57 protein-coding genes and 5 pseudogenes (2 of these 62 running past the window's edge) are annotated in these 57,548 nt (G+C 44.1%); 25 read left to right on the top strand and 37 right to left on the bottom strand.

Annotated elements, in window-relative coordinates:
- A protein-coding gene (locus LEPTO7376_RS12575) for a lipopolysaccharide assembly protein LapB (RefSeq protein ID WP_015134552.1) crosses the window boundary here: on the bottom strand, positions 1-273 show its 5' portion. Its footprint begins 702 nt before the window's first position; 273 of the gene's 975 nt are visible here — the first part of the coding sequence; the start codon lies at positions 271-273; its stop codon lies beyond the left edge, outside the window.
- 68 nt (positions 274-341) lie between these two features.
- Here LEPTO7376_RS12575 and LEPTO7376_RS12570 point away from each other — a divergent pair, with 68 nt between their 5' ends.
- Together LEPTO7376_RS12570 and psb34 are read left to right on the top strand one after the other, a co-directional pair.
- Positions 342-1,133 carry an ABC-2 family transporter protein gene (locus LEPTO7376_RS12570; protein WP_015134551.1) on the top strand — a complete coding sequence of 264 codons (792 nt, stop codon included), beginning with the start codon at positions 342-344 and terminating at the stop codon, positions 1,131-1,133.
- Positions 1,134-1,234: 101 nt separating this feature from the next.
- A complete protein-coding gene (gene psb34, locus LEPTO7376_RS26435) occupies positions 1,235-1,411 on the top strand; it encodes a photosystem II assembly protein Psb34 (protein WP_015134550.1) in 177 nt (58 codons plus the stop codon).
- 416 nt (positions 1,412-1,827) lie between these two features.
- Here psb34 and LEPTO7376_RS26430 read toward each other — a convergent pair whose 3' ends face one another.
- Positions 1,828-1,986 (bottom strand): hypothetical protein, encoded by a 159-nt coding sequence (locus LEPTO7376_RS26430; protein ID WP_015134548.1) that lies wholly within the window; start codon positions 1,984-1,986, stop codon positions 1,828-1,830.
- 419 nt (positions 1,987-2,405) lie between these two features.
- On the opposite strand from LEPTO7376_RS26430, the gene hemF reads away from it, so the two are divergent.
- From hemF to LEPTO7376_RS12525, 9 genes are all read left to right on the top strand, one after another.
- Complete coding sequence (hemF, locus tag LEPTO7376_RS12565) at positions 2,406-3,443, top strand: oxygen-dependent coproporphyrinogen oxidase (RefSeq protein ID WP_015134547.1); 1,038 nt, start codon at positions 2,406-2,408, stop codon at positions 3,441-3,443.
- A gap of 186 nt (positions 3,444-3,629) precedes the next feature.
- Entirely contained in the window at positions 3,630-4,055 is a 426-nt protein-coding gene (locus tag LEPTO7376_RS12560; RefSeq protein ID WP_264308889.1) for an STAS domain-containing protein, read from the top strand.
- A 246-nt stretch (positions 4,056-4,301) separates the two neighbouring features.
- Complete coding sequence (locus LEPTO7376_RS12555) at positions 4,302-5,339, top strand: two-component regulator propeller domain-containing protein (RefSeq protein ID WP_015134545.1); 1,038 nt, start codon at positions 4,302-4,304, stop codon at positions 5,337-5,339.
- Between the two features lie 9 nt (positions 5,340-5,348).
- Positions 5,349-6,134: a 3-methyl-2-oxobutanoate hydroxymethyltransferase gene (panB, locus tag LEPTO7376_RS12550; RefSeq protein ID WP_015134544.1), complete on the top strand. Its 786-nt coding sequence runs from the start codon at positions 5,349-5,351 to the stop codon at positions 6,132-6,134.
- Positions 6,106-7,734: an apolipoprotein N-acyltransferase gene (gene lnt, locus LEPTO7376_RS12545; RefSeq protein ID WP_015134543.1), complete on the top strand. Its 1,629-nt coding sequence runs from the start codon at positions 6,106-6,108 to the stop codon at positions 7,732-7,734. The genes panB and lnt overlap by 29 nt, the downstream gene beginning before the upstream one ends.
- 216 nt (positions 7,735-7,950) lie before the next feature.
- Positions 7,951-9,363, top strand: a complete 1,413-nt coding sequence (locus LEPTO7376_RS12540; protein ID WP_015134542.1) for an ATP-binding protein — start codon at positions 7,951-7,953, stop codon at positions 9,361-9,363.
- A 291-nt stretch (positions 9,364-9,654) separates the two neighbouring features.
- The gene (locus tag LEPTO7376_RS12535; protein ID WP_015134541.1) at positions 9,655-12,432 is read left to right on the top strand and encodes a tetratricopeptide repeat protein; all 2,778 of its coding nucleotides are present in this window, start codon (positions 9,655-9,657) and stop codon (positions 12,430-12,432) included.
- A 71-nt stretch (positions 12,433-12,503) separates the two neighbouring features.
- Positions 12,504-12,977: a hypothetical protein gene (locus tag LEPTO7376_RS12530; RefSeq protein ID WP_015134540.1), complete on the top strand. Its 474-nt coding sequence runs from the start codon at positions 12,504-12,506 to the stop codon at positions 12,975-12,977.
- On the top strand, positions 12,965-14,176 hold the full coding sequence (locus tag LEPTO7376_RS12525; protein WP_015134539.1) for a hypothetical protein: 1,212 nt from the start codon (positions 12,965-12,967) through the stop codon (positions 14,174-14,176). Before LEPTO7376_RS12530 ends, LEPTO7376_RS12525 begins: the two co-directional genes overlap by 13 nt.
- Positions 14,177-14,196: 20 nt before the next feature.
- Here LEPTO7376_RS12525 and LEPTO7376_RS12520 read toward each other — a convergent pair.
- A pseudogene (locus LEPTO7376_RS12520) lies at positions 14,197-14,615 on the bottom strand (secondary thiamine-phosphate synthase enzyme YjbQ).
- Positions 14,616-14,688: 73 nt separating this feature from the next.
- Here LEPTO7376_RS12520 and LEPTO7376_RS12515 point away from each other — a divergent pair.
- Positions 14,689-15,204: a gamma carbonic anhydrase family protein gene (locus LEPTO7376_RS12515; protein ID WP_015134538.1), complete on the top strand. Its 516-nt coding sequence runs from the start codon at positions 14,689-14,691 to the stop codon at positions 15,202-15,204.
- Here LEPTO7376_RS12515 and LEPTO7376_RS12510 read toward each other — a convergent pair.
- The 4 genes from LEPTO7376_RS12510 to LEPTO7376_RS12495 are packed head-to-tail and all read right to left on the bottom strand — an operon-like array spanning position 15,171 to position 18,389.
- On the bottom strand, positions 15,171-15,593 hold the full coding sequence (locus tag LEPTO7376_RS12510; RefSeq protein ID WP_015134537.1) for a Fur family transcriptional regulator: 423 nt from the start codon (positions 15,591-15,593) through the stop codon (positions 15,171-15,173). The two genes, LEPTO7376_RS12515 and LEPTO7376_RS12510, sit on opposite strands and share 34 nt — an antisense overlap.
- Before the next feature lie 35 nt (positions 15,594-15,628).
- Positions 15,629-16,444: a metal ABC transporter permease gene (locus LEPTO7376_RS12505; RefSeq protein WP_015134536.1), complete on the bottom strand. Its 816-nt coding sequence runs from the start codon at positions 16,442-16,444 to the stop codon at positions 15,629-15,631.
- Entirely contained in the window at positions 16,437-17,234 is a 798-nt protein-coding gene (locus tag LEPTO7376_RS12500; RefSeq protein ID WP_015134535.1) for a metal ABC transporter ATP-binding protein, read from the bottom strand. The genes LEPTO7376_RS12505 and LEPTO7376_RS12500 overlap by 8 nt, the downstream gene beginning before the upstream one ends.
- A 21-nt stretch (positions 17,235-17,255) precedes the next feature.
- Positions 17,256-18,389: a metal ABC transporter solute-binding protein, Zn/Mn family gene (locus tag LEPTO7376_RS12495; protein ID WP_041763566.1), complete on the bottom strand. Its 1,134-nt coding sequence runs from the start codon at positions 18,387-18,389 to the stop codon at positions 17,256-17,258.
- A 167-nt stretch (positions 18,390-18,556) separates the two neighbouring features.
- Here LEPTO7376_RS12495 and LEPTO7376_RS12490 point away from each other — a divergent pair, with 167 nt between their 5' ends.
- From LEPTO7376_RS12490 to LEPTO7376_RS12480, 3 genes are all read left to right on the top strand, one after another.
- Positions 18,557-20,038: a cyclic nucleotide-binding domain-containing protein gene (locus LEPTO7376_RS12490; RefSeq protein WP_015134533.1), complete on the top strand. Its 1,482-nt coding sequence runs from the start codon at positions 18,557-18,559 to the stop codon at positions 20,036-20,038.
- Between the two features lie 64 nt (positions 20,039-20,102).
- Positions 20,103-20,798: a hypothetical protein gene (locus tag LEPTO7376_RS12485; RefSeq protein WP_015134532.1), complete on the top strand. Its 696-nt coding sequence runs from the start codon at positions 20,103-20,105 to the stop codon at positions 20,796-20,798.
- A gap of 109 nt (positions 20,799-20,907) precedes the next feature.
- Positions 20,908-21,258: a hypothetical protein gene (locus tag LEPTO7376_RS12480; protein ID WP_015134531.1), complete on the top strand. Its 351-nt coding sequence runs from the start codon at positions 20,908-20,910 to the stop codon at positions 21,256-21,258.
- 227 nt (positions 21,259-21,485) lie between these two features.
- Here the strand turns inward: LEPTO7376_RS12480 and LEPTO7376_RS27615 are convergent.
- Positions 21,486-21,775 (bottom strand): annotated as a pseudogene (locus tag LEPTO7376_RS27615) (transposase); the annotation flags it as partial.
- A 194-nt stretch (positions 21,776-21,969) separates the two neighbouring features.
- Here LEPTO7376_RS27615 and LEPTO7376_RS12470 point away from each other — a divergent pair.
- A pseudogene (locus LEPTO7376_RS12470) lies at positions 21,970-22,856 on the top strand (IS982 family transposase).
- 193 nt (positions 22,857-23,049) lie between these two features.
- Positions 23,050-23,908, top strand: a pseudogene (locus LEPTO7376_RS12465) (IS982 family transposase).
- 416 nt (positions 23,909-24,324) lie between these two features.
- Here the strand turns inward: LEPTO7376_RS12465 and LEPTO7376_RS12460 are convergent.
- A pseudogene (locus LEPTO7376_RS12460) lies at positions 24,325-25,017 on the bottom strand (IS1 family transposase).
- 209 nt (positions 25,018-25,226) lie between these two features.
- Positions 25,227-26,042 carry an acyl-CoA desaturase gene (locus LEPTO7376_RS12455; protein ID WP_015134529.1) on the bottom strand — a complete coding sequence of 272 codons (816 nt, stop codon included), beginning with the start codon at positions 26,040-26,042 and terminating at the stop codon, positions 25,227-25,229.
- Positions 26,043-26,451: 409 nt separating this feature from the next.
- On the opposite strand from LEPTO7376_RS12455, the gene LEPTO7376_RS12450 reads away from it, so the two are divergent.
- Complete coding sequence (locus LEPTO7376_RS12450; RefSeq protein WP_015134528.1) at positions 26,452-27,681, top strand: methionine gamma-lyase family protein; 1,230 nt, start codon at positions 26,452-26,454, stop codon at positions 27,679-27,681.
- Here the strand turns inward: LEPTO7376_RS12450 and rodA are convergent.
- From rodA to LEPTO7376_RS12430, 4 genes are all read right to left on the bottom strand, one after another.
- Positions 27,676-28,893, bottom strand: coding sequence for a rod shape-determining protein RodA (rodA, locus tag LEPTO7376_RS12445; protein ID WP_315861586.1), 1,218 nt, complete (start codon positions 28,891-28,893; stop codon positions 27,676-27,678). The genes LEPTO7376_RS12450 and rodA overlap by 6 nt on opposite strands.
- Positions 28,894-29,083: 190 nt before the next feature.
- Positions 29,084-30,226, bottom strand: coding sequence for a quinone-dependent dihydroorotate dehydrogenase (locus LEPTO7376_RS12440; protein WP_015134526.1), 1,143 nt, complete (start codon positions 30,224-30,226; stop codon positions 29,084-29,086).
- A gap of 79 nt (positions 30,227-30,305) precedes the next feature.
- Complete coding sequence (locus tag LEPTO7376_RS12435) at positions 30,306-30,791, bottom strand: DUF2062 domain-containing protein (protein WP_225901101.1); 486 nt, start codon at positions 30,789-30,791, stop codon at positions 30,306-30,308.
- 72 nt (positions 30,792-30,863) lie between these two features.
- Positions 30,864-31,184, bottom strand: a complete 321-nt coding sequence (locus LEPTO7376_RS12430) for a 2Fe-2S iron-sulfur cluster-binding protein (RefSeq protein WP_015134524.1) — start codon at positions 31,182-31,184, stop codon at positions 30,864-30,866.
- Positions 31,185-31,407: 223 nt separating this feature from the next.
- Here LEPTO7376_RS12430 and LEPTO7376_RS26805 point away from each other — a divergent pair, with 223 nt between their 5' ends.
- Positions 31,408-31,584 (top strand): hypothetical protein, encoded by a 177-nt coding sequence (locus LEPTO7376_RS26805; protein WP_015134523.1) that lies wholly within the window; start codon positions 31,408-31,410, stop codon positions 31,582-31,584.
- Positions 31,585-31,653: 69 nt separating this feature from the next.
- The gene (locus tag LEPTO7376_RS12425; RefSeq protein WP_015134522.1) at positions 31,654-32,661 is read left to right on the top strand and encodes a zinc-dependent alcohol dehydrogenase family protein; all 1,008 of its coding nucleotides are present in this window, start codon (positions 31,654-31,656) and stop codon (positions 32,659-32,661) included.
- A 7-nt stretch (positions 32,662-32,668) separates the two neighbouring features.
- On the opposite strand, the gene LEPTO7376_RS12420 is transcribed toward LEPTO7376_RS12425, so the two are convergent.
- The 9 genes from LEPTO7376_RS12420 to LEPTO7376_RS12380 all read right to left on the bottom strand — a co-directional run bounded on the left by LEPTO7376_RS12420 (position 32,669) and on the right by LEPTO7376_RS12380 (position 42,648).
- Positions 32,669-33,265: a hypothetical protein gene (locus LEPTO7376_RS12420; protein ID WP_015134521.1), complete on the bottom strand. Its 597-nt coding sequence runs from the start codon at positions 33,263-33,265 to the stop codon at positions 32,669-32,671.
- Positions 33,266-33,463: 198 nt separating this feature from the next.
- The gene (locus tag LEPTO7376_RS12415; RefSeq protein ID WP_015134520.1) at positions 33,464-34,180 is read right to left on the bottom strand and encodes a hypothetical protein; all 717 of its coding nucleotides are present in this window, start codon (positions 34,178-34,180) and stop codon (positions 33,464-33,466) included.
- Between the two features lie 166 nt (positions 34,181-34,346).
- Positions 34,347-36,074, bottom strand: coding sequence for an iron uptake porin (locus LEPTO7376_RS12410; RefSeq protein ID WP_015134519.1), 1,728 nt, complete (start codon positions 36,072-36,074; stop codon positions 34,347-34,349).
- A gap of 250 nt (positions 36,075-36,324) precedes the next feature.
- Positions 36,325-37,893, bottom strand: a complete 1,569-nt coding sequence (locus LEPTO7376_RS12405; RefSeq protein ID WP_015134518.1) for an iron uptake porin — start codon at positions 37,891-37,893, stop codon at positions 36,325-36,327.
- A 287-nt stretch (positions 37,894-38,180) separates the two neighbouring features.
- Complete coding sequence (locus LEPTO7376_RS12400; protein WP_015134517.1) at positions 38,181-38,840, bottom strand: Fe2+-dependent dioxygenase; 660 nt, start codon at positions 38,838-38,840, stop codon at positions 38,181-38,183.
- Between the two features lie 87 nt (positions 38,841-38,927).
- On the bottom strand, positions 38,928-39,758 hold the full coding sequence (locus tag LEPTO7376_RS12395; RefSeq protein ID WP_015134516.1) for a hypothetical protein: 831 nt from the start codon (positions 39,756-39,758) through the stop codon (positions 38,928-38,930).
- Between the two features lie 456 nt (positions 39,759-40,214).
- Entirely contained in the window at positions 40,215-41,012 is a 798-nt protein-coding gene (locus LEPTO7376_RS12390; protein WP_015134515.1) for a histidine phosphatase family protein, read from the bottom strand.
- A gap of 263 nt (positions 41,013-41,275) precedes the next feature.
- Entirely contained in the window at positions 41,276-42,292 is a 1,017-nt protein-coding gene (locus LEPTO7376_RS12385) for a multicopper oxidase domain-containing protein (RefSeq protein ID WP_015134514.1), read from the bottom strand.
- A 161-nt stretch (positions 42,293-42,453) separates the two neighbouring features.
- Entirely contained in the window at positions 42,454-42,648 is a 195-nt protein-coding gene (locus LEPTO7376_RS12380) for a (2Fe-2S)-binding protein (protein ID WP_015134513.1), read from the bottom strand.
- Positions 42,649-42,867: 219 nt separating this feature from the next.
- Between LEPTO7376_RS12380 and bfr (LEPTO7376_RS12375) the strand changes: the two genes are divergently transcribed.
- Positions 42,868-43,332 carry a bacterioferritin gene (gene bfr, locus LEPTO7376_RS12375; protein WP_041763559.1) on the top strand — a complete coding sequence of 155 codons (465 nt, stop codon included), beginning with the start codon at positions 42,868-42,870 and terminating at the stop codon, positions 43,330-43,332.
- A 40-nt stretch (positions 43,333-43,372) separates the two neighbouring features.
- On the top strand, positions 43,373-43,849 hold the full coding sequence (bfr, locus tag LEPTO7376_RS12370) for a bacterioferritin (RefSeq protein ID WP_015134511.1): 477 nt from the start codon (positions 43,373-43,375) through the stop codon (positions 43,847-43,849).
- A 99-nt stretch (positions 43,850-43,948) separates the two neighbouring features.
- On the opposite strand, the gene LEPTO7376_RS12365 is transcribed toward bfr (LEPTO7376_RS12370), so the two are convergent.
- The 10 genes from LEPTO7376_RS12365 to LEPTO7376_RS12320 form a co-directional block, all read right to left on the bottom strand.
- On the bottom strand, positions 43,949-44,629 hold the full coding sequence (locus LEPTO7376_RS12365) for a hypothetical protein (protein WP_015134510.1): 681 nt from the start codon (positions 44,627-44,629) through the stop codon (positions 43,949-43,951).
- A gap of 3 nt (positions 44,630-44,632) precedes the next feature.
- Complete coding sequence (locus LEPTO7376_RS12360) at positions 44,633-45,103, bottom strand: phycocyanin (protein ID WP_015134509.1); 471 nt, start codon at positions 45,101-45,103, stop codon at positions 44,633-44,635.
- A gap of 127 nt (positions 45,104-45,230) precedes the next feature.
- The gene (locus LEPTO7376_RS12355) at positions 45,231-45,995 is read right to left on the bottom strand and encodes a hypothetical protein (protein WP_015134508.1); all 765 of its coding nucleotides are present in this window, start codon (positions 45,993-45,995) and stop codon (positions 45,231-45,233) included.
- Between the two features lie 4 nt (positions 45,996-45,999).
- Complete coding sequence (locus tag LEPTO7376_RS12350; protein ID WP_315861520.1) at positions 46,000-46,539, bottom strand: V4R domain-containing protein; 540 nt, start codon at positions 46,537-46,539, stop codon at positions 46,000-46,002.
- Between the two features lie 224 nt (positions 46,540-46,763).
- Positions 46,764-47,276, bottom strand: coding sequence for a 2Fe-2S iron-sulfur cluster-binding protein (locus tag LEPTO7376_RS12345; RefSeq protein WP_015134506.1), 513 nt, complete (start codon positions 47,274-47,276; stop codon positions 46,764-46,766).
- Positions 47,277-47,298: 22 nt separating this feature from the next.
- Positions 47,299-47,997 carry a hypothetical protein gene (locus LEPTO7376_RS12340; protein WP_160148450.1) on the bottom strand — a complete coding sequence of 233 codons (699 nt, stop codon included), beginning with the start codon at positions 47,995-47,997 and terminating at the stop codon, positions 47,299-47,301.
- A 528-nt stretch (positions 47,998-48,525) separates the two neighbouring features.
- Complete coding sequence (locus LEPTO7376_RS12335) at positions 48,526-49,083, bottom strand: 2Fe-2S iron-sulfur cluster-binding protein (RefSeq protein WP_160148449.1); 558 nt, start codon at positions 49,081-49,083, stop codon at positions 48,526-48,528.
- A gap of 118 nt (positions 49,084-49,201) precedes the next feature.
- On the bottom strand, positions 49,202-50,071 hold the full coding sequence (locus tag LEPTO7376_RS12330; protein ID WP_015134503.1) for a metal ABC transporter permease: 870 nt from the start codon (positions 50,069-50,071) through the stop codon (positions 49,202-49,204).
- On the bottom strand, positions 50,068-50,859 hold the full coding sequence (locus tag LEPTO7376_RS12325) for a metal ABC transporter ATP-binding protein (RefSeq protein ID WP_015134502.1): 792 nt from the start codon (positions 50,857-50,859) through the stop codon (positions 50,068-50,070). Before LEPTO7376_RS12325 ends, LEPTO7376_RS12330 begins: the two co-directional genes overlap by 4 nt.
- 66 nt (positions 50,860-50,925) lie before the next feature.
- Positions 50,926-51,903, bottom strand: coding sequence for a metal ABC transporter solute-binding protein, Zn/Mn family (locus LEPTO7376_RS12320; protein WP_041765520.1), 978 nt, complete (start codon positions 51,901-51,903; stop codon positions 50,926-50,928).
- A 403-nt stretch (positions 51,904-52,306) separates the two neighbouring features.
- On the opposite strand from LEPTO7376_RS12320, the gene LEPTO7376_RS12315 reads away from it, so the two are divergent.
- Together LEPTO7376_RS12315 and LEPTO7376_RS12310 are read left to right on the top strand one after the other, a co-directional pair.
- Positions 52,307-52,612 (top strand): hypothetical protein, encoded by a 306-nt coding sequence (locus LEPTO7376_RS12315; protein ID WP_041763555.1) that lies wholly within the window; start codon positions 52,307-52,309, stop codon positions 52,610-52,612.
- Positions 52,613-52,748: 136 nt separating this feature from the next.
- Complete coding sequence (locus LEPTO7376_RS12310) at positions 52,749-53,126, top strand: VOC family protein (RefSeq protein WP_041765519.1); 378 nt, start codon at positions 52,749-52,751, stop codon at positions 53,124-53,126.
- Here the strand turns inward: LEPTO7376_RS12310 and LEPTO7376_RS12305 are convergent.
- Both LEPTO7376_RS12305 and LEPTO7376_RS12300 read right to left on the bottom strand, forming a co-directional pair.
- Positions 53,102-54,043: a TIGR04168 family protein gene (locus tag LEPTO7376_RS12305; protein WP_015134498.1), complete on the bottom strand. Its 942-nt coding sequence runs from the start codon at positions 54,041-54,043 to the stop codon at positions 53,102-53,104. The two genes, LEPTO7376_RS12310 and LEPTO7376_RS12305, sit on opposite strands and share 25 nt — an antisense overlap.
- A 15-nt stretch (positions 54,044-54,058) precedes the next feature.
- Positions 54,059-54,814: a DUF1995 family protein gene (locus LEPTO7376_RS12300; protein ID WP_015134497.1), complete on the bottom strand. Its 756-nt coding sequence runs from the start codon at positions 54,812-54,814 to the stop codon at positions 54,059-54,061.
- Between the two features lie 156 nt (positions 54,815-54,970).
- Between LEPTO7376_RS12300 and LEPTO7376_RS12295 the strand changes: the two genes are divergently transcribed.
- Positions 54,971-55,480, top strand: a complete 510-nt coding sequence (locus LEPTO7376_RS12295) for a GNAT family N-acetyltransferase (protein WP_015134496.1) — start codon at positions 54,971-54,973, stop codon at positions 55,478-55,480.
- A 6-nt stretch (positions 55,481-55,486) separates the two neighbouring features.
- Here LEPTO7376_RS12295 and cruG read toward each other — a convergent pair whose 3' ends face one another.
- Together cruG and cruF are read right to left on the bottom strand one after the other, a co-directional pair.
- Positions 55,487-56,689, bottom strand: a complete 1,203-nt coding sequence (gene cruG / locus LEPTO7376_RS12290; protein ID WP_015134495.1) for a 2'-O-glycosyltransferase CruG — start codon at positions 56,687-56,689, stop codon at positions 55,487-55,489.
- 76 nt (positions 56,690-56,765) lie between these two features.
- A protein-coding gene (cruF, locus tag LEPTO7376_RS12285; RefSeq protein WP_015134494.1) for a gamma-carotene 1'-hydroxylase CruF crosses the window boundary here: on the bottom strand, positions 56,766-57,548 show its 3' portion. 135 nt of this gene lie beyond the right edge of the window; 783 of the gene's 918 nt are visible here — the last part of the coding sequence; the start codon falls outside the window, past its right edge; it ends in the stop codon at positions 56,766-56,768.

The raw sequence follows: 57,548 nt of genomic DNA, 5'->3' as shown, positions 1-57,548 counted from the left end.
ATAGTCGGCGATCGCCTCGGTTGTATTCCCCATTTTTTCGTGGACAAATCCCCGTTGATAGTAGGCATCCGCAAAACTGGGGCTGAAACGAATCGCAGTAGTCAGCTCAAATAACGCATCACCATAATTTCCTAGTCGGCTTTGATTAACGCCGGTGTAATACGCTTCAGGGATAGTAACGGTAGCTGGTGAAGTTTGCGCCATCAATGGAGAAATGGACGCAGCAGTGAACAATAAACCTAGACAGGCGATCGCCGGACGCAGAGATTTCATAATAAACAAGCAGCAAGATCCGAAAATTTAACCCTATTATAGATTTTGTCCTTTGTCCTCCGAGACCTATGCTGCGATCGCTTCTGCGCAAAGTCACCACATTACTCACTGTTTACTACGCCTATATGGTGGAGTATCGTGCTGAGTTATTTTTCTGGGTCTTATCAGGTTCTTTGCCCATGATTTTGTTGGGAGCCTGGACAGAAGCCGCGAACCAGGTCGAAATGTCTCTCTCGTCCGTTGAGTTTGCCCGCTATTTCCTCGCCGTTTTTGTCGTGAGGCAACTAACACTCGTTTGGGTAATTTGGGATTTTGAAAAAGAAGTCACCCAGGGAAAACTGTCCTTCACACTATTACAACCAATTGATCCCGCTTGGCGACACCTCGCAGGCCATGCCGCAGAACGGATTGCGCGTCTCCCCTTCACCTTCCTCTTAATTGGTTTGTTCTTTTTGCTATACCCCGAATCTCTCTGGAGACCAAGCCTAAATCAGATTTTACTTTGTACCTTAACCACGGCGATCGCCTTCGGAATGCGATTCTTAATGCAATACACTTTTGCAATGGCGGCATTTTGGATCGAAAAAGCCAGTGCTATTGAGCAAACATGGTTTCTGTTTTACGTTTTTCTCTCTGGCTACATCGCTCCCCTCGAAACCTTTCCGCCACTCATGCGCGAAATAGCATTGCTGACACCTTTTCCCTATGTCATTTATTTCCCCGCTGCGATCATCATGGGTCTGCCCGTTCGTATCTGGGAAGGCATAATCGTTATGACCTTATGGAGCGCTATCTTTTTCGTTTTAAACCGTTATTTTTGGCGGAAAGGACTCAAACATTATTCCGGTATGGGCGCTTAGGGATCTTGAACTTTTATTGAGTTTTGTAGCTAAACATAAAGTGATTTCCTAGAATTATCTCAATAAAAAACTTCAGAATTTTACCTACAGGAATTTTAAAAATGCCTTATCAAATCGAAGATGAAGACGGCAAACTCAATAATTTTGCAGTAGAGCCCCCCATGTACAAGGCTGACCCTGAAACTGACAACAACAAGAAAAGTATGGCGATTGCTGGTATTTTTGGCGGCGTATTAGTTACGGCTCTCATCGCTGTAACGTTTGTTATCTCAGGCTAAAGTTTTTTATCCGTTGACCTAATCTTGCCCGTGATCTCAAAAACTAAAAGCTAGACTTGAATTGTCAGCACTCGATTACATTTGCGAGGATATTGCCATGACTGATGGCTTGTTAGTGCTTGAGATTATTGGCGTTGTCACGGTAGCCTGTATCGTTTTGGCTCCCATTTTTTGCTGGGTTCTTCCCCACCATTTCTATGCGTCTTAAACTAATGTCTTAATCGTTGAAACGACTTAAAAAATATAACTTCATAACATTAGTAAAGAGCGGCCTGATCGCTCTTTTTTCTGTCTTTAGAATTATTTTCTACTAGAAAATCAGCGTTTCTACACATAGAAAACCCGAAGCTTTTCAGTAATTGAATAAATGAAAAAGCTCCGGATTTGACTTGTTCTTAAGATGTTTGAGGGACTTTTTAGTGGGCGATCGCCTGTTTAGCCCAATAACGACATAATTTCCCTTCTCTGTCTTTTTGCCAATAGGCTACTAGCTTTGTTTCTGCTTTTGGAGCCACCCACTTAATCGGACAAGATGCTGCTTGGAGTTTGACCGAACCTTGAGTATTAGATGTCATTTTTTTACTCTCCTTGGTTTACTTGGGGTCGATCAAATTAATTGATTTAATCTAGCCTTAACCTTCTCTTAGTTTAAGACGATCCAATTCAAAACCTTCAGCTAGCGAGAGAAAACGTTATAAAACTTTGATGTTTCTGATTGAAAAATCGTGAGTCATGTTGTGGGTGATCGCCCAAGCGTAGAGAAAATGACTTTTTTACAATCTGTTACGAACTTCATCAAACAACACATTTGCGGAGCAGAAAACGCACCAATTCGAGTTAGTCTGAATATTGTTTAATGCCAAGAAACTGAGAAGCCCTTGCTGTACAAAGGATTCAGGATAGACGGCTTAAATAAACAGAAGCGTTTTTTATAAGCACATACTTATCGACTCGTTTTTATTAACAACGTCATTTGATATTTCTTTAAACGACCATGACAGCTTTGCACACAGAACCGAAAGCCTCCGCATCCAATAAGCCTCTACCTCCTTCTGATTCGCAGGAACGTGTCAGTAAGTTTATGCAGCAAATCCAGGACACTATTTGTGCTGGACTTGAAACTGCTGATGGTGCCGGAAAATTTCAGGAAGATGCATGGCGACGCGAAGAAGGTGGCGGTGGTCGCTCCCGAGTCATGACTGAAGGCAATGTCCTTGAGCAAGGTGGCGTGAATTTTTCTGAGGTTTGGGGTAAGCAATTACCGCCTTCGATCCTCAAACAACGTCCAGAAGCAGCCGGTCATGGCTTCTACGCAACTGGCACTTCGATGGTGCTCCACCCCCGTAGCCCTTATATCCCAACGGTTCATCTCAACTACCGTTACTTTGAGGCTGGCCCAGTTTGGTGGTTTGGCGGTGGTGCTGATTTAACTCCTTATTATCCTTTTGCTGAAGATGCCGCACATTTTCACAAGACCTATCAAGCGGCTTGCGATCGCCACCATGCGGAGTATTACAATGTCTTTAAGCGCTGGTGTGACGAATATTTTTACTTGAAGCACCGCGATGAGACCCGTGGTATTGGCGGTTTATTCTTTGATTATCAAGATGGCACTGGTGAACTCTATAAAGGCCCTCACCCTGATAAAGCAGCGGCAGAGCACAGCCGTAATCTAGGAGAGCAGCCCCAGCGTAGTTGGGAAGATATTTTTGGATTTGTGCAGGATTGTGCAGGTTCTTTCCTCGATGCCTATGTGCCGATTATTGAGCGTCGCAAAGGCATTGAATATGGCGATCATGAGCGACAGTTCCAGCTTTACCGCCGTGGCCGCTATGTCGAATTCAACCTCGTTTATGACCGTGGCACGATTTTTGGATTGCAGACCAATGGGCGTACTGAGTCTATCTTGATGTCTCTTCCTCCCCTCGTTCGCTGGCAATATAATTTCCAGCCTGAAGCGGGTAGCCGTGAAGCTGAGCTTTATGATCGTTTCCTCAAACCCCAAGATTGGGCAAATTGGAAACCTTCTTAAGGTTGTTGAGTTTTAAATAACTGTTAAAGACTGGGGAATATCACGCATATTGATGTGAAGGGTCGGCGATCGCCAAATCAATAGTGTGGTATTTCTCAGTATAAATGCGCAAATCTAGACGGAATCGGCAACGAAGTAAATTATATTGAGTATGATGAGAGATGAATTTATAAGCCAGTTTTATCTGTGCTTAGTAATTGGGAGGTCTGTGTGATTCCGATCGAACAAGTAACTCACACTACATCAGACGGAACGGCAATTATCGTTTTAACTCCAAGTGGGCGGCTGGACATCAGGACAGCATGGCAATTCCGGCTTGAGTTGCAGCAATGTATTTCTAAATTGAGCCCCCATGTCGTTATTAACCTTAGCCAAGTCAGCTTTGTGGACAGTTCGGGTCTAACGGCTCTGGTTGCAGGCATGCGCGATGCTGATAAAAATCAAGGTAGTTTTCGTATTTGTGAAGTCCACCCCGAATCTCGTTTAGTCTTCGAAGTGACAATGATGGATTCTGTCTTTGAGATATATGAGACAGAGCAAAAAGCATTAGAAACCATCCCCCGTGGTCGTAATGCTGGTGCTTCTGGCAATAGTGAAAAAGCCGCTATCTGAAAGCAACTGGTGCCAGGTGGTCAAAAATTTCAGCCGTTTCAGAAGAAATCCTTAGCGACCTCTGTCGTGATGGGAATCTTGATTGAATTGTGATGGCTTGGTGTTGAGGCGATCGCCACCACGAAAAACTGAGAATTCGGTGAGAAAAGCAGGGATGATATTGCGGATTATCTTGGTTTCGGGAATGCTCGAAAAAAATCCGATACAATAGGCAGCGAATCTCCGTGGCGACGATATCGTAATCCTATGGGACGTATTTCTTCTTCTTGCTCCTTTTTGCTAGCTGGGGTGAGCCTCTGCTCTAGCTTTTTTCTGACTCCTGCGGCGATCGCCGAGGTTTCTGAATTTGTCTCGCCAATCTATGAAAATGTTTCCCCTCCGCCACCAAATCTTGAACCAGAATTTAATCTAAGCAGCGAAAATCTCCGCATAACATCGCTCCTCGAAAATTGGGATGGTGATCTTTGGGTCGGATCTTGGCAGGGATTAAGCCGCATTGATCCCAACACAGGCAATATTCTTAAGCGCATTGACCTCACAAATTACAATGTCGAAGCCCTCGCGATGGATCGAGTCGGTAGAATCTGGGTCGGCACCACTCAGGGATTATTGCGCGTAGATTCCCGCAGTAACGAAGTCACGGAGCATAATATTTTATTACCCTCAAATCGCATTGTTTCTCTGTTGGTAGATCAACGCGGTTATCTCTGGGTGGGCACAGATCAAGGACTCGTCTTGATTAGTCCTGATGAAGGCCTTGTGATGACCACCCTGAAAAAGCTACCTGGTTTACGTCCGAACGCCATGACTCTCGACCAAGATGGTAATCTGTGGGTCGGGACGCTTTTAGGGTTAGTACAAGTGAATACGGCCAGTGCAATTCCCATGCAAACTGTGCGCGATATTACGGGTAATGTTGTGAATAGTCTTGCGACGGCTCCTGATGGATTATTGTGGGCGGGCACGCTTGATGGACTACTCGTCGTTGATCCAGAAACGGGCGAAATCTTGAGGAATGTCACCTCAATGCGTGAGAAAAATGTCACTAGTGTTCAGTTTGGTGCTGATGGGACAGTTTGGGCGGGCACAGATGAGGGGGTTCTAAGGCTAAAGGCAGATAGTGGACTACTTCTCGGTCAAGTCGGTCAACTGCCTTCGCGACAGGTTTTGGCGATCGCCCCGGATATTGGCAATAAATTATGGGTTGGTACTTATCAAGGGTTAGCTTGGGTGAGTTTGACAACGGGCGTAACTCGTCCCCACTATGGGTTTGTTCAACCTTAGGGGATATGCATGCGGGTAACACCGAGAATTTTGCGGCGGTACAAACAAGAAGCGCGGCCCATTGTGGCGTTAACGGCATGGGATTATGCGATCGCCCGACTGGTGGATGAGGCTGGGGTAGACATGATCCTCGTGGGGGATTCGTTGGCAATGGTGGCGTTAGGCTATCAAAATACGTTGCCGGTGAGTCTCGATGCGATGATCCACCATACTCAGGCTGTTTGTCGCGCAACAAAGAATGCTTTGATTGTCAGTGATTTGCCGTTTCTCACCTACCAAGAAAGTTTGGCACAGGCGATTCACACGGCGGGTCGTATTCTTAAGGAAACTTCGGCACAGGCGATCAAATTAGAGGGCGGTCATCCGGCGATCGCCGAAACAGTGGATCGGTTAACCATGTTGGGCATTCCAGTGATGGGTCATGTTGGTTTGACGCCTCAATCGGTGCATACCCTCGGTTATCGGCAGCAAGGAAAAAATGCTACCGATGCTGAACGGGTGATGAATGAGGCGATCGCCTTGGAGCAGGCTGGTGCATTTGCGGTGGTGCTAGAACATATTCCGACGACATTGGCAGAGACGATTACGCAGAAATTATCGATTCCGACCATTGGTATTGGGGCTGGCTCTGTTTGTGATGGACAGGTTTTGGTGACGGCTGATTTATTGGGTTTGTCGCAAAAATCACCTCCCTTCGCGAAGCAATATCTTAATCTTTCTGGTCTGATTACCGATGCCATTAAGACCTATAGCGATGACGTACGCAATGGCACTTTCCCCGCAGATGATGCGTAAGGTCTTATTTGCCTTTGCCGGTGGTGTGGCCATGGGCATCACCTCTGCGCCTTTGGAGGCTTGGTATCTCGCCTGGGTTGCGATTATCCCGTTGTGGTTAATTGTGATTACTCCGGCGAATTCTGGAAAAATAAATGCTGCGCAAACGGGATTATCGTTTTGGCAACGCGTTAAATCGTTTGGCGATCGCCACAAACTCGCACTTTTTTGCGCAGGGGCTTGGGGATTGGGCTACCAAGGCTTAACGCTGTTTTGGATTACAGGCATTCACCCGATGACTTGGATGGGAGTGCCGTGGTTTTGGAGCTTGTGTATTGCCGCGATCTGCTGGCTAATTATTACCTTTTGGGGCATTTGTATCCCGTTCTTTTGGGCTGTTGGGATGCTCATTTTTCAGGATATTTCTGCCACTAGAAATAGTGGTTTAGCCTATCGTTGTAATCGAGTTCTGTTTGGCTCAGCATTATGGTGCATTGCAGAATATTTTTTAAGTCAGAGTGATCTGTTTTGGCATTTTTTAGCGTTTAGCCAAAGCCCCCATAATCTATTTTTATTACAACTCACTCGTCTTTCTGGATTCACAACAGTCACTCTAATTCTTGTTGTAATTAATGGCCTATTTTCTGAGGCTATTCATAGCTTTTTTCAGCAGAGAAAAAAAGTATTTTCGATATCGGTATTGTTGAGTTTAAGTCTTGTGATTTTTGGAGCAGCTCATTTATGGGGTTGGTATTTATTTGGAAATACAGAATTAGTCACAGATCGCGCTGCAAAAATTGGCATTATCCAAGGGAATATTCCCAACGAAATTAAGCTCTACGAAAATGGCACCTCACGGGCGATCGCCAACTACACGAAAGGCTACCGTGACCTTGCGGCGCAGGATGTTGATCTAATTATCACCCCAGAAACAGCGTTGCCCTTTAGAATCGAGCAAATTTTAGCGGGGACAGAATTATCCCGTGCGATGAGGCAAGAAAAAATCCCCGTTATTTTGGGGGCTTTTGGCTCAGAGGGCAAAAATTTCACGAATAGTTTATTTACGATTAGCGCTCAAACTGAAGTGATTAGCCGGTTCAATAAACAGCAACTTGTGCCCCTCGGTGAATACATTCCCTTTGAAGCAATTTTTGGGAAATTTATTGATCGGTTGTCGCCCCTTGATGCCCATCTCGTGCGTGGCCAAAATCCACCGACGATTATGACGCCTATCGGGAAGGCGATCGCCGCGATTTGTTATGAATCTGCCTACCCAGAGCATTTCCGTCGCCAAACTGCTGCTGGAGGTGAATACATTATTGTCGCGTCGAATGATGCCCATTACAGCCCTACGATGCCTGCCCAACACCAAGCTCTTGATGTGATGCAGGCGATCGCCAACGATCGTTGGACAATTCGTGCCAGTAATACCGGACTATCTAGTGTGATTACGCCCAATGGCACTGCGATTTGGACATCCCAACTCAACCAGTACATCACCTATGCGACGAATATTTATCTAAAACAAACCAAAACAACTTACGTCTTATTGGGAAATTGGTTGGTGTCTATTTGCATCTTGATCGTGCTGACATTAGGTATTTATTGGTATAAGAAATAAGACCTTTTTATCCTGATCAATTTGAGAATAAGCTGAATAAACTAACGTTTAGAATTTAGCTCTACAAGTTAAGAAGAATTTAACGAAATATCCTCAGCCACATAAACTGTTCCAAATATTAAAGCGTTAACCTAGCTTGGAGGTATTACAGTTATTGATTTAGGCTCGTCTGTCAGTGCAAATATTTCTTCTTTAATCTAGACTTTTTCTGAGTGAATGTTATTAACACTTCCGATGGTTTCTGACCCTAAACGTAATCTCTCTTCAACCTATGCTGATAGTTTAGCGAAGCTCACCATCGAATCAAGCCTTCGTGATCTCACCCTTTACAAGAAGTCAGTTGATGTCAAGAATTTAACGAAGATTCTGCTAAAGATCTTTGAAAACGATACAGTCATTCCTGGCGTTATTCTGAAAAAAGGCAAAGAGTTTTATGGCATGGTCTCGCGGCGACGTTTTTTGAAACGGATGAGTCGCCCCTATGCCCTTGACCTGTTTTTGAAACGTCCTCTTACCACGCTCTATAACGTGGATAATTTTCCGGTCAATATTTTGCCAGAGTCTACTCCTGTACTGGAAGCGGCGCAGTTTGCTCTAGAGCGTGAAGGGGAGCAAATGTATGAACCGATTGTCGTTCAACGGGAAAATGGAAAGTATGCCTTAATTGATGTGCCGCTCGTGCTTTATGCTCAGTCTCACATTCACAAATTAACGAACGAATTATTACAAGAAAAGACCCACGCCCATGTGGTGCAAACAGAAAAAATGGCGAGTCTGGGGCGGATGGTGGCGGGGGTTGCCCATGAAATCCGAAATCCGGTGAATTGTGTGCATGGCAATGTGAGTTTTTTGCAGAATTATTTTGATGATCTGTTAGGGCTGGTGAAAATGTATCAAGCGGAGTTGCCACAACCGTCTGTGATGATCGCCAACTATTTAAAAGATATCGAGATAGAGTTTCTCGAAGAAGATTTACCGAAAATTTTGCAAAGTGTGGAAATTAGTGCGGTGCGTATGATAGAAATTGTCACGAGCCTCCGTAACTTTTCGCGTATCGATGAAACAAAACAGCAGCTTATTAAGCTCCCAGAATGTCTCGATAGTACGTTGCTGATTCTCAACAATCGCACGAAAAAGCATCGGGTTAAAATCACTAGAAATTATGAAGCTAATTTGCCCGATATTTTGGGCTATTCGGGTCAGCTCAGCCAAGTATTTATCAATCTCTTAGCAAATGCTTTAGATGCTCTCGAAGAGAAACTAAGTCGTCAAGATTTCCTCGCAGAAACAGCTTGGATTCCTGAAATTCAAGTGGATATTTTTACGCAGTTTAGTGAGCTGGATTCTGATGGTCTAAATGAGTCCCGCGATTGGATTTGCGTCAAAATTAGTGACAATGCCGATGGGATGCCGAAAAAAGTGCGGCAACGAATTTTCGAAGAATTTTTTACGACGAAACCGCGAGGAAAAGGGACGGGTTTAGGGTTAGCAATTAGCCATGAAATCGTCACGAGAAAACATGCTGGTCGTCTCGAACTCACCACAAAAATTGGGGAGGGGAGCGCATTCTCTATTTGGCTACCGCTTCAAAGTTTTCCGGTTATAGAGCAGCTTTCGAATAAGGATTGAGTTCTCGATGAGTTGCGCAACCGATCGAACCTTCGGGCATCTTCCCCAAGGAAGGACGTGAATGGTCTCTAAAATTTATTTGAAATGACTATAGTTAATGTCTCTTTATAATTTTGTTGATTTTCTGTTAGGGGATGCTGGCCAACTCAAATAATTGATTAGGATTGAGGGAAATTCTTTCCTTGGGAAAGGTGTTCGCAGGATAAGGCAACTTCGAGCTTTACAGCGCGCACCGAGAACCTGCCTTTCCTCCAAGACGAGAATGTTCGATTTTTACTTGAGCTGGCGATTATGTTTGGTTGGTTGTTTGGGCGCAAGAAAAAGCAACAGGAAACGCCGAGTTTTGATCTGGGGCAACTGGCGCAGCAGCAACAGGAAATAGAGCGACAGCTAGCCACTCGTCAACAACAGACTGTAACAGCAGACACTCAACCCCAAGACAAAGACATAAATAGTTCTCCTAACACGAAACAAAATTCGGCAGAGCAAATACCAGAACCGAAAGACTCGAATGATGCTGAAGCCTGGTTCAATCAAGGTTATCAATTTCACATAGCAGGCCGTTTCATTGAAGCGATCGCCAGTTATGATAAAGCCCTTGAGATTAATCCCAACGACCAAGATATATGGAACAATCGAGGCAGCGCTTTATCTACTTTAGGTAAGAAAGACGAGGCGATTACTAGTTATGATAAAGCCCTTGAGATTAATCCCGATGACCAAGATACATGGAACAACCGAGGCAGTACTTTATCTGATTTAGGGAGAAAAGAAGAGGCGATCACTAGTTACGATAAATCCCTCGAAATTAATCCTAATCACTATCAAGCATGGCGTAATCGAGGCAGTGCTTTATCTGATTTAGGGAGAAAAGAAGAGGCGATCATCAGCTTCGATAAAGCTCTTGAGATTAATCCCAATTACCACGAAGCATGGGGGGCTCGAGGCAATGCTTTATTGGCTTGCGAGAGATATGAAGAGGCGATCACAAGTTTCGATAAGGCCTTTGATATTAGTCCTAATTACGACGAAACACCCTATGGACGAGGCTATGCTTTAGAAAAATTAGGAAAGCACGAAGAGGCGATCATCAGCTTCGACAAAGCTCTTGAGATTAATCCCAATCACTATCAAGCATGGAATGGAAAAGGAAGAGCTTTAGTGGAATTGGCGCAATTTTCTGAAGGGATAGATTCATATAATAAGTCTCTTGAAATTATGCCGAGTTCTTGGCCTACATGGGGAAATAAAGGTTCTGCTCTATATCTGATTCATGGCGAGAAAGCCGCTATTCTCAATTGGCAAACAGGTCTAATTTCTTTGGACATCCATGCTCCTGATTATGCTATTGGCGCAGGAACTCTCCATCAATCCATTGGCAAGGTTCATTACTACACCGCCCGACAACTAGTCAGAACTATTGATGCAAAAGATCGTTATCACCAGAGCATTGAAGCATATCATCTCGCTCTCGATTCTCTATGTGGTGGTGAGCATCCCTTTCGTCCTGAACGCCTCAATCCCAGCATTGAAACGCCAGCACTTCCCTCAGCGAATAAAGAACTTTGCCTAAACGTTTTACAAGATCTGAGTCAGTCCTATGTTGGCGCTGGCCAAACAGAGAATGCAGCAACCGTCCGTACCATCGCCATCGAACTCCTTGAGACCTACCTTCGCGAGATCTCCAGCGAAACTCAGAAAATCACTATTGCCCGTAAATTTGCGTCGCTCTACCAGCTTGAGATCGATCAACTTGCTCGCTCTACCGAGCCCGCCGATCACATTACTGCCCTCACCCGCGCCGAATATCGCAAAACCCTTACTCTCCATTGGCTCCATAACAACCGCTACGAAGATATTTCCAGCCCTAGCTTTGACGACATCAGTGATTTTCTTCATCAGAACCAACCCGATACAGCTCTAATCTTTTGGCATCTCAGCCCTGTCCAGCTCAGCACTTTTATCCTCCATCCCGACGATTCTGCTGGAGGCTTAAAACTTCTCCGCCCTCAAATTTGCGACCTTACAGCCGTCACCCAACTTGAAGCTCTCCTCAAAAAATGGCACGACGAATACCAAGAGAGCCGCAAAAGCAAAATCCAGCGCCACGAAGTCCCACCCGACTGGCAAAAACATTTACCCGACCGTCTCACCGAACTGCGCCAAATCCTCCAGCTCGATCAATGGTTGCCAGCCCTGCGCGATTGTAAAAACCTAATCCTCGTTCCCCACCGTGATCTGCATTTACTGCCGCTCCACACCTGCATTATCCAAGCATGGCCAGGCGAGACACTGCCCAGTATCACCCACCTCCCTAGCATCAAACAGGGCATCCTCAACCAACAGCACCACCACACTAGCCCCACCTTTACCAATCGCCTATTGCTCGAAGCCAGCGGTGACTATGGCCTCTATTCCGAACTCGAAGCCGCCATCCTTAAACAACTGCTGACCCCCCAAACATCCCTGTCCGAACCGACTAAATCCCAAACCCTTAACGCCCTCAGCCAACCGCAAAACCTCGTCCATTTCACGGGACATGGCGAATACAATCTGTCCCAAAATTCCAGATCGGGTTTAGTGCTCTACGATGGCGAACGATTAACCCTGAGCGAATTGCTCCAAACCGAACTCCCCGTCTACAGTCTCGTTTCCCTCTCCGCCTGTGAAACCGCTGTGACCGGAAGCGCTAGCTTGATCGACGAATTTGTCGGCTTTAGTGCTGCCTTTCTATACCATCGCACTCGTTATATTCTGAGTACCCTCTGGACAGTGCCCGAAAACTCCGCCGCGATTATGATGATCGAGTTTTACCGCCGACTCCTCAGCAATGCCGATGTCACCCCAGCCACTGCTCTCCAGCAAACCCAGACATGGCTCGCTGCTGCCACAAATACTGACCTTGCCGACTGGTATGAAAACTGGGCAACAGAGTTTGACGGCCACTGGGAAGACGATAAATTCACCATAATTTTGCGGCGACGCATCACCAAGCTCCGCGAACAACCCGACAAAATTCAATACTCTAATCCTTACCATTGGGCTGGCTTCACCATTACAGGTTGTTGATTTTTGACTATTTCACCTTGATCCCCGAAGAGATCTTCTAAAATCAAGCCAAGACCCTTTCCCGTAGTCCCATGAAAGCCAGCGATCGCCTCAAACAACAAGCTATTATCGCAACCCTCCTCGATATTCCCCGCGACTACGGTGGCAAGCTGGATATCCTCAATGCTTCCCTTAAACAACTGGCGACAGATCCGGTGGCAGAACAAGCCAATATTTTTCAGCAGATCGCCACTTTCCTAAAACAAGACGAAAACCTCTACAGCCTTTACCAAAATCATTTCGGTCAATTGCTCGATCGCTACGATACGACCGTGAAAAATAAAGTTGGTTTTCCCACAGGTAAACCAGAAGATGAGGCCAGTGATGAAGACCTCGAAAACTTTACCCTCCCTGCGGAGCAAACCATCGCACTCAGCACTAAACTGAATACACTCTTTGATGGTGATAACCCACTACTTCAGCTCCAGGAAGATCGGGAGACCTATAGACAAAACCACCCCAACAGTGACCCTTACGAATATAGCGACAGCATATGCAATCTCTAATTACCTATCCCCAATTGCTGCTGTTTGCCTATCACCAAGGAGACACTAGTGATTGGGATGAAAAACGTCGTCAGTGGGGCCTACCCGAAGCCGCAGAACAAGCAGACCAAAACTACTTTCCATTTGCCCCAAACAATCTCGAAGCCTTTTGGCAACGGCAAAATATCGGTGACACAAAAGCTCTAATGCTGGGTTGCTCCTATCGAACCTACGACGGTGAGAAACCGATCTCTAGTTTTCAAGAATTTCGCGAAGGGATTAAAACAGAAGGCAATATTGGGAAAACATGGGTGCTATTGAGTATTTGCTCAGATCGCAACCATGCTATTCAAGAAGAACTTGCCCAAGACATTTATCAGAGCTTCACGTCATCCAGTGTTTTGCCTACTTTCCAATCGGGCAAATTTTTCCACGCAAATATCTTCTGTCAGCAGGATCGAGCAGCCCAAGAAAATATCTTTATCCTCTTCTTTCCAGATCGAGTGGCAATAGATCAGTTCCCTAATTATTTTTATAAATGGCTGTATTTACTCTGCTATCAACACAAAATTATTTGGTCGTATAACCAAGCCCATGCGATCAAAAAACAGCTCGTCAACGACAACTTTTTCCCCAAAGCAGAAGACTTTGGCAATCTAGAAAATTTCGAGTCTCTAAAAGATGACTTTATTAAAAACTTCTCCCTGGTTAGTCAGCATAATATTGCGATTGAGAGCTTGAGAATCCAGCGTCAAAATATCGGTATTAACTTAAAAAACTATCAAAATCGCCTCGATAAATTCCTGATTGAGCCAGCCATTGAACTCAATTTTCTTCAGGATTTTAGTGATCTGACTGTCGAAAAATTTCAAACTCAGCTCGAAGAAGACGACAATAATCTTAGTGCTGGATTACGGCTGCGCAAAGAAATTATTGAATCTTTGCGGGGTGTTGTGGAAGTCTACAACGCGGAAAGTAATCAACGCCAAGAAGCTCAAAACCAAGCCTTTCAGAACTGGGTGGGTATTATTGGGGTCGGTACAGCCTTTGCCGCGACCGCTGTTTCCGTCGTGACTGAATATATCGAGATTCCCGCTGCCCCAGAACAAGATATTAATGTCGATACGACCGGAATCTTGATCGTTGGTGGGATTAGCTTCGGGATTGGGGCGATCGCCAGTCTATTTACTTGGTTGATTTTGCGACTAAATCGCAGATGATTTATTTTTACGCACCGGATTTATTCGCCGTAAATATGCACGACTATTTCGCGGTTATGGTTGCGTTGACGGTGTTCCCAGAGATAAATGCCCTGCCATGTTCCAAGCACTAAACGACCACCTGCGATGGGAATCTGTTCAGCAGTTTTAGTGAGAATAGAACGAATATGGCGGGCATATCATCCGGGCCTTCGGCGCTGTGAATGTAGGAACGACCATCTTCGGGGACAAGTTTGGCCATAAAGTTTTCGAGGTCGATGAGGACATCAGGGTCAGCATTTTCTTGAATGATTAAGGATGCGGAGGTGTGGCGGACAAAGACGACGCAAAGCCCTGTGGTGATGCCTGATTCGGCGACGTAGGAATTGATTTTTGAGGTAATCATGTGGAGAGATTTACCTTGGGTTCTAACGCGGAGGGCTTGTTGGTACTGCTTCATCTTTCAAGGAATTAGGAAACGGGGAATTTCATAATAAGATACTGAAACTTCTGTTGGTATTGGGATTGATGTGATGTCGAAGCAGTCTTGGTCGAATGTATCTCTAGGTAAACCTGATCTAAGTCAGGCGGCTTTTGTGGCGGACAATGCAACGGTGATGGGAAATGTGGCGATCGCCGAGGGTGTGAGTATTTGGTATGGGGCAATTGTGCGGGGCGATTTAGAAGGAATTGAGCTTGGCAAATATACGAATATTCAGGATGGGGCAGTGTTACATGGTGATCCCGGCAAACTCACAGTACTAGAGGATTATGTGACAGTTGGTCATAAAGCGGTTATTCACAGTGCCCATATTGAAAGAGGATCGCTGATTGGGATTGGGGCGATCGTGCTGGATGGGGTGCGCGTTGGGGCAGGCAGTATTATCGGTGCGGGCTGTGTCGTGACAAAGGATGTACCACGGCGATCGCTGATGGTTGGTGTTCCAGCAAAGCGCATTAAGGATATTGATGATATTAAAGCTCAGGGCTTAATTCACCATGCGGAGCAATATTATCAATTAGCGCTCAAACACTCGGCATCATCGTAATTGTCTTGGCAGTTTTCACACAGTCCAAAAAATTCTAAGGTGTGATAGTAAACCTGAAATTTTTGGGCATTACACCATTCACTAATTTTGTGGCTCAGAGGGCAACTTTCCATTGGGTAGGATTCGCCACAATTGACGCAATTCAGATGGTGATGGTGATGTTCGACGGCATTAATCGTACTGTAGAAAGATTCGCCATCAGGGGTGATCCGTTCTTGGATTTTGCCTTCGATTTTTAGGCGTTTTAGGGTGCGATAGACAGTTGCTAGGCCAATGCGTAGTTCCTGTTGTTTGATTTGGAAATGAATATCTTGGGCACTTACTTCCCCTGCTGCATCAGTAAGCAGCGCCAAAATTCTCTGTTGGTTTTTAGTGGTTTTCTTTGGCATGGGTCACAGCGTTTGGGGCGAGTGAGTCGGTTTGTTTAGGTAAATTGTCGGTTTCGGTAGGTTTTTAGGCCGAGACTGAGGATATAGCTAGCACCGCATATAAGAATAATCGTAGCGCCTGAGGTGAGGTTAAAGCGATAGGACATCCATAAACCTAGGGTTGTAAAGGCCATGCCCAACAGACTAGAGACGCCCATTATGGATTTGATTTCAGTGCGCCATTGTCCGGCGATCGCCGCAGGGATTGTCAGGAGAGCGATCACCATAATCAGCCCGACAATTTGCATCACCATTACCACTGTAAGAGCGATCAAAGCGACGAGCAAAAGATACAGCGCATCCACTGGAAGATTGCGGGTTGTGGCATAGGTGCGGTCGAAGGAGATAGCAAGGAGTTCTTTGTAGAGCAACGCAATGAGCGTAATAATCACCACATCGAGACCAAACATCAGCCAGAGATCTTGGCGGGGTACAGCCAATAGACTCCCGAAAAGATAACTCTCAAGGCCTGCTTTGTAGCCATCTGTTAGGTCAATTAGGATAACGCCAAATGCCATGCCAATCGCCCACATCACGCCGATGAGGGTGTCACTCCGTTGTTCGGTTTTTTGTTCTACCCAGCCCATACCCATCGCTGAGAGTAATGCAAAGGCGATCGCCCCCCAGACGGGATTGAACCTAAAAAAGTAGCCGAGACCAATACCACCATAGGCCGCGTGGGCAATACCACCACTGATAAAGACAATGCGGTTGACCACGACAAATGTACCGACGATACCGCAGGCAATACTAACCAAGACCCCTGCCACCAGGGCATTTCGCATAAATTCAAACTGGAGGGCTTCAAGCATGGTTGCAATCGTGGGAATGAATATGGTCTGGGGCTATATCGCTGTGTTCAGGGAAAACCCTGTGCGGGACACCATGGGCAATGAGATCGACGGGGCACTGATAAGTTGCCTCGATCATCTGGGGGGTAATCTGTTTGTTGTGGTGATAATGTAGGGTTTTGTTGAGACAGCCCACCGTTTTGACGTAGGACGATACTGCCGCCAAATCGTGGGAAATCATGACGATGGTCATGTAGTGATTCAGTTCCCCAAGCAATTCGTAAATGCTTGCTTGCACCCGCGAATCCACATTTGCTGTGGGTTCATCGAGCAATAAAATTTTGGGTTCCGACGCTAACGCCCGTGCAATATAAACTCGTTGCCGTTCACCACCAGATAACTCTCCAATGGGGCGATCGCCTTTATCAACCATCTCCACTTGTTCGAGGGAGTGATAAATAATCTCTCGATCCTTTTTGTTAAACCGACGAAATAATTTTCTTTTACCGAGACGCCCCATACTCACCACATCTTTCACCGTGATCGGAAAGGTGCGGTCAAGCTCTAGAAGTTGCGGCACATAGCCAATGTAACGGCGACCTTGCGCTACCGATCTCTCCAGGATTTTCACCTTACCCTCCTGGGGTTTGAGGAGACCGAGCAACACTTTTAATAGGGTTGTTTTGCCGCCACCATTCGGGCCTATTAACCCAACAAAATCTAGAGTATTGACTGTTAAATTAATATTTTCGAGCACTGGTGTCTGCGGATAACCCGCCCAGACATTCTTCAGAGAAATAACTTTGTCCATGGAATAGTTATCGCGGCTTTGTTAATTATTTGCAAGGGCAATCTGTTTCGCAATTTCCTGGAGATTATTCGCCCAGTCAACGGAAAGCGGATCAATAAAGACGACTTCTCCACCAATTTGGTTGGCAATTGTTTCAGCAGACTTCGAATTAAATTGGTATTGCGCAAATACAACCCGAATATTTTCTGCTTCGGCAACTTGGATTAGCTCGGCCAACTCAGCGGCACTGGGATCCTGTCCTTCTACTTCGATGGGGATTTGCTCTAGATTATATTCTTCTGCGAAATAACCCCATGCTGGGTGAAAGACTAAAAATGAACGGCTAGATAAATTTTCTAGCTCAGCGGCGATCGCCTGATCTAGCTCATCAATCTCGGCCAATAAAGCATCAAGATTCTCTTTAAATAAGGCTTCAGAAGCGGGGTCAAGTTCGACTAAAACATCATAAATATTCTGAGCATGAACCTTAGCCAAGCTGGGTGATAACCAAGTGTGGGGATCTTCTAAATCTTCGCCATGATCATCGTGGTCTTCATGGTCTTCTTCGCTATGCTCTTCATGGTCACTGTGGTCGTCGTGATCCGCATGCTCTTCGTCATGGTCATGTTCTGAATGTTCTGCATGCTTCTCGTCATCATGTTTATCATGGTCGTCGTGATCATCATGGTCTGCATGTTCATCTTCATGGTCGGAATGCTCTTCTGCACCATGACCATGATGGGCATGATTGTGGGCAACCATTTCTATCTTTTCGATACCTTCGGAGCCATCTGTCAATAACATCTCCGAGTTGGCTGTTTTAAAGCGTTCTGCCCAAACATCCTCAAATAAAATCCCTACTGCAATGTAAGCATCTGTCTCACTCAAATCTTTTAATTGTTGCGGTTTCGGCTCATAGACCTCAGGCTCTGCGCCCTCTGGAACCATGACCTGCACATTAACGCGATCGCCACCAATTTTCTCCACAAAATACTGCTGCGGTAAAATACTGACTGTAATGTTGAGGCGATCGCCCTGTTCTTCGCTATCTGTCCCTTTGGTTACTTCCTCGACGGTAGATGTGGGTGTTTGTGTCGTGTCTCCACATCCAGCTAACCCGCTCAAGCCGAGACACATGAGCGTACTGGATAGAATAAGCTTCTGACGAATTGCCATAATGGATGAATTGAGAATGATAATCATTCTCATGATAAAGCAAGAAGGCGATCAGGGTGATGGTAGTACACATTTTTTTATGGGCGATCGCTGATCAAAGTCCCCAGAACAGCACCTAAAATCAATGGAAAGATAAGCACTCAGCCCAGATAGTCAGCCCGTAACCTATGTTGAATTTTGTCAGCAATTTGCTCAACCTCATTCAGACTATCGAATTCCAGGTCGGGCGTAGCAATATTTCTCTCGTCGAAATAGTCCAGCTCCTTTTCTTTATTATTGTCACCTTTATTTTTGCAAGTTATTTCAGTCGATTTCTGAAATATCAAGGTCTGAAAAAAGTGATTGTTGATAAAGGCAGTCGCTATATTATTTCTAATTTTATTAGTTATGGTATTTGCTGCTTTTTACTACTCGTTATTCTGCAGACAACTGGTTTTGATATTTCGATATTTACGGTGATTGGTGGTGGTCTCGGTCTTGGTATTGGTCTTGGATTTCAGGATTTTACAAAAAACTTTGTTAGTGGTCTAACCTTACTCACTGAACGAAAAATAAAGACAGGTGACTATGTTCAGCTTGGCGATTTGTATGGCTTTGTTCAAGAGATTTCAACACGGGCGATCGTCCTAAAGCAAAAAGATGGTTCTTCTGTTGTTATTCCAAATAGTCATTTTGTTGAAAATCAAATCGTTAATTTTCATTATGAAACCAATCATGTTCGTCTCAAACTACCTGTAACTGTTGCCTATGACAGTAATACAACTTTAGTGACAGAGGTACTTTTGGTCTCTGCCTATCTCGACCAAAATATTCTCCAAATACCTTCTCCACAAGTCCTTTTTGTCGGCTTTGGAGATAATGCTCTGAATTTTGAGCTGTGGGTGTGGGTGGAGAGTAATCAGATGGGCTTTAAGCATGAAATTATTAGTTCATTACATTTTACGATTGAGCATAAGTTCCGGGAAAACCATATTAAAATTCCATTTCCACAGCGTGAATTATGGCTACATAATATTAACTTTGCTGCGTTTAAATCAAATGTTGCAGATCATCTCCCAGAAAGTAATTTGCCGGAAGGTGATATCCCAGAATCTGGTGAGCTTGAAAGGATGAATAATACCTCAATTAGTGAGCCACAAATATCAATTCGAGCTGCATTAAAAAAAGTAGGATGCTTTAGTCATCTGAGTGAATTTCGATTGCGACAAATTATTGAAATTGGTCGCCTGAAATCCTTGCACAAAAGGGAGACTCTATTCCGAGAAAACGATCCAGGAGATGCATTTTATATTATTCTGTCGGGTCGAATTGAAGTTTATGCAGAAACACTGAAAAAACAGCTTGCAATTTTAGAGGCTGGTAATTTCTTTGGGGAGATGTCTCTGATGTTAGGCGTACCTCGGACTGCAACGGCAAAGGCATTAGAAAGTACTTTATTGTTTGCGATCACCAACAAAAATTTTAAAGTATTGCTCCAGAAGCACCCTGATTTTCATGAGGCTTTGGTAGAAGAGCTGAGTAATCATCAGGAGGAGTTGATTTTGCGAAAGCAAGAAATGCAGGAAAATGGCTGGTTGCCGCCAGAGGAGCAGGAAACAAACATTGTGAATTGGGTACGCCATCGTCTGAAAACGCTTTTTAATGTTTAGGGTTTGGGTTGCGATCGCCGCCCAAAATTCGGAACACTAACGAGAGGTGTTTTGGAGTTGCGTCGTGAAAAATCAAACTTGGTTATGGATTTTGTGGGTGGTGTATACAGGGTCACTACTGTTTGCACCAACTGGGATGCCGTTTGGCGGCGAACCGGTGTGGCAAATTCAGTCGGAAACGCTCGCGGAAGTTAAAGGCGAATCCCTCAATTTCTTTTTTGTGCTGCCCCTGCTGAATCGGTTGGGTGTCGATGCAATGATTTCACCCGCTCTGAATCCTGTCGATGAAGCCCTATTTAATTTTGCGGTGGCTTGGATTTTTATGTTTTTGCCAGTGCTGTGGTGTGATCGCCGAGGGGAGTATTTACCGCGAACGGTTTTGTGGTCATGCGCGATGTTTCTAACCAATGTGTTTCTGATTCCTTATATGGCGCTCCGCAAAGACATTCCGTCGGAGCCATTTATCCCACAACAAAAATTAATTGCCCGAGGGTTTGCCTCAGTGGCTTTAATTGTTGGCATCGTTTCGCTCGGATGGTTCGGGTTAGCGCGGCCTGAGTTTGGAGATATCGGCGATCGCCTATCGTATTTCCTTCAGCAGATGGGCGAGAGTCGATTGAGCATTGCTTTTATCGCGGATCTAATTTGTTTTTGGCTATTCCAAATTTTTCTGCTCGGTGACCTCACTCCGAAAGACAGCACCTGGCAAACGGCGCGATTTGTACCGTTTTTTGGGATGGCATTTTGGCTAATTCTTTAAGTTTGCTGAGATTTGCCACGTAGGTAGAAGAATACTCTAGGGCTTCTGGGTAAGATGGAAATGTGCCCCGCCCCCACGCCCTTCTGTTAACCCTCTCCCCAATAAGCCCATGACTATCTCCGCATCTCCAAAGGTTTGGTTTGCATCTGCTTTCCTCGGTGCAAGCGCGCTTCTCTCCCTCTCGACTCCTGCGGCGATCGCCCAAGAATCTGAGGTAATGGCTTGGCCGACACAAATCACCAATAATTTCTCTGGTTTCACATTTACATCTGACCCCTACGGCAATGCCCAGACGATCACATTGTCAGATGAAAATAAGCAAACGGCTGAGTTCCGCACAGTGCAAGACGAAGCCTATGCCGATGCGCCGAGAAGTGAATCCTACAATTCTGGTTTCAAGATCAAGCTTAATGGCATAGATAATTCTGACTCTGCTGAAGCTGAAGCAACCGAAAATTAAATCTTCCATCGTCCTACAAATTCAGAGCCCTGACTTCTGAGCTAAAATTCAAGATGCTATGCTAAGCAAAAAAATAAGTTGGAGCTCTTTAGTCTTGTGAGTATGGCTGCTTCGAATCAATATTAGAGACAATTCCTATCCTTCCTTGGGGAAGATGCTCGAAGAGCGGAAGCGATTATATTAGATGTCAAGTTGAAACCATTGAATCAAGACAGCGAAGCTTGAAATCAAACAGTCACTTGTTTATCACACCAAGGCTGATTTACTCTAACCATCGCATTCAAACAGACAAGCAATTTACGCATAGCTGCAATCAGAGCGACTTTCTTACATTTCCCTCGCTCCAAAAGGTGTTAGTAATAAGCTCGTATAGGTGGGTTATATCTGAAGGCAGATAGAGTAGCCATATACAGTGAACATCTCACAGCCGCTTGTCCTCCAGAGGCAAAACGCTTTCCTTGATGTTGGCCACTGCTATATCACGATTAAATGGAGCTAGTCCCACTAACGCGGCGATTTATCTTCGAATGAATAACCCCGCCGTAAACGGACGGGGTATCAGAACTGAAATAGACTCAGTTGTAAATCCTGGTGAAGTTGCAAATATTGTTTACCTTGATTCTTCACATATTTAACGTGAGTTCGGGATAAGGAAGAAAAAGGAGAAAGTGCATATTGTGGAAGTTGATAAACAGCCCACCATCTTCTCCCATGACCAGTCTAGAATCTTTGTTCTGCTCTGTTGATGATTTCTGCCAAGTCTTTGAACCTCAATGGCAACAGCAACAGATGGCTTCAAAACAAAAACGGCGGCGGCGCCCCAGAAGTCTGAGCTTGAGTGAGATAATGACTATACTTATTGCCTTTCATCAATCCCACTATCGTAATTTCAAGCATTTCTATCTCATTAATGTGCGTCACCATTGGCGTAGAGCTTTTCCCACAGCAGTGAGTTACCAACGTTTTGTGGAGTGATGCCTTCAGTGTTAGTTCCTCTGTGCATTTATCTACAGCACTGTTATGGTCAATGCACTGGTATTAGTTTCATTGATGCCACCAGTATCAAGGTTTGCCATAATCACCGTATCTCTCAACATCGGGTATTTAGATGTCACGCTACTCGAGGTAAAACATCTGTTGGTTGGTTCTTTGGCTTCAAGCTGCACCTAGTAATCAATGACCGTGGCGAGTTACTCCAAGTGAAAGTCACCCCCGGCAACACTGATGACCGCAAGCCAGTGCTGGAACTATTGCAGAATTTATTTGGCAAGGTTTTTGCAGATAAAGGCTATACCTCTCAACCTCTGGCACAGCATTTACAAGAAGAGCATGATGTGACGTTGATGGCTAAGCCTCGGCGCAATATGAAGAATCACTTGATGCTTTGGCATGACAAAATCCTTGCCCGTAAGCGAGCTTTAATTGAGACGGTCATTGACCGGCTGAAGAATATTTCTCAGATTGAGCACTCTAGACATCGTAGTCCAGCGAACTTCTGTGTTAACTTGCTTTGCGGGCTCATTGCCTACTGCCATCAGCCGAAAAAAGAACGTGAGTTCGGGATAAGAACAACAGGAAAAAAGTCTTTCCCAATCTGAGTTTGAGGCTTCTTGATTCTTTATTGAGCAGCGATTATTTTAGGCAATATCGTATTGATTGAGCTCAATCAATACAATATTTTCAATTAGAATGCTTTGTTGCGAAATCAGTACATAACGTGAGTTCTGGATAAGGAAAGAAAAGGAGAAAGCCCATATCGTGGAAGTTGTAACGAATCCACGGCTTTCTCCCATGTCCAGTCTAGAGGCTCTGTTTTGCCATGTTGATGATTTCTGTCGAATCTTTGAACCCTTATGGCATCAAGCGTTACTCAGCTCTGGCAAAAAAATACCGTCGCCGTCAGAGAAGCCTCAGTCTGAGTGAGGTGATGACTATTCTCATTGCTTTCCATCAATCTCACTATCGAAATTTCAAGCATTTCTATCTCATCAAGGTGAAATGCGATTGGCAACAAGAGTTTCCTCTAGCTGTGAGCTATCAACGCTTTGTGACATGGATACCTTCGAGCTTGATTCCTCTCTGTACATATCTGCGACAATGCTTCGGACAATGCACTGGTATTAGCTTCATTGATGCCACCAGCATCAAGGTTTGCCATAATCGCCGTATCTCTCAACACCGTGTTTTTGAAGGTTGCGCGGCAAGGGGCAAGACTTCGGTGGGATGGTTCTTCGGCTTCAAACTACACCTGGTCATCAATGAGCGAGGAGAATTACTCAACGTCCAAGTGACGCCCGGAAATACCGATGACCGCCAACCTGTAGTGGAGTTATTGCAAGACTTATGGGGTAAAGTCTTTGCCGATAAAGGCTATGTCTCACAATCTTTAGCCCAGCATCTTCAAGAGGAACATGAGGTGACCCTAATGGCTAAACCTCGTCGAAATATGAAGCATCATTTGATGGTTTATCAAGATAAACTTTTTGCTCGTAAGCGGGCTTTGATTGAGACAGTTATTGACCAACTGAAGAACATCTCACAGATTGAACATTCCCGACATCGCAGTCCCACAAACTTTTGTGTGAACTTGCTGTGTGGGCTGATTGCTTACTGCCATCAACCCAAAAAACCTTCTTTACAGCTTGATTAGACCTATCATTCCTTATCCAGAACTCACGTTTCATAGATAAAATTCCAAACAAACTCTTGATTTATAGGAGTTTCAGTCTAACTTGTCGGAATTTCATCCTAATTCCTTAACCCGAACTCACGTTAAAAGAGTTTGTTTTTCTTGAAGTTGAGGTGCATATTGACTCAGCGGTTTAAGCTTCTCATTATGGTTCAGATTTGTTCTTCCAACCATTCGATATGTTCGTCAATGGCGTCTTGAGTGCGGCGATGAGCTTGATAATTGATGGCGGCGATTTTTTTCTGCACTCATCATTCCAATCAACTGCTGACAACGTTACAGCCACGCCTTCATTTCTTGTTCGGTTTCACTGGCAAAAACGGTTGCTTCTGGCTGAACAATTTCACCATAGGGCGTTACAGAATAGAGGCATGAATCTATGAGCATTGGGAGACAGGAACATCCTCGAATTTGAGGTCATGAATCAGCAATCGAATCGAATGCTCTAACATTTCCAGAGGCTTTGAATAACATCAAGTTTTTCGATGAAGTCGAGCGAGATAGTGCCGCAATCGAATATTCTCCCCTTCAACATGAGTCATGTAGGTCTTACTGACAACCTAGTCACTATCCGGTATAAACATGGGATACACTTTCCAGCCATCTGTGACGTAGAAGAAACATCTCCAGAGACTAACGATGCCCCATAGTGGCTGGAATATCTCTGCACCTCTATCACCAACAGTCCAGGCGAGAATACCCGATTGAAAATGCTTTACTGCTGTCCAGAGCCAGACCTTGTTTTTTTGCACCGACAAAGGTTTGAAGTTCATCGAGTTCACCCACCTGAGAAACTTGCCCAGGTTCATAAGCATCAGGTAGTAACTCACCGACTTGTTTGACCCAAGTTATAACAGTAGTGTGGTGCAGTCCTTTCACCCGTTCAATGGCTCGAAAGCCTATACCCTTGACTACATTTTGAGGCATTCATGTTTGAAGGCATTGGAGTAGCCGAGCTTACTATGGTGGTCGATAAACTGACGGCCACAATCTACACAGATGTGATTCTGTTTGCCTTTTTTCTTTCCGTTCTTACGGATATGAGTAGATTGACATTCCGGACATTTCATTGGGTCAGCATCCTCTATTCTGCAATGCCTTTTGGATGATAAAGTCAATTTTCTGTGAGGAGACTTAATATTGGCGAAATGTTAGCTGAACAGAACAAAATAAGCAAGCACTCACAATAACAGAAAGACACCACGAAGGTGCCTTTATCAGAATTGATTTTATTTAGTAACCCTATGAGGTTTCGCTCAAAAGTGTCGGCTCATCTCAACTAGTCAGTAGGAGCGAGTTTGATATTCTTCGCTAGACCTAGGATTTGAAGCAAACGAATAGTCATCCAAGTCATATCAACTTCCCACCAGTTCAAACCATGGCGTGCGGAATATTGATAGGCGTGGTGATTGTTGTGCCAGCCTTCGCCATAAGTAACGAGGGCAACCCACCAGCAGTTACGGGATTTATCGTTAGATTCGTGGCTCTGATAACCAAATTTGTGAGTTGCGCTATTCACAAACCAAGTGCAATGGAAAACGACAGCTAAGCGCATGAAGATCCCCCATGTCACAAAAGACCAGCCACCCCAAGCAAACAGTAGTAAACCGACAACTACTTGAATAGGAATCATGTAGTTCTGGCAGAAATTATAGAAAGGATCGTCTTTAATATCTTTGATATAACGATCGATATCTGCGCGAGCTGGAATTTCAAAAAGCATCCAACCGATATGGCTCCACCAAAATCCTTTGTTGGAATCATGGGGGTCAGGGGTCGTGTCTGAGTGCTTATGGTGAATACGGTGTAAACCAATCCAGTCTAGGGGCCCTCCTTGACAGGCAAGTGTTCCACAAAAAATCAGAATGTACTCAACCCATTTCGGCACATCGAAGCTGCGGTGGGAGACAAGCCGGTGGAATCCGAGTGTAATCCCAACACCGCCTGTAATCCAATGGAAAAGTAAGAATACTCCAACCGCCTGCCAGCTAAAATTGCCTGGCAGAAATGCGAGCAGTGCGACGATATGGATGAGACTGAAATAAATTACAGTCGTCCAGTCTAGAGATAGCTTTTGTGAGGTAGCAACAGTCATGAAAGATCCTTTCTGGAGGTTTTAGTTTTGTTAAGACACCGTCTGCTTGAATATAGTTCATTTAAGGGGCGTCTTACATTTTTGCTTAAGCGAAAACTGAAGAAAGTCAAGCAAAACTTGCAAGGATAAGAAATTCTAATCTAGTTTTGCAAACTTTGGAAAGTCGAAAATTTTTGATATTTCTCAAATTGTGAGATGAAATGCAGCTTCAACTTTTTTTAGCTTTGCTTTATGGGTAAAAGCAGTGGCTTGCTTCATCAAAATAGACTTCATTTTACATTTGTTCACCGGGTTAGGCAAGGAAAATGGACACTATGAAAAGGATTGAGAGGGTTATTGTTGAGGAAGTCAAAGTGTTTCACGGTAGTTGATATGATGGGCAAGCTAAATTGCGAGATTGTAATTTGATATGACCGCTGCGGAGAAAATCAATCAGGCGATCGCCGAGCTAACGCCACAGTTTTTAGAGATTGATCGCCAGACCCAACAAAATCTCAGAAAAGTTTTAACTGCATTTCAAAATCACAAAGTCGGAGTCCATCATTTCAGCAGCGTTAGTGGTTATGGTCATGGGGATCTCGGTCGAGAAACGCTTGATCAGATCTATGCGGAAGTGATGGGTTCGGAAGCTGCAATAGTGCGGGTACAGTTTGTATCGGGGACCCATGCGATCGCCGCTGCTCTGTATGGAGTATTACGGCCAGGTGATGAGCTGTTGGCCGTGGCTGGAGCGCCCTATGACACATTGGAAGAAGTCATTGGTTTACGAGAAGCGGGGCAAGGATCTTTAGCCGAGTTTGGCATCAGCTATCGACAACTAGAGCTAACGGAAACAGGCACAGTCGATTGGGAAGGGCTAGAGACAGCAATTCAATCAAAAACTCGCATGATATTGATTCAGCGATCCTGCGGTTATTCATGGCGAAAAAGTTTATCGACAGCAGAGATTCAAAGGATTATCGAGATCGTCAAAAAGCAAAATTCTGAAACAGTTTGTTTTGTAGATAATTGCTACGGTGAATTTATTGAAACAGTTGAACCGACAGCAGTTGGGGCTGATTTAATGGCTGGTTCTCTGATCAAAAATCCAGGCGGCACAATTGTCACGGGAGGAGCCTATCTCGCCGGGAAAGCAGAGTTTGTTGAACAAGCGGCTTGTCGGCTAACTGCGCCAGGGATTGGCAGTCATGGTGGCGCGACTTATGACCAAAATCGATTGCTTTTTCAAGGCCTATTTCTTGCACCGCAAATGGTGGCTGAAGCAGTAAAGTGCACCTTGCTTGTCGCCAAGGTATTTCATGAGTTGGGTTATGAAGTGAAGCCACTCCATAATGAGCCACGTCAGGATGTGATTCAAGCAATTAAGCTCGGTTCACCTGAAAAATTATTAGCATTTTGTCGGGCGTGGCAAAAGTTTTCACCCATTGGCTCTTATCTCGATCCAGTACCCGCGCCGATGCCAGGTTACGCCAGTGATTTGGTGATGGCTGGCGGCACATTTATTGATGGCAGCACATCTGAGCTGTCAGCGGATGGGCCATTACGTGAACCCTATATCGTATTTTGTCAGGGCGGTACACATTGGACTCACGGGGCGATCGCCCTTGAAGCCGTACTTGAGGCTTTTGAAACGCTATAAACCAGTCGAACTGCTGTTATTCGTACGCGATGTTCGGTTGGCGACAGCTTGCACAAGGCCAATGGCAATGAAATTCGTCAGCAGCGATGAACGACCATAGCTCAGCCAAGGTAGCGGAATCCCCGTAATCGGCGCAACACCGAGGGTCATCCCAACATTGACCAACACCTGAAACAAAATCATTGAGAGAACACCAACGGCGATCAATGAGCCAAAGTTATCCTCGGTTTTGCAGGCAATTCGAATCAATCGCAAGCACAAAATCCAAAATAAAATCATCACGGCGATCGCCCCAACAAACCCCAGCTCTTCACCAATTACGGAAAAAATAAAGTCGGTATGTTGCTCTGGGACATAGTTCAGTTGTGTTTGTGAGCCCTCGTATAAACCCTGTCCCCAAAGCTGGCCAGAGCCTATAGCAATGCGGGATTGAATCAGGTGATAACCACCGCCGAGGGCATCCTGTTCGGGGTCGAGAAACAGCGTTAAACGAGCCTTTTGATAGTCCTTGAGCAGTCCCCACAGCACACCAGCACCGGATCCGGCGATCGCATTCGCTGCCATTGCGCCCACTGTCCCGAACCACCGCCATGGCAGCGTAAACCAAGCGATTAAGCCCATTACCCCAAACCAAATGATCCAAGCAGGGAAAAAGACATTGAACATGACCGCTGAAACAAGGGGTGAGACCATCAACACGAGCCAACCCACATTGGCATTAGCCCAATAGATCATTCCCATCCCGATCGCCCCGAAAACCATCGCAGTACCAAGGTCAGGCTGGAGGGCAATACAGAACCAAGGCACCGCAGCCACCGCCGTTACTTTGAGAATATTCGGAAGGCTATCTGCTGTATTTTTATGGAGCAATGCCGCCAAAGTCAGAATCAAACTGATTTTGGCAAATTCTGAGGGCTGCACATTAAAACCACCCACTCCAATCCAACTTTGGGCACCATTTGCGGTCACACCAATCACCATGACAGCAATCAGCGAAACCAAGCTCAAGACATAAATAATCCAATGTCCAAAAATGAGTGCCTTATAACGGGTACGGGCAATAAGAAAACAAAATACCAACCCTACAATGGCAGTAATCCAATGTTGCCGCCAATCAATCACTCCAACATTTAACTGGGCACTCCGAATCGCTAACCCAGCAATCACAGTAAGGGCAATGGTTACGGTCATTAGCCACCAATCTATCCCCATCCAAGGACTAAGCCCATTGAGGACAGGTTGAACGAGATAGGTTTGCAGTGGATTGCGGCGAGGCGATCGACGAAACATAATTGGCGCGGTAGACATCAGAGAAAATCACCCCTATCTTGCCATAGACAGATGCAAGATATGTGGTGTGGGGACAAAGGTATCTACGCTGACACACGCTCAAAATTCAGGATTATTTTTTAAAATCTAGGGCGATCGCCTCAGAAATATGGTTGAGATTGTGTTCATCAAGTTTAGCGAGCAAACCTTTTAAGACATTGGGGATAATCCAAGGACCCTCATAAATCCAGCCGGTGTAGAGTTGCAGAATCGTTGCACCAGCAGTGATTTTTTCCCAAGCGTGCTCAGCCAAAAAAATTCCACCAACCCCAATAATCGGTAAAGTGCCTTCGGTTTTTTCGTAGATAAAACGGATCACTTCCGTCGAGCGTTGTCGGACAGGAGCGCCACTAATACCGCCAGCTTCTTCGGTGACGGGATTGCCGGTTTTCTCAAGAATTTTCGTTTTGAGACCAGTGCGTTTTGTTGTGGTGTTCGTCGCGATAATGCCGGAGAGTTCATAATTTTGGGCGATGGTGACAATGTTGGCGATCGCCTCCCATTCAAGATCAGGGGAAATTTTAATCAGAATGGGTTTATTGTTTGTGTTCGCTGTTTTAAGAGCATCAAGAATCGGTTGAATCTGTTCACCGCCTTGGAGCGATCGCAAACCAGGCGTATTCGGCGAACTGACATTTACGACAAAATAATCGGCTACCGATTCGAGAAATTCAAAACTACCTTTGTAATCCGCCGCGGCTTCCTCTAAAGGCGTGATTTTTGATTTGCAGAGATTAATGCCAATCGGAATTTGTCGCGGTTCAATTTTCCAGCTTTCTGCCAAGGTTTTGGCCATCACCGACGCACCGAGATTATTTGCTCCCAAACGATTTAGAGCAGCTTGATCCTCCGGCAGACGAAATAAACGAGGTAACGGATTACCGGGTTGGGAATGAAGCGTTACTGCACCCATCTCTGCAAAGCCAAACCCAAATCGCGACCACATACCTGCCGCCATCGCATCTTTATCACAACCTGCTGATAGCCCCACTGGATTCGGGAAGTCTAACCCCCAAAGCTTTTGCTGAAGCCGTTGATCTGTAACGCAAAAATCCTGCTTCATTTGCGTCTTCATAAATTGGCTCCACACCATATCTGGCGATCGCTCTAACCAATGAAGCGTTTTGATTAGTTGGCGATGTCCTTGCTCTGGATTACTCTTAAATGCTGCTAAAACAAGGGGATAACTGGGCTTTGCAAAGTTGAGTAGAGCCATGGATACCAAGAAAATTCAAACTGGTTTTAGTGTAGCGAGAATCGGGAGCAGGCATAGATCTTCAACCAGTGACAAAAATCTATCGTTGCTTTTTCAGCGATCGCCACCGGTTTGTCAATCTCAGGGTGCCAAAATAAGCCGCAATACCGAGCGCAGATCCCACCACAATACAGCCGGTAAACAAGATAAACATAAAATGAAAACCTGCCAGCCCCATTTGCGTCCAGGATTCTAATTGATCGACGCTAAACTCGGCCTGCTGTCGAAGGATGATTTCCCCTATCCGAAAATTGAAATAATAAATGGGGACGTAGGTAAATGGATTACTGATCCAGGTGCCTGCTGCTGCCGTGAATTTATTGCCACGCAATAGAGTCGCTAGCAATAAACCAATTAATGTTTGCAAGCCAAATAACGGAAAACTGCCTGCAAACACTCCGCAGGCCCAACCTCTGGCGATCGCCTCTGACGACCCTTCTTGGCGGCGAATTTTCAGATACCAATACCGAAATAAACGTAACGATGAATTTTTCTTGGTGCGTTTACGAGACAAAGATTGGCTCACCACAATAGAACTGCCGGAAAAATAAGCAAAAAAATAGGGGCATCATATCCCCAATCTCATCATGACAAAAAGTTAAGAGCTTTGACCAAACTGCCGGTCATAAACCGCTTCTTCCTTATCCGATTCCAATTTCACATCCGAACTAGGATAAGCCACACATAACAACGCATAGCCTTCTTCCTGGAGATCTGGCGATAAACCAATCCCTTCTTCACGGGTTACGGTGCCTTCGGTGATTAGCGCCGCACAAGTTGTACAAACTCCAGCACCACAGGATGTGGGTAAATCAATTTGATTTTCGTGGGCTGCTTCAAGGATCGTTTGGTCTTCGGGCACATCAATGGTGTAGGTGTTACCACGGTGCTGAATTTCGACTTTATAAGTAGTTGTCATAGAAGACTAAATTCTAGAATTTTATGTTTTCTTTAGATTGTTATTTTACTGGACAGAGAGCACATTAAGAAATGTAGCCAAATCTAAACCTTGATTGCAAGTCGCTCACCCCAACAAAATCCCAGTGATAGGTTTAATGGCGAAATTGTTTACCTAAACAGTTCTTTTATAAAGCTTTTTTTACCCTCCCATTAATAAACTTTGAAACGAAGGATTAAAGTATATGTATAACGGCAACACAGAGAAAGATTATGTACAAGCAGGCTTGGTTGCCGGGTTGGGCGCAGGTGTTGCAACATCTTTCGCTGTTAGCCAAGGTCAAAATCCTTTTCTTGCCCTTGCAATTACGTTAATGGCTTCTGCATTCGCCATGATTTGCCATCGTTACGATCTCATTTAATTTTGCGCCGTTTTTGGGTAAGATTCGAACAATTAATTGTTCGAGTGCACTATTCTACCTGAGAAAAAAATGAAGGCGATCGCCATGACGAGAGTGGGTTCCCCAGAGGTACTCACTCTTTTAGATTTTCCGGAGCCAGAGCTTCTTCAACCGCAGCAGATTTTAGTTAAGTTGGCTGCAGCGGGTGTGAATCCCATCGACACAAAGATTTGCAGTCGCGGCACATTTTATGATGATCCTTTACCCGCCATTCTCGGTTGTGATGGTGCGGGCATTGTTGAGGAAGTAGGCAGTGCAGTCAAAAATTTTCGGGTTGGAGAGCTCGTCTATTTTTGTGATGGTGGTCTCGGCAAAACTGGAAAAGGCAATTACGCGGAATATGCGGTTGTGGACAGCCGTTTTGTTGCCCACAAGCCCAAAAATTTATCTTTTGCGGAAGCTGCTGCCGCCCCTCTCGTTTTAATTACAGCTTGGGAAGCATTAGGCGATCGCGCTCGAATTCAAAAAGATCAAACGATTTTAATCCATGCAGGTGCAGGGGGCGTTGGTCATGTGGCAATCCAACTTGCGAAAAAGTGGGGAGCCAAAGTGATTACGACAGTCAGTACCCCAGATAAAGATCGCCTCGCGAGAAAATTGGGAGCTGATGAAACAATTTTCTATAAAGATACTGATATTACGGAAGCAGTGCTCGATTTCACAAAAGGAAAAGGGGTCGATATTGCCTTTGACACAGTAGGTGGGCAAGTTTTTTGGGATACAGTACCAGCGGTAAAAATTTATGGCGATTTAGTGACGATTCTTGAGCCAGATTTTAGTCTCGATAATTTAAAACTGGCTCGCAAACGTAATTTAAGGATTGGCTTAGAGTTAATGCTCACACCAATGTTGATGGGTATTGAAGCCGGGCAGATTCACCATGCCGAAATCCTCGAGCAATGTACAGAATGGTTTGAGTCAGGCGATCTAAAAATTCATCTCGGACAAACGTTTCCTCTCGCCGAGGCCAAACTCGCTCATGAGGCGATCGCCACCGGATCAACAACCGGAAAAATAGCACTCACTATGCCCGAATAGGAGGAATTCACCTTTGTTTTGCACTTTTTTTGCTGAACTTGTCTCTAACCCACACGGTCAAACCATATAGCCCCATTAGGAAACCGCATAAAGGCATCAGAAAAAAGATCATCCACGGCACTGCATGAACAGAATGAAATGCGTAGTCCGTATCAAATCCGAATAAAAAACACTCACCCACTCCTCCCGCATTCAGAGAACATTGGGCTGCATCACCGACAAATGAAACAAATACGATGCCTGCAATCATCGGAGCAAATCCGACAAACCAAATACTGCCCATACCCAATGGAATAAGCGTTCTCCTCGGACAGCAAAGATGAAGCAATACAAACAGTCCGATAAATAGTCCAATGCTCACATAAGGCGTACTGAACATCCCAAATGCCATACTCCACCATGTCAAATCAACAAACATTGTGATGGTTTGACCAATGTTGATACCTGCGATGTTGCACATTTGTGCTGAGCTCCCTGCCACTTGGCAACCCAAAAGATTACCCATTACAAACAGTAGCGCAGAGAAAAGAGTGGGCAATAAGAAACTAGCTAGTAGGGTGATTACTAACCATTGACGCCGAGGTTTGCCCAGAAATAAACCCATACCAGAATTTCCAAAGACCTTATATAAATCCACTATAGTGAAGGTCTTTTTTTGTATCACCAACTTGAATCAGAACTTTATTCAGCAAGCAAATAGGTCGGCGATCGCCACCGGATCAACAACCAGAAAAATCGCACTCACCATGCCTGAATAGAGTGACCTCATTTTTATTTGAAAATTCTTTAACTGAACTTATCTCTAATTCTTACCGTACTGTCTGATCAGGCCATAATATACACCTGTAAGGACACCACATAGAGGCACTAAAAGAAAAATTGCAAACGGCAGCACACTAGCATAATGAAATGTACCGTCTGTATAAAATCCGAATAAGTAACAGTCTCCTACCCCTCCTGCATTCAGAGAGCATTGAGCGGCATTACCAACAAACCAAACAAATACAAAACCTGCAATCGTTGGAACAAAGCCGACATACCAAATACTCCCTATGCCCAATGGCATAAGTATTCTTCTCGGACAACACCAACGAATCAACATAAACAATCCGGCAAATAGTCCCATGCTCACAAAGGGTATGTGGAACATTCCAAGTGCCATACTCCGCCATGTCAAATCAATAAGCCTGGTGATAGTTTGACCAGCATTAAGACCAAGCACATAACACATTTGTCCCGGGCTTCCTGATATTTGGCAGCCTAGAAGATTACCGATTCCAACTAATAGCATCGATAAAATCACAGGCAATAACAAACTAGCCAACACAACAATTACAGTCCATGGACTTTGAAGTCTGCTCGAAATTCGTTGCATAGAATCGGAGTTATAAAGAATGTGGGTATTCCAAATATATTGGAGTTCTTTTGTGACGCAGCAAGTTTGAATTAGAACTTTATTCGGAAGGTAAATAGATCGGCGATCACCACAGTTTTGAGTAGAAAAAAAGGCGATCGCCATAAATTAATTTCAGACAAAAAAAGTGGCTAGCCATAGATTCTAGCCACTACATTAAGAGTGAGGAAAAAGATTTAGGTTAAGTTGCGATACCCAACGTCTTTAGCGAGAGAATACGCAACCCATATTCAAAAACTGAACTGGATCAAACACCCAGTCAATTCATGCCTTAAAACTCGAAGATTGTGCGGATTGTGCCAACCACAATTGAGTCATTGTCCTGGTTCTCAGGATTGAGCACGACGAAAACACCGGGATTAATCGCGATATTGTCGTTGAGCTGGTGGCGATACTGCGCTTCGAGGTGCCAAGATGCTTCGCTAGATTCTTCTCCCGCATCATTGTCGGTAACTCTTGGGGGTTGTCCCACAATGAAACCTAGTAGATTACCTTCTTTACCGACATCTAACATCGCTAGAGTTAATGCCCAGTTAAACGCGGTAGCGCTATCCCCATCATTGACTGCAACACCAGCATCGGCGTTAAATCCATTTGCTTCTGCATTAGCCTCGGTTAAACCAGCCCAACCAGAGAGGGAAAAACGGGGACTAATTTCGTAGCGACCTTGAACACCGTATGAGTTTGCCGAGGTTGCGACATCTTCACCAAATGGAACGTTAGCGGCTTCACTACCTGTTTCACCAGATACTGCAATCAAACTACCGCCAGGGAAATAGGAACGGGCATATGTTAGACCCAAAGCAAGGCGATCGCTTGGTTCGATCGTGAGTTGAGCTAGGGCGGCGTGGGAACCATCAAATAAACCAGCTCTCGAAGAAGGATCATTGGCATCAGGCGCTAGATAACCCGCAGAAAAGCTAAGAGCTTCACTGAAACGATAGGTCATAGATGCACCAGTTCCTTCCAAACCTTGATAATAAATAGGGTTGAAGCGACCGAAACGCGAAACTGCACCTGTTAATTCTTCTGAGAAAAACTCATTAAAGTTAACAAAGTTTTCGTTAAACTCACCACCTACCGCATCAATGGCGAAAGACCAGCGAGCACCTTTGGCAGGGCCATGACCGTGGTCATCATGCTCGTCTTCGTGATGTTCATCATCTTTGTGATCATCATCTTTGTGATCATCATGGTCATCCCCAATGCTTCCTGCAGAGAAGCCATAGAACAATTTACCAATGCTGACATCATTGCCATTACCTTCATCAAAGGCAGTTCGGGTCATGGATGTCCCTGTGACATTTGGTTCGCCTCCTTCCCCAGGACCAAAGGGAACGGTGTTCAGAGCGTCTAGACGAGTGATCAATAGATCATCTCCAGTGAAGCTGGTATTGAAAAACAACCGAACTCGATTATTGAAAACGACTTGACTGTCAAGGTCACTGCCATCTGCTTTCTGCTCGCCAAATGCTTGGCTTAAAGCAAAACTTACTTGTCCTTTCAACTTAGTGGTTGTGGAGAACTGATTGTCTTCTAGAAATTCAACGCGACCTTCGATATCATCTACACGAGCACCGAGAGTTGCAAGTTCTGCTTCAAATTCTTGAACAAGAGCGCGCAAACGAGTGATATCTGCTGCATCTACGTCAGACCCACCAGTGATTAGACGCTCAATTTGCTGCATACAAGCGTTGAGACCTGCAGCAAATTCATAACGGCTGAGGGAGCGGTTCCCACGGAAAGTGCCATCGGGATAACCAACAATGCAGTTATATTTTTCGACGAGGTTGCGGAGGGCGTCGAATGCCCAGTCAGAAGGGGCAACGTCACGCAGTTGAAAGACGCTGTTTACCTGACCAAGTGAATCTTGCTGGGTGAGTAGGTCATCTTGCATCGCCAAAGAATTAGTCGGTGCGGCGATCGCCTCTGCATAGGGCAAAACGCCCAGAATCGAAGCAGTCACTGACGTTGCGACGATTTTAAATATTTTAGTCATGGAAATTTCCTTACACCTTAAAATTGGTCTGTTCATCCTACAACAAAAATGAGAACCATTCTCACATTTGCAAAAGAAGCGTGACCTACTCCGTGAAGCGATGAAGTCGTAAAGGCGATCACCACCGTATCAGCCATAGATAGAATCACCAAATTTTTCCCTAAAAAAGAAAAAAGTGGTGAGCGCTAAACGCCACCACAATCTTAAGAGTGAGGAAAAATTTAAAATTTGTAAGGTCTATTCGTTTCTCTTAGAAACTGAAGAGAGTACGAATTGTACCGATCACAACACTGTCATTGCTGTCGTTGTGATCAGGAGATGTCAACCATACGAAACCAGGCATGATTGAGATGTTGTCATTAATTGGATACTGGTAAAAACCTTCGATATGAAGTGAAGTATCAGAATCTTCTGCCGAAAGACCACCAACTGTAATGTTGGAGTCAGTCACACGCGGCTCCATACCAACAATTAAGCCACCGAGAGCACCATCTTTACCGAGGTCAGGAAACGCGAGGGTCGCTGCCCAGTTCCAAATTTCTGCCTCATCACCAGTTAAACCAGCTGAAGATTCGAGGCTCACATCACTGTAGCCGACCCAACCACCAAGAACGAAGCGTTCAGAAAGCATCCAAGAAGCTTCGATACCGAAGGAGTTCGTGGTAGTAGTAGCTGTACCACCATTGTCAGTGATGAATTCACTGATATTGGAACGACTACTGCCTGTACCAGTGTCACTAATGTTGTAGCTGTTGAGGTAAGTTAAGCCAAATTCGAAGCTATCAACAGGCTTGACATGGAGCTGAGCCATCGCACCATATGCACCATTGAACAGACCATTACCTTCGCTGGGGTCTTGGGCATCGGGAGCCATGTAGCCGACTCCTAAGTTAATCTTGTCGCTGAAGGCATAGTCAAAACCAATACCCTTATCTTCGATGAGGTAGTAAATGGGGTTTCTGGTACCGAAAGTCGAAAGTGCGCCTTCGTTACCATCGCCATCAAGGTAGTTGATTGTGCTAGCAAAGTCGTCCGATGCACCAGCATTTGCGGCGATCGCCACATTCAACTTCTCACCAAGTGGGAAAGCATAAACAAGGGCATCAACAACAACATCGTTGGTACCGCCACCTGCGAATGCCAAATTACCTTCAGGAGTGCCAATGTCAGGAGAATTAGCGTTCTCTGCTTGTAAACGAACGCGTAGGTTGTCTTCACCAGTGAAGCTTGTGTCTAAGTTCAAGCGAACACGGTTACCGAAAGTGATTTGATCATCATCACCTGCGCCACCACCTGAGCCAATTGCAGCAAAGATAACTTTACCTTCGAGCTTGGTAGTTGTAGAGAATTGGTGGTCTTCGAGGAACTCAACGCGACCTTCGATGTCATCTACACGTGCACCGAGGGTTGCAAGTTCTGCTTCGAATTCTTGAACGAGAGCACGGAGACGAGTGATGTCTGCTGCATCTACATCAGTACCACCGCCAACAATGAGGCGTTCGATCTGTTGCATACAAGCGTTGAGACCAGCAGCAAATTCATAACGACTCAAGGAACGATTGCCACGGAAAGTACCATCGGGATAACCGACGATGCAGTTATATTTTTCGACGAGGTTGCGGAGTGCGTCGAATGCCCAGTCAGAGGGCGCAACATCACGCAGTTGAAAGACGCTGTTTACCTGACCGATAGAATCCTGTTGGGTGAGTAGATCATCCTGCATCGACAAAGAATTAGTCGGTACGGCGATCGCCTCAGAGAGGGAACCACCCACAAGCGCAACACTGAGCGCTGTGGTGACTGTAAATAAACGATTCATAAAAACTCCTACACACAAAAATTTTGAAATTCTTTTGAGAATCCCAATGGGTTCTCTTTTAGTTAGAGATAGCCCACTAGACTAATTGTCAGCAGCCTCAATTACTGAGAATACTTGTCAACTACTGTCGAATAGCCAGTCTATAGAATAAAACTTGCCATGTCAACGTAATTGCAAATAGTTATAAATAAATGGAATGTCTATTGTTTTTGGGAATTTGTTGTGGCTTAACATGCAAAGACTAAGGCGATCGCCAGACTTTCAAAACAACAGAAATGATGCATTCTTTACTCTGCCCACATCCGCGTTAAATTAGCGACACTTTTCGAGAGCAAATCAAATTCATTTGTTTTGCCAGATTGAGCGAAAAGGCTGCGGCGGGTAACCTCTAGATCAAATAGAATTTCGCGATGTTGAGGGTCACGAATATAGCTCTGAATCCAACCAACAGCAACTAAACGTGTCCCTGAAATCACTGGATCAACGCGGTGCAAACTGGTGGAAGGATAGGCGATCGCACTACCTGCAGGAAGCTTATAAGCTTTCTCTGCATCAGCGCTTTCAATGACTAATTCACCGCCTTCATATTGATCTGGCTCGTTCAAAAACAAAGTAAAAGACACATCAGAACGCCGACTACCCATTAATGCATTATCAGTATGGCGACCATAAGACATCCCTGTTTCATATCGACTGAATAGCATCGTATGAATGCTTTTCGGACGAATTGCTGACTGCACCAAAGGATGGTCATTAAAAGCCTTTTTAACTTGTTTTTTGAGACTATCAGCCTGCGGACTTTTTGTCGTAAGTTGCTGATTATTTTTGACGAGCTTAGCGTGCCAGCCGGCTGTAAGTTTCCCATCCACAAATTCCGCTGCCCCAAGGACAAGTCGGATATCTTCTAGTTCTTCTGAAGTAAGGATTTGTGGAATCGTAAACAGCATAAATTTCGACAGAGAATAGCAGTCAAAAAGGCGATCGCCCCACGATAAAGTAGGACGATCTAAGCCTAGATGATTTTGGTTACAGCCCTAGATACTCGCTTCGATCGAAACGATGAGACCGAAAACTTCCTGAGGAGTTTTCACAGGTGCTTCGGGAGCCACAACATCTGGCCAAGCAGTTTTCAGCTCGGTAAAGGCTGCGGTGATCGCCTCGCTTGCTTCAGCATCCAACTGATCCGCAACCTTCTCAAACAACATTTCACCGTACATGACAAATCCGCGAGAGTCTTGGTATTCAACAATCTCGACGAATTTGCCATCGGCAATCGCTGCTTCATACTCTTCCCCAGCAACAGTTAGCAAATTTATCACCACACCCATCACAAATTCAGGGTCAGCAAGGAATTCGTCGCCCAAAGCGGTAATCGCATCGTCAACGGCTGTAATAGATGCAGACAAACTAGAAGCCAGCTCCGGAGACTCAGGGGAGGTCTTCACAATATCGTGTGCGGCATTCAATGTGTCCTTGAAATCATCAACACCACGATCAGGCAATTCCCCTTCAATATCACCATAAATCTCTTCGACAGGATGACCAATGTGCGGTTCAGATTGCTCAAATTCACTGATAGCAACCAACTCTTCTGCAACCATCAGGTGACCTTTCATCAATCCAAGCGCAGTCATATAGTCGATGTCGGGGTTTCCAGAAGCGGAACCTTCACCACCTTCGCCGCCTTCTCCGCCTTCTCCACCGTGACTATGTTCAGAGTGGTCTTCCTCTTTGACCTCTTCAGTTGTTGCAGCTTCACCGCCCTCACTACCTTCGCCACCTTCTGGAGCAGGAGTACCACAAGCACCTAAAGTCGTAGCTAAGCCAAGTGCCAAAAATAATTCAACAGGTTTGATTGGTTTCATGAGATTAATCCACTTTTCCCAGGGGTCTATAATTACTGGCTAACGTTATAGATTAATAACTATAGTTGTCAATATAAAAAGATTAAGAGAATCTCAAGTTTTTTATCCCCAAAATACTTTTTTTGTCTGAAATGCCTTTGAGAAAAGGATTTACAGAGAATTTAATCGCATTAACCAGATGTTAAACCACTATTCTGGCACGATTTTTTTCTCTAATCTTTTGTATTACTTAAAAAACCTAAGTCTAATATCTAGCAATAGCATTTAGTAATGATAACCCTTGGTTATTTCTATTTTTTTAACTATCAGGATATCAAAAGAAAAATATTTGCAATAACTATCTGCATCCAGCAAGAGCAACGATAACAAAGTGTCTTGGGGAGCTGTGGATATCTCATCAGACTCATGCACCGTAGCTCTCACTGAATTAAAGGGCAGTAGCAATCAGCGTCTCGATTACAGTTCTGCCCAATCTTCTGGGAGCATGTTTGCAACTAGCTCAAATCCGCCATTACCATCTGGGATCAAAACATAAGCAATGCCTTGAGGTGCAGGATAAATACCTGTTGCAGATTCAAAAATATCGTCATGACCGACAATGACCGTATTTTGGCCACTGGGTGGAGTCGCGGTTAGGAGAGGAGTAACATTTGCTTTCATCTCTTCAACCTGTTCGTCTGTATAGTCTTCAAACGGAAGGAAGTTTAGCTTGGAATCTTTTTCATAACGACCGAAGGCCAACTCTGCGGTTTGCCATGCACGGCAATAATCGCTGGAGATGACATCCCCGACAGGAATTTCCTTCTCGGTGAAAGCAGCACCAATGTCTTCTGCTTGCTTGATACCGACATCATTGAGCTTACGCTGTGTATCGCAGTCATCTAGGCTCATGTTCGGATCGGCTTGGTCAGCGTAGTCTTTTTCAGTTTGCGCGTGACGGAAGTAAATAACATGGCCACCTTCTTTGAGAGCACTCAATAGTTCGGCTCCAGCAAGTTTGTCGACAAAATCAGCATTGGCTTGTTCACCTTCGCTATATTCTGCACCGCCTTCGCCACCTTCACCGCCTTCACCACCATGGGCCGCATGTTCTTCTTCACTATGTTCAGAGTGATCTTCTTTCACTTCTTCGGTTGTTTCAGCTTCACCGCCTTCACTACTTTCGTCAACTTCGGGAGCTGGTGCGCCACAAGCTCCAATGGTTACAGCCAAACCAAGGGCTAGAAACATCTCAACAGGTTTAATTGATTTCATAAAACTATTTAAATTTTTTCAATAAAATTCATCGAGTTTCAACTTAATTGAGATGAGAATACCTATTAATAAAGTATCAACTATTGGTAACAGTATGCCTTGAAAGTATTGATTATTCGTAATTTAGAATATAGTCAGTTAATAATTGCAATTATCTTAAATATAAAATCTTTCAGTAAATTGGCTATTGATGAGGAGATGTGACTAATGGTGGGTGATCGCCTATTTCTATAGATAGCGAGTGAGATTTGCTGAAGAGGGATCTAGACTTCGGATGCTGGAATCACCTTGAAAAATCCCATGCAACCATGCTCGGCAATATAGTCTTGGTGTGGATGAAACATATATTTGCCAGTAAAGGGATAGGAAAATTCGATAATGTGGCGTTCGGCTGTTCCCATCGTGACAACATCACTTTCTTCGTCGGGCGTTAAAGATCTGCCAGTGCGATAGAGGCGGAAAAAGTTGGCATGGATATGAAATGTTGCTGCGACGTCAAATTCGATCATATTTAGGACATACACTCGAATCAATTGGTTCTGCACAATCGGAATTGGGCGATCGCGAAAAACATTAGGAATACCGTTAAAGGCATAGAGTTCATTTTTCTCGTCGTTATTAATGTCATATCCCCCCATCACCAGTACCATCTCATCTGCGGGAGGACGACCTTCTGGCGGATCGATGATGAACATTCCATATAAGCCTTTGCCAATATGACGAGTTACCGGTGCCACATGACAATGATATAGATGTACGCCATAGGGCATCGCATCAAATTCATACACCATTGTTTTGCCGTGACGGACAGGTTTAACACCATCCATTTCCTCTGGATGAGTCCCATGAAAATGTAGTGTATGGGAATGTCCATCAGCATTATGAAAAATAATACGAAGGCGATCGCCTTCAGTCGCGCGAAATGTTGGTCCTGGCACCCGACCATTTAAATTCCAACTTATATATTTAATCGCAGCATTGAGATTGATCTCGGTACTATTCGCCTCAACATGATATTCGCGGATCTTGCGGCCATTTTCATAGACGACATCGCCATAATCAAAGTCGCGCAAAACTTGCATTGGATCAAAACCATTTTGCTCAATGCTCTTCTGACTAAAATCTACTGGTGGAATTTGAGCAGCTTGTACAGATGGTTGATCGCGATTCTGATAAGCAATGGCGGCGATCGCACTCCCTGCAGCACCGAAAATCCCCAGCTGGATCAACTGACGGCGGCTCCAGCGAAGAGAAGGAGATTTCTTAAAAAAATCAGACATCACCAAACTTTTTTAATTGCTAGCTTTTTGATGTCTAAATCAAAAAACATTGAAAATTTTAATAAAAACTAATTCACACAAAAAAACAGTCTAAATATTGAAAAAAGATTTCCGTATATAAAACCAAACTTTATCAACAAGATGATCATTGATTAGAACATCTAAGAACGTCCAGACTTTACTGAACCATTTCGTTGCTTCATCTTTTCTAAAAGTTGACAAGCATATTCCGTACAAGTGCCACAATCCATTCCGACACCCATGACTGAGGATAGCTCTTGCATCGAGCAAGTTTCTTCTTCTACAGCCTCGCGAATTTGCTTTTCCGTGATACCTCGACAAATACAAACGTACACGTAAACCTCTTTCGAAAACTAAGGGATTTAGATTCGATCCCTAATATGCCCTATATCTTCACTTGTTGCAAGTTATTATCAACTCTAACAGACTATTTTTTTCTAGGGGAAATATCTAAAACACTATATAGACTGGCTTTTGGGCTCCAGGAAGCTAGATCAATCAGTATTTCTGTGTCAACCTATAAATGTGAACTGTTGAGAGTACAAACACCAAAAATGAAGGGTAAATCAGAAATCAATGCGCAGCTTAATGCTGCGCTCAAATCGCAACTAACAGCGATTAACCAGTTCTTCCTCCATGCAAGGATGGCTAAAAATTGGGGTCTTGATGAACTCAATGGCAAAGAATACAAGTATTCGATCAAGGCAATGAAGCAAGCAGATAGCCTCATTGAGAGAATTTTGTTCCTCGAAGGATTGCCCAATCTTCAGAGTTTGGGGCGTTTAATGATCGGCGAGAATGTCCCAGAAATGCTGGCAAACGAGCTAGAAACAGGCAACACCATTCGGACAGAACTCGCAAATGCCATCCAGTTTTGTGAGCAAGAGCAAGATTATGTTAGTCGTGATTTGCTAGAAGAAATTCTCGAAGAAACGGAAGAGCAAATTGACTGGTTTGAATCACAACAATGGTTAATTGAAAATTCGGGCTTACAGAATTACCTACAGTCAATGATGTAATTTGCGTGATCAAGAAATTATTTAGGAGTAGCTAGAAAAAATGAAGGGTAATGCCAAGGTTTTAGAGCAGTTGCACAAATTATTACGCAATGAGCTTGGTGCAAGGGATCAGTATTTTACGCACTCACGAATGTATCAAGATTGGGGTTTGCATAAGCTCTATGAGCGGATCAACCATGAGATGCAGGATGAAACAGACCATGCGGCAATTTTAATCGAGCGAATTTTATTCCTTGAAGACACACCGGACTTATCGCAACAAGCAGGTCTTAATATCGGTAAAACGGTACCAGAAATGCTCCAAAGTGACTTGGATTATGAGTACAAGGTTGTTGCTGATCTAAAAGAGGCGATCGCCGTGTGCGAAGTAGAGCAAGATTTCCAAACAAGAGCAATGTTGCTCCCAATTCTAGATGACACAGAAGTTGATCATGCCTATTGGTTAGAGAAGCAATTGGGTTTAATCGAAAAGATTGGCTTGCAAAATTATCTGCAATCACAAATGTCTGCATCATAAATTCAAACGGAATCAGCATATAGATTTCAATCAATCGTTTCGGGGTCAGAATGCTCACAGAAATACTGACCCTTTGCTTTTCCCAAATTTGAAATTAGGTTAATCTTCTTCTGTCGCTACAAATTTACGAATAATCTCATCGCTAGACAACCCTTGCTTAACCCAGATTTCAGCTTGTTCGATCTTAGATGCCAAACCAACGAAGAAGTAAGTCGTTTCCGCATCCTTGGCGATCGCTGCACTTTTATCTTCGGGTAAATCAACAGCACATGCTCGAATACTCTTTCCAGCCCAGCGCGAAAACCAAGCAGCAATAAAACCAGCTTCCAAATGGTAGGAAGGAGACTGATTTTCTTTTAATCCCACTTCTGTACCAAGCCGCATTGTAGAGAAATCAACCTGGATTTTAATCAATCCTAGCTCGTGATAATTAAAATCTAAATTTAGCTGCCCTAAGCCATGGGTTTCCCAGATTTGTCGCATTGTAACTAGGAATTCCAATGCATTCATTTGAGGAATCGATCTCTGATAATAATCTTCAATCTCTTCTTTTAAGCGATCATAAAAAGAGCCGCCCCACCAAAACCCAAAAGTATAAAGAGCGAAGGGAGTTGCTTCTCCTGTTTCTTCCCTCAGGGCTTTATGAATACTATTCAATAAGGTTTCAGGAACGGCTAACAGTCGATTACCCTGTCGTGTTTTTAATAATCCAGTGCCAGAGTCAGCTTTAATATAAGTACGAGGAGTGAAATAATTACCCGGTGTCGTTGAAGAAGTCATCTTTTATTCACTCAGAAATTGATAAGTGATTTTCAGATAAGGCAACATTAATGTCGCATCATTTGGTGAGAGTTCTTCTTGAATAATATCTTGAAGAATTTGATAAATATGGACGTTGAATTTCTGGTTGCGAAGAGCACGCATAATATTTTGCATCCAGAACAAAAAGCGATCTTTCAATAACTCTTCGTCTTGCAGAAGCATTGCCATCGCACAATTTCTAAGTACTAGACTTAGGTCACCTTGGCATTTTTTTAAAATACTATCTGGAGCAGAACGAATAAGAGGCTCATGATCTTGTTTGAAACGATTGAGCGTTTTTGTGACAATGTCTGCTTCAAGCTCTTGTATACGTTGATAAGCACCACGGCGATCGCCCCAAGACTGAAGACTTTGCTCAACAACATCTAAATCCTGAGATTCAAAATAAGATCCATCCGATCTCTCAATAAGATTTTCTAATAAAGTAATCATGCTTTACTCCCTAACCAAGAGCCAAATTTGATTTTACATTTTTTAAGTTCTGGAATATCAGCAAACTAATAATTGTTGGATTCCGTAACAAAAGAATAGAGATTAAATCAGTCCAATATTAGTTATGTCAATCATCAGGAAAAGCCTCTAAAAGATCATCAAGTAGCTCATAGTCATCCGGGTCAACATCTAAGAGTGTTTGTCCTTGAGATTCCCAATTCAAAAATTGCATTAAACCGGTGCTTTGTAAATTTTCCAAACTACCTGTTTGAGCAACTCCTCTAATAAAAAATCCTGATTGATCTTTGACAGATTCTGTAGGGGAGATATTTGCAACTTCGACAGAAGCCTTGTCAATACTTGCATCTGCAGTAGGAACATTTAAAATATCATCTAATAATTCATAGTCATCTGCATCAATCTCCAGAAGCGTTTGCCCCTCTTCCTCCCAAGTCAAGAGATGAAGAAGCTCTATGCCTTTAAGTGAGCTAGAACTAGACAAAGAAGGTAAACCTTGAATAAAAAAATCAGATTCTTTATTTTCAACTAAAGCTAAATTTTCACTTACCTCTTGCTTTTGTCTTAGCTTATCTTTTGAATCTATCTGATTCGTTATTTCAGTAGATTTATTTTGGATAGAATAAACCTGATTAGGATACGAAAATGAAATCCATTGCAATGTTTTCAACAACCTCTCTCGAGACAAGCTTTCTAGTTCTTGGATTCCATTGAGATTATGTAAAAAGAATTTGCTAGATGGCTTTGAACGTAATTGTGATTCCCTATTTTCGGGAGCCGGATGGTCCGATGGTGGATGAAAACGTTGAAAAAGCTTAATAAAAGTAGGAAACCATTTTTCTACAAGACTGGGTTGATCACTCATCGTAGACATTGAACTAATTCCCAATTTTGCTAAGTTCCGCTTCGCTCCGAATAGCCTGAAAGCGGTCTTCAATATCTGAAGCTGTAGCTCCTGAAGTTAGCCAAAATTCAGCGGCTTTGACGCGTTTTTCTGAACCAATTAAAAAGCGACAAAAATCATTGCCCATTGAATAACATTGAATCTCGGTACTACTCAGGGAACGCTCAAAGAAGCTGGAGAAAAAACCTGCAAATAAGCCTGCATACAAAAAACAGACGGGCTTACCAACATCTCCAAGACTTTTTGCCACTGCAGAATCGAATAAATCAATAAATAGAAAACCTTCTTTAATAGAAGACAAATCAACTTCCCATTTACCCCACCCCTGTGCAGTAAGGGGCCACCACCATGTTTCTAGTGCAAATCTTAAGGCTGCATCTTTAAAATGCAATCCGTAATCTTCTTGAAACCAAACTTTAAACTCTTCAGCATCGGCTTGTCCCCATTCCTTGCCAATCAAATACATTAACCAACCAGAAGCTTCCCCAACTTCGTGCTCAAGACCTTTTTGCAAACCGATAATGAAATCTTCAGTAGTGATCAGATTGCGTTGCTTATTTTTATCTAGGACTGTGCCTGAATCAGCATTAAATTGAAAAAAATTATAACGACTGAAATGGCAAGTTTTTAGTTGCGAACTAGGGCGTGAGGTATTCGAAGAGGAAGGGGATGACAAAACCATTGCTTTAAAGGTAATGAGATAAAAAATGGAGAATTGAAATAATCAGAAAATTATGTTTAGTCAAAATAGTTTGCGATGTTTGAAATAGATGAAGGTGTAAATGCCTCCAATAAATTTGTTTCTAAGGCAGCATCAATATTCGCCATTTTTTCAAGGGCTGAACGTAGGATGAGCTTATTTTCTTCGACTAAGATTTCACCAGTCAGTGGATGAATAATATTTTGTGTGGCGCGTGTACCAATAAGCGTTTTCAGCTCACCAATAGAACCGATATACATACCCTTCGGGACTTCAATAACTGCACCATCGTCCAGGATTTTGGTTTGACAGGCAAGGCGAGAATTAGCTTGGGCTGTTGCTATAAAGCTAAGCGTTAAGCGCTCTTGGTCATTCATCGGACTCAGGGCTTCTTCACCAGATTTGACGTGAATATGACAGGTTGCGCAACGCCCTTGGGCTCCGCAAGCTTGCAACACATTCATTTTCTCTTTAAGTAAAATTTCTAAGAGATTTTCATTTTCATTGGCGGTTACAACTTTGTCGAGGGGATGAATAGAGATTTTTTTCACAGTTAATGATCTAAGTTAGAAGTCATAGTAAATGTCCAAGGCTAAGGCTCTTCAATGCATGTGTGCGTATGAGGTCACCAAAATCCACGACAACTCTTTCACACTCCTTTGTAAAGGCATGAACCCACACTTCTAAGCTATCTAGTTCCTCAATAGTGAGGTAAATGCCATGTGTTTCTTTGTGCTCAAAACAAGCTCCATCAAATTGACCCCAATGGTCAACGTGCCATTCGGCAAGGGCTGGGTAATTAGGTTGTAAATTTTTCTGGGTTTTCCGCCAATAGTTACCAATGGCTAAATTACCAAAATAGGTTTTACTAAATTGGCTTAATTCATTAAGGCTGATCGCCATCTCTCGGTGAGAAATTTGATAGAAGGTTTGCTTCGACTTTTGCTGCTGTCTCGGTTTAAGCGGAATCACATTACTCTTCTTACGCTTAGTTCCCAATGACCGCGGTTCAATAATCGGAAACAAAATTTCTTTAATGGCAAATTGTAATTGAGCAAAATTCTGAGGATAACTACTCACAACCTCTTTAACGCCTTGCTTCATCGCCCAATCACGAAAATGATCATTAATCGCAGGTTGATCGGCCATCAAAATAATAGGCAAGTCCGACCAAACTTCATTACATTGACGATAAATATCTAAACTATTGCTGTTCGGCAAAGAACCCAATAAAACAATATGGGGTTCAACATGCTCACATATAGCGATCAACTTATTTCTTGTTGAGCAATGGTGCACATTTGCACCAAGATCAGTCAGTCGTAAATTGAGAGAATTTGAAATTATAGCCTGTGATTCAGCAACTATAATATTTTTGTTTTGTAGGAAAGAAGAATCAATCTCATTAAACCGAATGGCGACCATAGTGTCTACCTGATTGCTATGGAATAGATGCAAAGATCAGCGAAAATCAAACCACAATGCCTGATCGGCACTTGAATAGATTTTTATGACTTCTATAAAGAAATAGCTGACTAAGACAGTGTTGGATATTACGAACTAAAACCTTAAGCTGATCGAAATTTTATTCTTTCGATTAGAAATCCAGCAAGTTCAAACACTAAGAGATGAGAAAGAATATAAACTTTTAATTGGCCTATAATACGAAACCATAACATGGTCTACGAAGTTTCTTATAGACAACAAGTTTGTCGCTCAACAAAAGTTAACGACTACAGGGCATGAGTTGATAGAAAAATAAAAAGCTTGTTATTTCTACATATATAATTCTATTTCGCTTCAGCTACTAAGGAGGCGTTCAAGTACGTTATGAGTAACAACTCCTCCAGCCCTGACGAGCAGTTCACCAGTAATCGGATGCTTAATGTCACGTGGCGAACAGCGATCTTTGAGGCGGCTAAAAATTTGCGTTAATTTCACGAGTGCCTCGGTTGGTGGCTGGCAAGAAACTTCTTCACCATCATCAACTTTGACTTGGCAACTAAGACGATAGTCTTCAGGGGATTGGTTGAGATTATTAAGTGTAGAAATTTCTTGGGTCGTCACAGGTGAAAGTTGTTGAGAACCGCTATTAATTCGGACAGAACAGGTTCCACAATACCCTTTTCCTCCGCACACGGCTTCTAAAGAAACTTTGGCGCGTTTGAGTGAGGTGAGCAATGTTTCATCTTTTGAAGTTTTGAGATGAACATTCAAGGACTCGATACAAATTTGCGCCATGGAATATTTATTGTGAGTTGCTAATATTTTTGGTGATTTTACCTGAAAACGTGCAATATGCTTTTTTTGATGACCCAATTCTGAATTATTTAGCATCAAAATAATGGGTGATTTCACTTCACTATTTAATGATGCAAGGGGTAAATAAAAAGGATTTTATTCCTAAATATTCTGGCATTGCTCACTATCTTTCAACAGACAACTAAACACCCTTCTTGTTTGAAAAATATTCGATTTAAGAGATGGATTCTGGCATGTCGGGTTTGACAAGGTGTTTAGCTAAAACGCCGTATTTCGGTGCACAAAACATTGTGACGACAAAAATCAGTGAGAGTAAAACAACGATAGAACCACCAGTAGAAATATCAAGATGGTAGCTCAGATAGGTTCCGACAACGCAAGAGAAAATACTGCTAGCGCTGGAAATCCAAAGCATATGGTCAAAGCGATCTGTGAGGAGATAGGCGATCGCCCCAGGAGTCACCAGCATTGCAATCACGAGAATAATTCCTGCGGTTTGTAGGGCAGTCACGATTGTGAGTGCGAGGACAGAGAGCAATGTGTAATACATCGCCTGGGTATTGAGACCAATGGCTTTTGCGTGGTTTGGGTCAAAACAAAATAACAATAAATCTCTGCGCCGAAAGAGAATTACAGCCAGCGTTAAACATCCTGCAATCAGTGTTTGGATAATATCCCCTTGGGAAATACCGAGCACATTGCCGAACAAAATATGAAAGAGATCAATATTGCTGGGAATTTTTGTGACGAGCACTAGTCCAAAGGCAAAAAATCCCGTAAAGACGACGCCAATCACAGCATCTTCTTTTAATCTCGTCGCTGATTTGACATAGCCGATCGCCACCGTCGCGCCAAAACCAAAAATAAATGCACCGATGGCAAAGGGAATATTGAGGGCGTAGGCCACCACAACCCCTGGCACAACGGCATGGGAGACGGCATCGCCCATTAGCGACCAACCTTTTAGCGTGACATAGCAGGACAATACTGCACAAACGAGACCGACAAAAGCACTAACCCAAATGGCTTTCACGAGAAAACCATATTGCAGTGGCTCAATAATCCAATTTACTAACGCACTCACGCATCCACCTCAGAGGACTCAGGATTTACGGGGTGAGCCAGTTGTTGCAGACTGCTCATTGGTAAACCGCCAAAGGTCATCACCAAGTTTTCTTCGGTAAAAGTTTCGGCGGTAGTGCCTTCCGCAAGGATCGTTTTATTGAGCAAAATCGTGCGATCACAGAACGTAGAGATAGACGCTAGATCATGAGTAGACACCAAAATCGTATGGCCTTCATCCCGTAGTTGGAGGAGCAAATCGATAATGCTTTTTTCGGTTTTAACGTCCACACCAGTAAAGGGTTCATCGAGCAAAATAACTTTCCCTTCTTGTGCTAAAGCCCTTGCGAGAAAGGCTCGTTTTTTCTGACCACCCGATAACTCTCCAATCTGGCGATCGCGAAACTCGATCATCCCCACTCGCTCTAAACTCTCCATCACCAACCGACGATCTTTCGCACTGGGAATTCGCAACATATTCATATAGCCATAACGCCCCATCATCACCACATCAAAGACACTCACAGGAAAATTCCAATCTACTTCATCAGACTGTGGGACATAGGCCATCAATTGTTTTCGCTGCGCCTTTTTCACGGAATGACCCGCCACTGTGACTCGGCCTTGAGTCGGTTTCAAAAATCCCATAATCGATTTAAATAACGTCGATTTACCGCCACCATTGGGGCCAACCAGTCCAGTGATTGTGCCGGGTTGCACATGACAATTGGCATTATATAGCGCAAGTCGAGTATTGCTGTAGGTGACGCTGAGATTTTGGACTGTGATGTCAAGGAGAGAAGCAGTCATTATTTTTTCGGTGAGTGGAGATTCAGAGGAAAAAGAAATAGACGAGTTGAGAGAAAAGGTTAAAGGTTATTCGTTTTGGATTTGGCTCCCTGCTAACAGACCATTGGCGATGGTGCGAGCATCATATTCGAGGAGTTGAATATAGGAAGGCACTGGACCTTCTTCAGTGGAAAGAGAATCCACATAGAGGTTGCCACCAAATCTTGCGCCGGATGCTTTTGCCACTTCTTTTTGGCCTTCATCACTAACGGTACTTTCGCAGAAAATAGTTGGCACATTATTGTCTTTCACTTCTTCGATCACGCCTTGCACTTGCTTGGGGGTAAATTGTTGCTCAGCATTAATCGGCCAAATATAGATTTCTTCAAGGCCATAATCTTGAGCGAGATACGAAAAAGCGCCTTCACAACTCACCAGATATCGTTGCTCTTCTGGCACAAGGCTTAAATCAGCTTCTAATTGATCGGCGATCGCCTGAATTTCTGCACTATAGGTTTCTGCATTGGCGGTGTAATAATCCGCATTTTCTGGATCTAGCTCAACAAAAGCTTGGCGAATATTTTCCACATAAATCAAAGCATTCTGCGGCGACATCCAAGCATGGGGATTTGGCTTGTCGGTGTAAGGGCCAGAGGCAATGGGAATCGGCTCAATACCTTCGGTCAAAATAATTGATGGCACATCCTCAAGGTTACCCAAAAATTGTTCAAACCAGCGTTCGAGATTCATACCGTTGTAAAGCAGCAGATCCGCATCTTGCGCCCGCACCAAATCACTCGGCGTCGGTTCATAACCGTGAATTTCTGCTCCAATTTTTGTGATGGACTCAACGACGAGGCGATCGCCCGCCACATTTTGCGCAATATCAGCCAACACACTAAACGTCGTTAAAACTTTTTTTCGCCCATCTTGCTCTGTTGCTGGTGTCTCGGTTTCCGATTGTTCCGTTGACGTTGAGACATTAGGAGATTCTGGATTACAACCGACTAACCATAGTCCGAGCAAAACGCTAGATAATGCTATTTTTCTGCGGAAGCGTGGCATTAAGACCATGAGCGCACAACACAATATGAAAGAACATTGTGATTATTGTCTCATTTTCTTCTCATATTTGCCCAGTAATCGAAAAAAATCCGCCTCTTTAATCATTGCCGATGCAGAGGTCAGAGTCTAAATCCCTTATATCTCAAGCTTTTAGGCTATATGGCCATGGTACAAAATATTTTTGACCAATGAATGAAAATAATGATATTTGCAATGTTCGATACATTCAGTCATCAAACCCTGAGTAAGAACAGTGTGGTTTCGTAAGTTTCAACACATAGCGTTAACACTTTATTGCTTTAAGTTATTTACTCTTAGCAAAGATAAAAAATCTGAAGGATATCGAATAATTACCGCAACGGATTCTAACGTTAAAGAAAGAGCTCCAGAGTTCATCGATATTATGACTGACCATAAATTTTCTTCGAACCGCGATGATAGTGATGCTTTCGAAAAGGCAGCTTTGGCGCGTTACCGAAAAATGATTCTCATCCTGCCGGATGCCTGCCGATTACGCCGTGAAGTTTGGGATCAGTCAACTGTTCTATGTCTAGATTTTCAGGATTGCCCCGATGATCTATCGAGCATTAAAAAACAGGATCTTATGCTTTTAGTGGGAGCAGAGCATCTTGGTTTGGCACAGGCACTGTCATTCCGGCTGGGTAACAAAATTAAAGGGTGGTCGAATTTTGCGACGACTGATGCTTAATTTAGGTTTGGAGACTTGGGATATTGATTCATCGTCTCAGGATTTTTAGCGGCAGCAAATTTTAAAATGTGATTTCAAATCATGTTTACATAGCTGGCTATATAGAAAAATGACTTCAAACCCCACCGCCTCAAAGATCAACATTACTCGCTGCCTACATGCAGCCCTTTTGGTGTCGGATAAGTCCCGTGCTGAAGTCTTTTATGACGTGGTGCTGGGATTGCCAAAGGTTGAGCGTCCGTTTAACTATGCAGGTACTTGGTATCAGATCGGCGAAATACAATTCCACTTAATCGAAGATTCTAGTTTTGCCGCACAACTCCACAATCCAGAAAAAATTGGTCGCAATCCTCATGTAGCTTTCGGAGTGGAAGATCTCAGCGCTGTGCGATCGCAACTAGATTCACAAAATCACCCCTATCAAATGAGCGCATCAGGTCGTCAGGCCTTATTTGTCCAAGATCCAGACGGTAATGTCATCGAAATTAGTCAGGATGAGGCAAATTCTAATTGATGACAATCCCAGAGGGTTTGACATTCTTGGGTATTTTGAATTGGGTTGACCCAGACGAGTTCTGATTTTTGGGGTTGACCATCATTGAGGGTAACAACAGTGAAGGCGTGGTGGCGATCGCCATTCGGATAGTTTTTGAGACGGGGCACTTGGGCGGCATTAACGTAGAGGATTTGATCTTGGTGTTTAATGCGGGTGCGTAGTCGATCTTTTCGGTGGCGGAGCGTGTAATGCATATGCCCAAAAGTGACAAAAGAAATATTTTTGCCGAGTTCTTTCGTCGCGGTGATCGCCTGCTCGAAGTCAGGATCCCCAAAATCACCACCGAGCGGATCCCAATCTCGACCGCACATATCTTCAGGTGCAGTGCCAAGACCTGTGGGGCCATTATGACCAAGGAAAATCACGTTATCACACTGGGCTGATTCCACACGGCGCATCATTAATTTGAGGGATTCGTCGAAATTATTAACGCCAAACCGCTCACTGAGAAATTTTTTGTTCTTCCATTTTCCCCCACCCCAACTGAATGGACGACTGCCAATCACTGAGATGTTTAAACTGGGCAAATCGAGACAGCCATAACCAACATGGGCATTCCCTAGCAGATCGAATTGTACTTGAACACGATCTTCTAAGGCATGGTCATAGGGTGATTTTTTGCGACCCCAATCCGACGCCGTATACCAAGCATCATGATTCCCAAAAATCGCAGCTTTTGGAAATGGTAGCGCTGCCGCATTTTCAACGATCTCAATGGCTTCGTTGCCAAAATCTCCCACAAATAAAACGCAGTCTACCTCGAGCAATTCAAGGGCTTGGCGATCGCCCGTTGCGTCCCATTGCTCATGGATATCCCCAACAATGGCAATTTTGAGTTCAGTTTTTGGTGATTGCGAAGAAAAATGCTCAGACATCAGATATTGCCAATTTTAGTTACTGAGGGCCTTAAGGAAACTTTGTAGCTCACCGAAAATGCCACGCTTTTTAATTTTGGTCGTAGTTTCACCTGCATCTTCGCCATCTTCTGGTTCAACCGCCGCCAGCAATAAACGCTCTAAATATTCACCGAGAGGTTTCTGAGTTTCGGTCGCAATGAGTTCGTATTCACCTTCTTCTTTTTCGAGGTAAACTTCCCACCCAGATGGAAAAGAGCGCCACACCATTGCGCCGTCGTAGGGGCGAATGTAATAAGCGCTTTCAAGGGTACTAATAAACCGCTCCCGCAATTGCCGTGCGGCATAGCCAATGCCCACAATAGAAACATCTTCTAACTGTGGAATTAGCATAATCACAGGGCGATCGCCGGCAAGCTCACACAGCTTTTCTACTTGCGCAACTTCGACAGAGGATGGACAAACAACAAGAAAAATCTGATCCGCGTCATTCACCTTGTATTGCACTGGATTACGGGAAGAACCAATATCAGTGACAGAAAACTCCACTTCGCCCCAATCCCGTTTTGCTAATGCTGCAGCGCCAGTATCAGGAAATAAAACCTTTAAACCAGAGCCATATTCTTTAACAAAAACCTGCGCGAAATCCCAAGCTAGACTTTGAGCCTTTAGCGCAATCTCCGGAAAACATAATTCGACAAGGACTCTGCCACATCCTGCTTCGAGACTAGTGAGGGTAGCGGATTTAGCTTGCTCTAGGGTGTCAGGAAATGACTTTGGGAGATTGGACATAATCAACTGCGCACAAAAAAACTCACTTTTATTATCAAGCTAGGCGGCAAGCTTCGTCAAAATCACAAAGATCTTTTCTTGCTCTATGGCGATCGCCCAAAAACGAAATTTCAAATCTAGCTCGCTATCCTAAAAGAAATAACTAGAGAAAAAATTGTGGATATTCCTTTGGAGACAGAACGGTTTGTTATCCGACAATTTCAGATAGCAGACTTGCCACATTTTTTAAGCTTTATGCTGAACGAGAATTCGACTCAGTATTTGATGTTCGAACCAGAGCAAAAAACAAAAGCTGGAGCAATAGCCTTATTTGATTTTGTCCGTGAAGCCTACGACACAACCGAACCCATCCATTCCTATGCGATCGCCATAAAATCAGACAATCTCTATGTCGGTTCTTGCGGCTATGCACCTTACACAGAAGGCATTTTGGAATGCTATTACAGCGTTAATGAAGCTCATCTAAATCAGGGCATTGCCACCGAAACCCTACGGACATTAGTCGCTGAACTCACAACAATAGCGGAAGTGAGAGCCTACTGCCATCCAGAGAATTATCCAGCCCATGCCGTTGCAAAAAAAGCGGGATTTATCTCCCAAGGTATTCAAAAACATGAGCATTTTAATCAAGAAGGAGAGCTATTTATTTTTCCCCGCCAAGATTAATGCAATCTAGGTTTGACGATAAGTTCTTCCACGCCATGAGATCGATTTGGCACTTGCTGACATAAAAATTCGGATAACAGCCAAGGGATCGGCCAAAGGAGAAAGCCAAAATAAAAGTGAATTCTTATTATCGTGACGGCTACGGTCATAGGAACCGGCGATCGCCAACAGCATCGCAAACCGAATCACCACTAAGCCCACATTTAACCAGAATAGACTTTTAAACATCAGGCTATCTGTGCCCATTTGCCAGACACTCAGCAGCAGAAGGCTCAAAGGAATTGGCAGGCCCTGCACCATTGTTAATAACCAAACTTGAACTCGCAGCTGACCAGCCGAAGCCGCATCTTTCAGATCCAGCGATCGCCCCCATTCTTCCCAAGTCTCCTTCATCCCCTCATACATACGCACCTTAATCACTTTTGCGCCGTCGAGAAAACCCACTTTGTAGCCAGCTTTTGCAATATTCCGCGCTAACGTCACATCATCACAAAACGAACTAGCAGCAGAACTATACCCGCCAACTTTTTCTAATACTTCACGTTTACACAGAAAACATTGCCCATTCGCCATCACTGACTCTTGATTCGGATTACGAATACCTGCGACATCAAACCGGAACAGTAACGTCATCAATAGCGCCGGTTGCAACCACCATTCACCTGGATACTGCAAAATAAACTGCGGTGACAGCGACACCAAATCAAACCCCTCTTCTTCCGCTGCCTGCAAAACACTCGCAATCATGCCCGGCTGTGGCTCAGTATCTGCATCAATCCCTAGAAACCATTTACTCTCCGGCGCACTCTGCTCGAAACCCCAATTCAATGCCCAAGGCCTACCAACCCAATCATTCGGTAAAGGGTCATCCGTTAACAGTCGAAACCGTGGGTCTGTTTGTGCTGCCGCTAGCACCTTATCTCGCGTACCATCAGTCGAATTACTATCAACAACTAAAATCTCTCGGACTTCATAACTTTGCTGACTCAGACCATTAAGACAAGGTTGAATCCTTTCCACCTCATTCAGACTAGGTACAACGACCGTCACAGAGGCAAGATTGTCGGAATTAGAGGGCTGTGGTGTTAGGGGTGGGCGACGGAATGCACCTTTCGAAAAGCGAGCTAAAACGATAATTGCCGCGCTGCCTTGAATTGCCAGACACGCCAATAACAATCCATCAACCAAGCCCAAATTCAACCAATCCATCAATAAACGCCCTTTCAATAAAAATGAACACAAAAAACCCCCAAGAAAGTTGGGGGGAAATTCTTTTCGAAATTAATTAACGACCTGCAACCACAGGAATCTTTTCAGTGGGAGGTAGTTCTTCAATGACTGGAGTTGTCGTAGTTTGCTCACTCGCTTTCGGAATGCTGTAGTACAACGCCACAACAGGTGCTAAGCCGAGGACAAAACCCAGAGGCAAAGGACCAACAATCCCACCACCAAGACTCATCATTGTCGCAAAGACAAAGTTACTGAGGTACATCACAAAAGGAACAAACAATTGCTCACGGGAGAAGCTCATTGTCTTTTTACCCCAAAACAAGCTGGCAATGCCCATAAAGATTGTGCCTGTGCCGAACCACCCAGTGAAGTTTTCATAGGGCATCCCGAAGAAAGGTCCAACAACTTCCCATTCCCAAAAAGGTACAGAGGTTTGACTCATGCCGGGATCTAAGACAAAGTCCCAAGAAGTTAGGAGTAAAGAGCCGAGGGCGATCGCCGCGAGAGTGTAAGCCCAGCGAGGCAAATTGTATTTTTGTAAGCCGACACGCGCAATCAAGAAACTACTGAAACCCAAATAGAACCAAGATAAAGGAATCGTAAACGGTACAAGACCCGCGATTTTGTAACCTAAGCCAGTAGTGTAATGGTATGCACCAAAAGGAAAACCAGTACTTGTCCCCATTAGTTCAGCTGACACAGAAATTGCCAGAGCAGGTATTAAAAATGTCAATAGTTTCACTGCACCTAGCAAACGGTAACCATACAGGGCGATCGCCAGCATGCCAAGCACCATGTACATTACGCCACCATTGGCCATCGATAATCGAAATGCAAC

The organism is [Leptolyngbya] sp. PCC 7376 (assembly GCF_000316605.1).
In the GTDB taxonomy this organism is placed as follows: domain Bacteria; phylum Cyanobacteriota; class Cyanobacteriia; order Cyanobacteriales; family MRBY01; genus MRBY01.
This window is presented reverse-complemented; position numbering and strand designations above follow the sequence as displayed.

Bases quoted from the DNA above. Each gene is read 5' to 3' on its own strand.
- LEPTO7376_RS12570 (WP_015134551.1), top strand. From the start codon at position 342: ATGCTGCGATCGCTTCTGCGCAAAGTCACCACATTACTCACTGTTTAC.
- psb34 (WP_015134550.1), top strand. From the start codon at position 1,235: ATGCCTTATCAAATCGAAGATGAAGACGGCAAACTCAATAATTTTGCA.
- LEPTO7376_RS26430 (WP_015134548.1), bottom strand. From the start codon at position 1,986: ATGACATCTAATACTCAAGGTTCGGTCAAACTCCAAGCAGCATCTTGT.
- hemF (WP_015134547.1), top strand. From the start codon at position 2,406: ATGACAGCTTTGCACACAGAACCGAAAGCCTCCGCATCCAATAAGCCT.
- LEPTO7376_RS12555 (WP_015134545.1), top strand. From the start codon at position 4,302: ATGGGACGTATTTCTTCTTCTTGCTCCTTTTTGCTAGCTGGGGTGAGC.
- panB (WP_015134544.1), top strand. From the start codon at position 5,349: ATGCGGGTAACACCGAGAATTTTGCGGCGGTACAAACAAGAAGCGCGG.
- lnt (WP_015134543.1), top strand. From the start codon at position 6,106: ATGGCACTTTCCCCGCAGATGATGCGTAAGGTCTTATTTGCCTTTGCC.
- LEPTO7376_RS12540 (WP_015134542.1), top strand. From the start codon at position 7,951: ATGTTATTAACACTTCCGATGGTTTCTGACCCTAAACGTAATCTCTCT.
- LEPTO7376_RS12535 (WP_015134541.1), top strand. From the start codon at position 9,655: ATGTTTGGTTGGTTGTTTGGGCGCAAGAAAAAGCAACAGGAAACGCCG.
- LEPTO7376_RS12530 (WP_015134540.1), top strand. From the start codon at position 12,504: ATGAAAGCCAGCGATCGCCTCAAACAACAAGCTATTATCGCAACCCTC.
- LEPTO7376_RS12525 (WP_015134539.1), top strand. From the start codon at position 12,965: ATGCAATCTCTAATTACCTATCCCCAATTGCTGCTGTTTGCCTATCAC.
- LEPTO7376_RS12515 (WP_015134538.1), top strand. From the start codon at position 14,689: ATGTCGAAGCAGTCTTGGTCGAATGTATCTCTAGGTAAACCTGATCTA.
- LEPTO7376_RS12510 (WP_015134537.1), bottom strand. From the start codon at position 15,593: ATGCCAAAGAAAACCACTAAAAACCAACAGAGAATTTTGGCGCTGCTT.
- LEPTO7376_RS12505 (WP_015134536.1), bottom strand. From the start codon at position 16,444: ATGCTTGAAGCCCTCCAGTTTGAATTTATGCGAAATGCCCTGGTGGCA.
- LEPTO7376_RS12500 (WP_015134535.1), bottom strand. From the start codon at position 17,234: ATGGACAAAGTTATTTCTCTGAAGAATGTCTGGGCGGGTTATCCGCAG.
- LEPTO7376_RS12495 (WP_041763566.1), bottom strand. From the start codon at position 18,389: ATGGCAATTCGTCAGAAGCTTATTCTATCCAGTACGCTCATGTGTCTC.
- LEPTO7376_RS12490 (WP_015134533.1), top strand. From the start codon at position 18,557: ATGTTGAATTTTGTCAGCAATTTGCTCAACCTCATTCAGACTATCGAA.
- LEPTO7376_RS12480 (WP_015134531.1), top strand. From the start codon at position 20,908: ATGACTATCTCCGCATCTCCAAAGGTTTGGTTTGCATCTGCTTTCCTC.
- LEPTO7376_RS12455 (WP_015134529.1), bottom strand. From the start codon at position 26,042: ATGACTGTTGCTACCTCACAAAAGCTATCTCTAGACTGGACGACTGTA.
- LEPTO7376_RS12450 (WP_015134528.1), top strand. From the start codon at position 26,452: ATGACCGCTGCGGAGAAAATCAATCAGGCGATCGCCGAGCTAACGCCA.
- rodA (WP_315861586.1), bottom strand. From the start codon at position 28,893: ATGGGGATAGATTGGTGGCTAATGACCGTAACCATTGCCCTTACTGTG.
- LEPTO7376_RS12440 (WP_015134526.1), bottom strand. From the start codon at position 30,226: ATGGCTCTACTCAACTTTGCAAAGCCCAGTTATCCCCTTGTTTTAGCA.
- LEPTO7376_RS12430 (WP_015134524.1), bottom strand. From the start codon at position 31,184: ATGACAACTACTTATAAAGTCGAAATTCAGCACCGTGGTAACACCTAC.
- LEPTO7376_RS26805 (WP_015134523.1), top strand. From the start codon at position 31,408: ATGTATAACGGCAACACAGAGAAAGATTATGTACAAGCAGGCTTGGTT.
- LEPTO7376_RS12425 (WP_015134522.1), top strand. From the start codon at position 31,654: ATGAAGGCGATCGCCATGACGAGAGTGGGTTCCCCAGAGGTACTCACT.
- LEPTO7376_RS12420 (WP_015134521.1), bottom strand. From the start codon at position 33,265: ATGGGTTTATTTCTGGGCAAACCTCGGCGTCAATGGTTAGTAATCACC.
- LEPTO7376_RS12415 (WP_015134520.1), bottom strand. From the start codon at position 34,180: ATGGCGATCGCCTTTTTTTCTACTCAAAACTGTGGTGATCGCCGATCT.
- LEPTO7376_RS12410 (WP_015134519.1), bottom strand. From the start codon at position 36,074: ATGACTAAAATATTTAAAATCGTCGCAACGTCAGTGACTGCTTCGATT.
- LEPTO7376_RS12405 (WP_015134518.1), bottom strand. From the start codon at position 37,893: ATGAATCGTTTATTTACAGTCACCACAGCGCTCAGTGTTGCGCTTGTG.
- LEPTO7376_RS12400 (WP_015134517.1), bottom strand. From the start codon at position 38,840: ATGCTGTTTACGATTCCACAAATCCTTACTTCAGAAGAACTAGAAGAT.
- LEPTO7376_RS12395 (WP_015134516.1), bottom strand. From the start codon at position 39,758: ATGAAACCAATCAAACCTGTTGAATTATTTTTGGCACTTGGCTTAGCT.
- LEPTO7376_RS12390 (WP_015134515.1), bottom strand. From the start codon at position 41,012: ATGAAATCAATTAAACCTGTTGAGATGTTTCTAGCCCTTGGTTTGGCT.
- LEPTO7376_RS12385 (WP_015134514.1), bottom strand. From the start codon at position 42,292: ATGTCTGATTTTTTTAAGAAATCTCCTTCTCTTCGCTGGAGCCGCCGT.
- bfr (WP_041763559.1), top strand. From the start codon at position 42,868: ATGAAGGGTAAATCAGAAATCAATGCGCAGCTTAATGCTGCGCTCAAA.
- bfr (WP_015134511.1), top strand. From the start codon at position 43,373: ATGAAGGGTAATGCCAAGGTTTTAGAGCAGTTGCACAAATTATTACGC.
- LEPTO7376_RS12365 (WP_015134510.1), bottom strand. From the start codon at position 44,629: ATGACTTCTTCAACGACACCGGGTAATTATTTCACTCCTCGTACTTAT.
- LEPTO7376_RS12360 (WP_015134509.1), bottom strand. From the start codon at position 45,103: ATGATTACTTTATTAGAAAATCTTATTGAGAGATCGGATGGATCTTAT.
- LEPTO7376_RS12355 (WP_015134508.1), bottom strand. From the start codon at position 45,995: ATGTCTACGATGAGTGATCAACCCAGTCTTGTAGAAAAATGGTTTCCT.
- LEPTO7376_RS12325 (WP_015134502.1), bottom strand. From the start codon at position 50,859: ATGACTGCTTCTCTCCTTGACATCACAGTCCAAAATCTCAGCGTCACC.
- LEPTO7376_RS12320 (WP_041765520.1), bottom strand. From the start codon at position 51,903: ATGCCACGCTTCCGCAGAAAAATAGCATTATCTAGCGTTTTGCTCGGA.
- LEPTO7376_RS12315 (WP_041763555.1), top strand. From the start codon at position 52,307: ATGACTGACCATAAATTTTCTTCGAACCGCGATGATAGTGATGCTTTC.
- LEPTO7376_RS12305 (WP_015134498.1), bottom strand. From the start codon at position 54,043: ATGTCTGAGCATTTTTCTTCGCAATCACCAAAAACTGAACTCAAAATT.
- LEPTO7376_RS12300 (WP_015134497.1), bottom strand. From the start codon at position 54,814: ATGTCCAATCTCCCAAAGTCATTTCCTGACACCCTAGAGCAAGCTAAA.
- cruG (WP_015134495.1), bottom strand. From the start codon at position 56,689: ATGGATTGGTTGAATTTGGGCTTGGTTGATGGATTGTTATTGGCGTGT.